The sequence below is a fragment of the Motilibacter deserti genome (genome assembly GCF_011250635.1).
Lineage (GTDB): Bacteria > Actinomycetota > Actinomycetes > Motilibacterales > Motilibacteraceae > Motilibacter_A > Motilibacter_A deserti.
On record NZ_JAANNP010000010.1, the window covers coordinates 9,456 to 52,633 of the forward strand.

Sequence of the window (43,178 nt, forward strand, 5' to 3'; positions counted from 1 at the left end):
TCGCGGCGCTTCCGCTCCCACTCCTCGCAACGAGCACGGGACGCCGACAGCAAGCGCCGCGCTTGCTGCGCCTGACCCGGAAAGATGACGTGACGAGCAGCGCGCCAGTGCGGCCGGCGGGATGGCCACCGGAGGGAAGCAGATGACGGTGCTGGCGATCGAGCAAGCCGAGAACCCGGAGGTCTACTTCCTCGCCTTCGCGGCGATCATCGTGGGGGTGAGCGTCTGGGTCCTGGCGTTGAGCCTCCGACGGAAGTAGTCCGAGCTCGAGGCAAGCGCGGGCGAACACCCCCGACCAACCGCTCCGCGAACGCCACGCTGAATCCCTCCGGCCCAGCACGTACCCCGTCCGCCACACGCCCTCGCGCTTCCCGACACCGCCGGCGAGACCGTTGCCCGCGCCGCCAGCGACTCGACGACCCCCTGCAGGTCGTCCACCTCGCACGCGGCGCTGTGCAGCCCGAGCTCCTTGCCCATCGCGGCCGGCGAGTTGGCGCCGGCACAGCGCGGACGAAGCTGCAGAGCTCGATGAGGCTGCCCCCGTCGGGCGGGGAGCCGGTGCGCGAGTCGGGGATGCCGATCACGGTGTCGAGGAAATCGCCCTCGACGGAGGCCCGTTCCTCGACCTCCAGCCCGAGCCCACCGAAGAACGCCACGGCGGTGTCGAGGTCGGCAACGGGGATGCCGACATCATCGAAGCCGGATGTGCACCGGCCGGCGTCCTCGCGCGCCGCCGGCAGCTCCGCGAGCCCTGAGGAGCCGCCCGGGCGCTCGCGACCCGCGGTCCCCTCCCTCCCCGCGGTGCAAGCTCTGCGAGCCTCCGCCGCCCGGGTCGCACAACGTACGACCAAACCGGGGCAGACCACCCAGTAGCCCTCAGGTTTGTGACGCATTGTCCTGGTAAGGTCACGCGCTGCAACCCCACAACGACCGTGGGACACCACGGCCACCGCCACCGGGGGTGCGCCTCAGCGAGGCCCTCGCCAAGCCCCAAGGAAGTGCACGTGCACGGAACCCCGTCCAACGACGCGCTCGCGCCGGTGCGCGCGCGTCGACGCGGAGGCGCGATCGCTGCGGCGTTCGCGCTCACCGCCGGCAGCCTCACCGCCGGAGCGCTCGGCGCAGGCACAGCGTCGGCTGCAGTCGCCGAGCCGATCACCTTCACGGACCCGAACATCCGCTACACCCCGCAGGTGCCGCAAGGCGTCTGCAGTGCGACGGTCACCGCCATCGGTGGCCAGGGTGGAGCCGTGGCCGGCGCGCCCGCCACAGGCGGGTTGGGCGGCGAGGTCACGACCACTCTCGCCGTGACCCCCGGCGAGAGCTACACCGTCTCCGTCGGCGAGGTGGGCGGTGCCGCGTCGGGGTTCATGCCTGGCATCGGCGGCTACAGCGGCGGTGAGCCCAGCGGTGGCTCCGGCGGGCTCGCCGACGGCAGCTTCAACAACGTGAGCGGGTCCGGCGGCGGCGGCGCGTCCGTCGTGGAGTTCGCCGGTTGGGCCGTCTTCGCCGCCGGGGGTGGCGGCGCCGGGAGCGAGGTCAACCTGCCCCCGCTCGCCGGCGCGGTCAGCGTCGCAGCGACACCGGGCAGCGGCGGCAACGGCGGCGCGAGTGGCGGCGACGGCACGGACGGCGAGATCTTCGAAGGGACCGGGTTCGCCGGCAAGGGCGCCGCCCCCGACCACACGGGCGCCGGTGGCGGCCAAGGCGGTCAGAGCGGCGCGCTGCGGCAGGGCGGCAAGGGCGGCGGCTTCCCCGACGACAACGGGTCCGGCGGCGGCGGTGGAGGCGGCGGCTTCTTCGGCGGAGGCGGCGGTGGCTACAACTACGTCGGGTACGCCGCGGGCGGCGGCGGTGGCGGGTCGAACTACGCGGTCGGCGATGTGGCCTTCAACGGCACCACGAGCCGCACCGGCAACGGGTTCGTCAGCATCACCTTCAACCCCTGCGCCCTGCCGGCAGCCCCGACGGCCGTCACGGGCACCGCGGGCGACGCGTCGGTGACCCTCACCTGGAGCGCCCCGAGCGACACCGGCGGCCAGGACATCACCAAGTACGAGATCACCCCGTACGTCAACGGCGTCGCCCAGCCCACCGTCACGACGGACACAGCGGACACGACGTTCACGGTCCCGGGGCTCACCAACGGGACGGCCTACACGTTCACCGTGGCAGCTGTGACGACGTCCGGCACGGGCGCAGCCTCGGAGCCGTCGCAGCCGCTCACGCCGCTCGGGAGGCCCAGCTCCCCGCGGGACGTCGAGCTCACGCCGGGCAACCGCAGCGCCGTCGTCACCTTCACCGCGCCGGCGACCGACGGTGGAAGCCCGATCACGGGCTACGAGTACTCGTGGCGTGAGGAGGAGGTGTCCCCGCTGTCCGTCACGACCCTCCCCGACGGCCGGCTGCGCGGCACCATCACCGGACTCACCAACGGCACGCCCTACCGGATCTTCATCCGTGCGCTGAACGCCGTCGGGGCCGGCCTGTGGGCCACCGGCGGCGAGGAGCCCGTCGTGCCTGCCGCACCGGCCGCTCCCGGCGCCGTGACCGCCACCGCGGGCGTCTCCTCGGTCATCGCGTCGTGGACGGCGGCGAACGCCGACAACATCACCGGATACACCGCGTACGCCAACCCGGGGCCCGCGACCTGCTCGACCTCCTCGGCCGCGCAGACCAGCTGCGTGCTGGGCGCCACGGCCGGGACGCCGTACACCGTCACCGTCGTCGCCCACACCGCCGCGAACGGCGACTCCGACCCGGCCGGGCCGTCCAACGAGGTCACGCCGACCGCGCCTCCGGTGCCGGTTACCCCGCCCGCGACCGACCTCACGCTCACGACCGACCGCGGTGCCATCACGATGGCGACGCCCGGCCAGCAGATCACCGTGCTCGGCACCGGCTTTGCGCCGTACTCCACCGCCCGCGTCACGGTCTACTCCGACCCGATCGACCTCGGCTCGACGACGACCGACGCCCACGGCAACTTCGCCCTCCCCGTCACTGTGCCGGCGAGCCTGCCGGCCGGCGGCCACACGTTCATCGCCGCCGGCGTCGCGCCCGACGGCACGATCCGGACGCTGAAGCTGCCCGTCACCGTCCCGCCGACCTCGGTCGGCACGAGCGGGCCGGGCGTCAGCAACCAGACGGTCACCGTGCCGGTCCCGTCGGGCGGCGGCATCACCCTGCTCGACGCGAGCGGCAACCCGGCGACCGTGGTGACCATCGCGGGCCAGGGGACGTACGCCCTCGACACCGCGACCGGCACCATCTCCTTCGTCGCGGCCCCCGGCTTCTCCGGCACCGCCACCTCGGTCCGCTACCGCGTCACTGACGCCACCAACGCGGCCGTGATCGGCACCTACACCGCGGTCGTGACCGCCGCGGCCCCGGTCCCGGCGGCTCCCGCGCCGACTCCCCCCGCTCCGGCCGCCCCAGCGCCGGTTGCTCCCGCCCCCGTGGCGCCGGCGCCCGGCGTGACCCCGGCCAAGGCCTCGATCCGTACGGGCAAGCCGGCCGTCGCGACCGGCACCACGCGGCGCAGGGTGCCGGTCACCTGCGTCCTGTCGACCGGCCGCATTACCGGCTGCACGGTCACCCTCACCGCGAAGGTCAGCGGCCGCCAGGTCGTCCTCGGCACCGGCAAGGCCTCCGTCGCGGCCACCCGCAACACGGCCCGCGTGAACGTCCCGGTGACGCTGAACGCGCTCGGCCGCAGCCTGTCCGCCCAGCCCGGCGGCACGGCAATGCGCGTCAACGCGGTCGTCACCCGACGCGGTGTGACCGGCGGGCACCGCGCGTACGCGTCGGCGAAGGTCGTCGCGAAGACGGTGAAGCTCGCGCGGGTCCCGCTCTTCGGCTACGGCTCGAGCACGGTCAAGGCGACGGACCGCAGGTGGCTGGCGTCCGTGCGGCGCGACCTCGGCGCGGTGAAGACCGTGACCTGCATCGGCTACACGGACTCGGTGAGCAGCTCCGCCACCAACCTGGCGCTCGGCAAGCGGCGCGCGAACTCGGTCTGCTCGCTGCTCGTGCGCGGCACCGCGGCCAAGCCGCTCGTCGTCACCCGGGGCGAGGCGCAGCCGCGGGCGACGAACAACACCCCGGCCGGCCGCGCGAAGAACCGGCGCACGGTCATCATCCTGACGTACTGACCGCCGCTGGGGCCGCTTCTAGGGAGCGGCCCCAGCGCAGCCGGGGCCGTGGCCGCCGCTCGCGCGTCGGCCGCGGCCCCTGCGCGTGAGCGGGGCGCGGGTGAGGGGAGTCAGCGCGCGGTGCGGATCAGCACCGGCGTACCCCCGACCCGCAACGTCCGCGCGCCGCTCTCGCGGGTCACGGTCCCGCTCAGCGGCGTCGTCGTCCGCGTCGACGAGGGCGTGCGCACCCGGACCGCCCGCTCCGGGTTCCACATCACCCGCGCGGGGCTGCGGTCCTTGAGCAGCATCCGGCAGGTGTAGGTCCCCGAGCGGTCGACCGAGCAGCCGTCCATCCGCGAGCCGAGGAGCCACGAGCGGACGCGGGCGTACGCCGTCGCCGCCCGGGTGGGCACGCCACCCCGGCTCATCGCGATCCCCGAGGTCCCCGGGGTGTCCCAGCCGTACCAGAAGACGCGAGCGACGCCGTTCTGCGCGGCCAGCACGAACGCCCGGGCGACGTACGCCGAAGCCCGCGCCGCCGAGTAGCCCACCGGCGGCGAGCCGGCCGGCCCGAAGCTTGCCCCGTAGTTCAGCTCGGTGCACCACACCGGCTTGCTGATCCCGCGTGCCGCGAGCATGCGCCGAGCCTGCCCGAGCAACGCGATCGACGCCTCCGGCCCGGCGGTGGGCGCAGGGTAGAGGTGCAGCCCGATCGCGTCGACCGTGCGGCCGCCCCCGGCGGCGGCGTAGCGGCGCAGCCACACCAGCTGCGAGCCGCGCCGGGTCGCGAGGCTCGGGCCGACCAGCGTGGCTCGTGGCGCGTACCGGCCGACGATCCGTGCGGTCTCCTCCTCGAGCCGCACCATCTGCGCCGGGCTCCCGGACCAGAACGCGGGGATGTTCGGCTCGTTCCAGACCTGGTAGTCGACGGTGCCGCGGTAGCGCTGCACGACCTTGGTGACGTACGCCCGCCAGAGCGCCAGCGACTTCGGCGGCGACGACGTGCCCGGCCCGTAGACGCCGGGGGCGCGGCGGTCGGCCGCGGCCCACGCGGGGGTCAGGCCCAGGACGACGAGCGCCCGCGAGCGGTGGGAGCGCGCGTTCGCCACCGCCCGGTCGAGGCACCCGAAGGCCCACTTCGTGCGGGCCGGCTGCACGTCGCGCCAGGTGCACCCGACGTCCCACAGCCGCACCGAGCCGGTGGGCACGGACGGGAAGCCGCCCGTCGCCAGCCGCGTGTCGTGCATGCCGAAGAACGCCGCCGGCACCGGGCGGGGCGCCGCGTGCGCGGGCGCGCCACCGAACGGCACGACGAGGGCGAGCGCGGCCGTTGCGACGCCGAGCATCCGCCCGCGGCCTCTCCGGTCACCCACGCCTGCCTCCGTACTGTCGAGAACGGCAATTGTCGCCCGCAGCCGGCCGTGGAGCGCGCGCCTGCCGGAGGAGGCGTCGGTCACCTCCCGCTAGCCTCACCTCCGATGAAGGTTCTCGTCGTGGGCTCCGGGGCCCGTGAGCACGCCCTGGTCCGCTCCCTCTCCGCCGACCCCGCCGTCACCGGCCTCATCTGCGCGCCGGGCAACGCCGGCACCGCCGAGCTCGCCGAGACGCGCCCGCTCGACGTCACCGACCCCGCGGCCGTCGCGGAGCTCGCGCGCGCCGAGGCAGCCGGCCTGGTCGTCATCGGCCCTGAGGTCCCGCTGGTCAACGGGGCCGCCGACGCGGTCCGTGCCGCGGGCATCCCCTGCTTCGGCCCGAGCGCTGCCGCCGCCCGCATCGAGGGGTCGAAGGCGTTCGCCAAGCAGGTCATGGCCGCGGCCCAGGTGCCGACCGCGATGGCGCACGTCTGCTCGACGCCGGACGAGGTCGCCGCCGCGCTCGACGCGTTCGGCGCCCCCTACGTCGTCAAGGACGACGGCCTCGCCGCGGGCAAGGGCGTCATCGTCACGGACGACCGGGAGGCGGCCCTCGAGCACGCCCGCCAGTGCGCCGGCGACGTGGTGGTCGAGGAGTACCTCGACGGCCCCGAGGTCTCGCTCTTCGCGCTCACCGACGGCACCGACGTCGTGCCGCTCGCGCCCGCCCAGGACTTCAAGCGGGTGGGCGACGGCGACGCGGGCCCCAACACCGGCGGCATGGGGGCGTACTCCCCGCTGCCGTGGGCTCCCGAGGGCCTCGTCGACGAGATCGTCGAGCGCGTCGTCCAGCCGACGGTGGACGAGCTGCGCCGGCAGGGGACGCCGTTCGTCGGCGTGCTCTACGCCGGGCTGGCGCTCACGTCGCGCGGGCTGCGGGTGATCGAGTTCAACGCGCGGTTCGGCGACCCCGAGACCCAGGTCGTGCTCGCCCGGCTGCGTACGCCGCTGGCCGGCCTGCTCCTCGCCGCCGCGACCGGGCGGCTGGGCGAGGCGTCGCCGCTCGTCTGGGACGCGGGCGCCGCCGTCACGGTGGTCGTCGCGGCCGAGGGCTACCCCGGCAAGGTCACGACCGGTGACGTGGTCGAGGGCGTCGGCGACGTGCAGGGTGCCGCCTACGTCCTGCACGCCGGCACCGCCCACGACGCCGACGGGCGCGTGGTGAGCGCGGGCGGGCGGGTGCTGTCCGTGACCGCGACCGGGCCGGACCTGCCCAGTGCGCGGGCCGCGGCGTACGACGGGGTGCTCGCCGTCCGGCTGCGCGGCAGCCACTACCGCACCGACATCGCGCTGGCCGCCGAGCGCGGCGAGATCACGGTCCCCGCGCGCTGACCGAAGCCGGAGCCCGGGTGGGCGTTCAGCGCCCGCCCGGCAGGGGACGCTTGCCCGGGTGACGACGACCGCGCCCGCGCCCGAGAAGACGTTCTTCGGCCAGCCCCGCACGCTGGCGAACCTCTTCGGCGTCGAGATGTGGGAGCGCTTCTCGTTCTACGGGATGCAGGGAATCCTGCTGATCTACCTCTACTACGAGGCGTCCGAGGGCGGGCTCGGCGTCGACCGGGACGCGGCGACGAGCATCGTCGGGGCGTACGGCGGCCTGGTCTACCTCTCCACGATCCTCGGCGCCTGGCTGGCGGACCGGCTGCTCGGCCCGGAACGGGTGCTGTTCTACAGCGCCGTCCTCGTGATGCTCGGCCACATCGCGCTCGCCGTGATCCCCGAGCTGGCGGGGGTCGGGGTCGGGCTCGTGCTCATCGCCGTCGGCAGCGGCGGCGTGAAGGCGAACGCGACTTCGCTCGTCGGGACGCTCTACGAGCCGGGCGACGAGCGGCGCGACGCCGGCTTCTCGCTCTTCTACCTCGGCATCAACCTCGGCGCCTTCGCCGGCCCGCTGCTGACCGGCGAGCTGCAGGACGACCTCGGCTTCCACTACGGCTTCGGGCTCGCCGCCGTCGGCATGGCGATCGGACTGGCCCAGTACGCCCGCGGCCGCCGCAACCTCGGCCCCGCCGCCTCGCACGTGGCGAACCCGCTCCCCACCGCCCAGCGCCCGCTGGCCGCGGGCATCGCACTGGGAGCAGCCGTCCTCGTCGCAGTGCTCGCGCTCGCCGGCCTGCTGCGCGCCGCGATCCTCGACAACGTCGTGGTGACGCTGACGGTCGTGGCCACGGTCGCGTACTTCACCGTCATCCTGCGCAGCCCGCTGCTGACCCGGGTCGAGCGCCGCCGGGTGGTGGCCTTCATCCCGCTCTTCCTGGCGAGCGCTGCCTTCTGGTCGCTCTACCAGCAGCAGTTCACCGTCGTCACGATCTACTCCGACCAGCGCCTCGACCGCGACCTGTTCGGCTGGACGATGCCGGTCTCGTGGGTGCAGTCGATCAATCCCGTCTTCATCATCCTGCTGTCCGGCCTGTTCGCCGCGCTCTGGGCGAGGCTCGGGGACCGGCAGCCGTCGACGCCGACGAAGTTCGCGCTCGGCACGGCCGTCATGGGCGTCGCGTTCCTGCTCTTCCTCCCGATGGCCGGCGGCGGGCCCAACAGCGCGCCGCTCCTCGGCCTCGCCGGGATCCTGCTGGTCTTCACGCTCGCCGAGCTGCTGCTCTCACCCGTCGGGCTGTCGGTGTCGACGAAGCTGGCGCCGCAGAAGTTCACGACCCAGATGGTCGCGCTCTTCTTCCTGTCGGTGGCGCTCGGGACGTCGCTGTCCGGGACGCTCGCGGAGTACTACAGCGAGAGCGCGGAGTCGCGCTACTTCGGCATCCTCGGGGTCATCGCGATCGTCCTCGGCGGGTTGCTCGCGCTGCTCACGCCGGTCGTGCGGCGGCTCATGGAGGGGGTGCGCTGAGCGCGGTGCTGGGCGCCGACGCCTGCAAGGGCGGGTGGGTCGGCGTCGTCCCGCACGAAGGCTCGGCGCAGGCGCTCTTCGGCGCGCACATCGGCCTCCTCGTCGAGCGCGCCACCGCGCTCGCCGGGCCGCTCGCCGCCGTGGCGGTCGACATCCCCATCGGGCTCCCGACTCGGGGTCGGCGGCGGGCGGACGCGGAGGCGGCCCGCGCGCTGGGGCCGCGGCGCAGCTCGGTCTTCCGCACCCCGGTCCGGGCCGCACTCGAGGCCGGGACGTACGCCCTCGCCGCCGCGGCCAACCGCGAGCTGGCCGGCGAGGGGGTGTCCGCCCAGGCGTACGCGCTGCGGGAGAAGGCGCTCGAGGTGGACGCCTGGCTGCGCTCGGGCACGCACCCGGACGTCCGCGAGGCCCACCCCGAGCTGTCCTTCGCGGCCCTCGCCGGGGCGCCCCTGGCCTACCCGAAGCGGACGTGGAACGGGATGAACGCGCGGCGCGGGCTGCTCGAGGCCGTGGGGATCGTCCTCGGCGACGCCCTCGGCGAGGCGGGGGAGCGGGCGGCGGTCGACGACGTGCTCGACGCCGCGGCCGTGGCCTGGACCGCCTCACGCATCGCCCGCAGGGAGGCACACAGCCTGCCGGGCCCGCCGGAGACGCTGGAGGACGGGACCGCTTGCGCGATCTGGTGCTGACCGGCTCCGGGTGGGTAGGGCAGCGCCCATGTTCCTGTTCTTCTCGAACCGCCTCGGCTGCTTCGGCTCGCTGCTCGTCTCGATCGTGCTCACGGTCATCGTGATCGCCGTGCTGACGGCGTTGTGAGCTGAGCACCCCCGCGGCTGCGGGAGAATGGTTGCGCACCCCGCCGCCTGCCCGGACAGAGGTCATGACGCCCGCAGCCCCCGCCCCCCGCAAGCCCGACGTACCCGACGTCCTCGCCGGCCGGTACGCCTCCCCGCAGCTCGTCGCGCTCTGGGCCCCCGCCGCGAAGGTCGTCCTCGAGCGCCGGCTCTGGCTGGCGGTGCTCCGCGCGCAGGCCGACCTCGGGGTCGCCGTGCCGGCAGGCGTCGCCGAGGACTACGCCCGCGTTCTCGACCAGGTGGACCTCGACAGCATCCGCGAGCGCGAGCGCGTGACCCGCCACGACGTCAAGGCCCGCATCGAGGAGTTCAACGCCCTCGCCGGCCACGAGCACGTCCACAAGGGCATGACCTCGCGCGACCTGACCGAGAACGTCGAGCAGATGCAGGTCCGCGAGTCGCTGCTCCTCGTCCGCGACCGCGTGGTCGCCACGCTGGCCCGGCTGACCCGGCTCGCCGTCGAGCACTCGGCCCTCGTCGTGGCGGGCCGCAGCCACAACGTCCCCGCCCAGGCGACGACGCTGGGCAAGCGCTTCGCGTCGGCCGCCGACGAGCTGCTGGCGGCGTACGAGCGCCTCGAGGGCCTGCTCGACCGCTACCCGCTGCGCGGGATCAAGGGCCCGGTGGGGACGTCGCAGGACATGCTCGACCTGCTCGAGGGCGACGCCGGCCGGCTGGCCGAGCTGGAGCAGCGGGTCGCGGCTCACCTCGGGTTCTCGCGGGTGCTGACGAGCGTCGGGCAGGTCTACCCGCGCTCGCTCGACCAGGACGTCGTCTCGACGCTCGTGCACGTCGCGGCGGGGCCGTCGAGCCTCGCGACGACGATCCGCCTCATGGCCGGGCAGGAGCTGGTGACCGAGGGCTTCCAGGCCGGCCAGGTCGGCAGCAGCGCGATGCCGCACAAGATGAACACCCGTTCGTGCGAGCGCGTCAACGGCCTGGCCGTCGTGCTGCGCGGCTACCAGGCCATGGTCTCCGAGCTCGGGGGCGGGCAGTGGAACGAGGGCGACGTCTCCGACTCGGTCGTCCGCCGAGTTGCATTGCCTGACTCGTTCTTCGCCTGTGACGGCTTGTTCGAGACGTTCCTGACCGTGCTGGACGAGTTCGGCGCCTACCCCGCGGTCATCACCCGCGAGCTCGACCGCTACCTGCCCTTCCTCGCCACGACCAAGGTGCTCGTCGCCGCGGTCAAGGCGGGCGTCGGCCGCGAGACCGCCCACGCCGCGGTCAAGGAGCACGCCGTCGCGGTCGCCCTCGGCATGCGCGAGCAGGGCACGGACCGCAACGACCTGCTCGACCGCCTCGCCGCCGACGACCGGCTGCCGCTGACGCGCGAGGAGCTCGCGGCCCTCGTCGCGGAGCCGCTGTCGTTCACCGGCGCCGCCGAGCGCCAGGTGGCGGACCTCGCGACTCGGATCGGGGAGATCACGGCCAAGCACCCGGAGGCCGCGGCGTACGTGCCGGCGCCGATCCTGTGACGTTGTGGGAAGCCAGGGGTGTGGGAGCACCCCTTGCTTCCCACAAGCACGTCTAAGCGTCGGCGTCGTTCCCAGGGGCCGTGGCCGTGGTCCTCGTCCACAAGTGCGCGTGAGCGTCGGCGTCGTCCACAGATCCGTGCGCAAGCCGCCGGACCGGCGCGCGGGCGGACCAGTCTCGGCGCGTGACCTCGTTGAACACCCTCGCTCGGGACCAGGAGCGTGTGGTCTCGCGCGACCAGGCCCTGGCCGAGCTGACACCGGACGCGCTGAAGTGGCGACTGCGGTCACAGCGCTGGCGGCAGGTGCACCGCGAGGTCTACTGCGTGGACGCGGGGCCGCTCACGCCACTCGGCACGGCGTGGGCGGCCCTGCTGGCCTGCGGACCCGCCTCGGCCCTGAGCCACCGGACCGCGGCGTGGCTCTGGGGCCTGGTCGACGAGCCGCCCGAGGCCGTGTCGGTCAGGGTGCCTGCCGAGCGACGCGTCCCCCGCCTCGACGGGGTGCGGGCCTACCGCTCGCGTCGGATGGACGACCTCGTGCACCCCAGTGCGAGCCCGCGGCGGATCCGACTGGAGCACACCGTGCTGGACCTCGTCGACACCTCGCGTGACCTCGCCGCCGCGCTGGCCGTGGTGGCGGCCTCCGTGCAGAGACGCCTGACCACACCGGCCCGGTTGCGCGCCGCCGTCGCGCAGCGCCCGTCGTTCCGGTGGCGCCCCCACGTCCTCGCCGTGCTCGCCGACGTGGCCGAAGGGGCGCATTCCCTGCTCGAGGTGCGCTACCTGCGCAACGTCGAGCGCCGTCACGGCCTCCCCGAGGCCCGACGTCAGCACCCGACGAAGGGTGCGGGTGGACGGCGCTACCGTGACGTCGAGTACGACGAGTTCGGCCTGGTCGTCGAGCTCGACGGGCAGGTGGGTCACACCGAGCCGGACGATCGCCGACGCGACCGGAAGCGGGACAACGCGGTCGTGGTGTCGACCCGGAGCCGGCTGCGCTACGACTACGTCGACGTCACGTTCGAGCCGTGCGACGTGGCCGTCGAGGTCGCCGCAGTCCTGGGCAGCCGGGGCTGGACGGGGACGCCGCGACCTTGTGGGAAGTTGTGTGCGTTCTGGCGCCTCTGACCTCCCGCAAGGTCTGCCGCCACCCCCGTCGCCAACGCCCGCAAGGTCAGCCGCTACCCCCGCGTCGCCAACGCCCGCACGAAGAACGCGACGTTCGCGGGCCGTTCGGCGAGGCGGCGCATGAGATAGCCGTACCAGTCCTTGCCGTAGGGCACGTAGACCCGCACCGTGTGGCCGCGGCCGGCGAGCGCGCGCTGCTCCTCGGGCCGGATGCCGTAGAGCATCTGGAACTCGTACGTGTCGGCGGCCCGGCCGTGCTCCTTGACGAGGCGCTCGCCGAGGTCGACGAGGCGCGGGTCGTGCGTCGCGACCATGGGATAGCCGTCGCCGCGCATCAGGATGCCGAGGCAGCGCGCGTAGGACGCGTCGACCTCGGCCTTGGATGCGAAGGCGACGGACGACAGCTCCGCGTAGGCACCCTTGCACAGGCGAACGCGACTTCCGGCGTATGCAAGGTCGCGCACGTCGGACTCGGTTCGCCGCAGCATCGCCTGCAGCACGGCCCCGACCGACGGCTCCTCCGTGCGCAGCTCGCGCACGACGTCGAGCGTCGCGTCCGTGCGCGTCGAGTCCTCCATGTCGCACGTCACCGTGGTGCCGGCCTGACGGGCGGCGGAGACGACCTCCCACGCGTTGTCGAGGACCATCGACCGGTCGAGGTCGAGCCCGAGGGCCGTGAGCTTGACGCTGACCTCGGCGATCGGCGCCAGCCCTTCGGCCGCGAGCCGGCGCAACATGGACACCGACGCCTGCGTCGCCTCGCGGACGACCGCAGGATCGGAGGTGAACTCGCCGAGGTGGTCCAGCGACACCCGCAGCCCGGTTCTCCCGAGATCCCGGGCGACCCGTACGCCGTCGTCCTCGGCCTCGCCGGCGACGAAGCGGGCGACGACGGACCGGGTCCCGGGGGCACGCGTGACGGCGGTCTTCAGCCGCGAGCTGCGCGAGGCTCCGAGGATCGCGCGCCCGGTGAGCTCGGCCAGCGTGCTCACGTGTCGCTGCCCTGGTGCTCGTGCCGCCAGTCGACCGGCGGCACGAACGTCTCCTTGACGGTGCGCGGCGACGTCCAGCGCAGCAGGTTGAGCGGCGACCCGGCCTTGTCGTTCGTGCCGCTGGAGCGCGCCCCGCCGAACGGCTGCTGCCCGACGACCGCGCCTGTCGGCTTGTCGTTGACGTAGACGTTGCCGGCGGCGAACCGCAGCGCGGCCAGGCCTTCCTCCACGGCGTAGGCGTCGCGGGCCCACACCGCGCCGGTGAGGGCGTAGGGGGAGGTCGAGTCGACGAGCCGGAGCACCGAGGCCCACGACGACGGCGCGGCGTCGTCGTAGACGTGCACCGCGAGGAACGGGCCGAAGTACTCCTGGGCGAAGACCTCGTCCGTCGGGTCGTCACAGAGCACGACCGTCGGTTCCACGAAAAATCCTTCGCTGTCGTCCGCACCGCCGCCGGCGAGGACCTCGATGCCGGCGGAGGAACGGGCTCGCGCCTGGGCAGAAGCCAGCTTCGCGTATGCCCGCGCGTCGATCACCGCCCCGCCGAAGTTGGCGAAGTCCGCGACGTCCCCGAACGAGAGCGACTCCACGGCAGACACGAGCGCGTCGCGCAGCCCCGACTCCCACAGCGACCGCGGCAGGTACGCCCGGGACGCCGCGGAGCACTTCTGGCCCTGGTACTCGAACGCGCCGCGGACGAGCGCGGTCGTCAGCGCGACGGGGTCGGCGGACGGGTGGGCGACGATGAAGTCCTTGCCGCCGGTCTCGCCGACGAGCCGCGGGTAGCCGCGGTAGTCGTCGAGCCCTTCGCCGATGGCCCGCCAGAGGGTGCGGAACGTCGCGGTGCTGCCGGTGAAGTGCACCCCGGCCAGCGACGGGTGGCGCATCGCGACCCGGCTGACGGCCTCGCCGTCGCCGGTGACGAGGTTGATGACGCCCGGTGGCAGGCCGGCCGCCTCGAGCAGGCGCATGGTGTGGTGCGCCGCGAACTGCTGGGTGGGGCTCGGCTTCCAGACCACCGTGTTGCCCATGAGGGCGGGTGCGGTCGGCAGGTTGCCCGCGATGGCCGTGAAGTTGAACGGCGTGATCGCGAGCACGAAGCCCTCGAGCGGGCGGTGGTCGGTGCGGTTCCAGACGCCGGTCGGGTTCATGGGCGGCTGGTCGGCGAGGATCTGCCGGGCGTAGTACACGTTGAAGCGCCAGAAGTCGACCAGTTCGCAGGGGGCGTCGATCTCCGCCTGCTGGCAGGTCTTCGACTGCCCGAGCATCGTCGCCGCGTTCAGGGTGTGCCGCCAAGGCCCGGCCAGCAGCTCGGCCGCCCGCAGGAACACCGCGGCCCGGTCGTCGAACGAAAGGTCGCGCCACGCCGGGGCGGCGTCGAGGCTCGCCTGCACGGCGTGCTCGACCTCCTCGTCGGTGGCCTGGCGGAGCGTCCCCAGCACGTGCGCGTGCCGGTGCGGCATCACGACCGGCTTGGCCTCGCCGGCTCCGACGACCTCCCGGCCCCCGATCGTGTGGGTGAGCTCGATCGGCCCGTCGGCCGACAGCGCCTCGAGCCGGGCCGCCAGTGCGCCGCGCTCCGGGGTCCCCGGGGCGAACGTCTGCGGAGCCTCGTTGCGCGGCGCAGGAGGGGTGCTGACCGCGTCCATGCCCTTCACGTGCAGCTGCCTTCCACGAATCTTCCTTCTCTCGTCGGTCACCCGGGGCCGCCGGGGTCTGGCGGCACGGGCAAGGACAGGCCCGTCAGGAGGTGGCGACGGACTGCATCCAGGACTCGACGTCGGCCGCGGTGCGCGGCAGCGCCGAGGAGAGCATCGAGTAGCCGTTCTCGGTGACGACGAGGTCCTCCTCGATGCGCATGCCGAGGCCGCGCAGCTCCGGCGGGACGAGCTCGTCGTTCGGCTGGAAGTAGAGCCCGGGCTCCACGGTCAGCACCTGGCCGGCGCGCAGGCGGCCGTCGACGTACTCACCGGCGCGGGACTTCGCGCAGTCGTGGACGTCGATGCCGAGCATGTGCCCGGACCCGCAGAGCGTCCAGCGGCGGTAGAGCTGTCGCTCCGGGTCGAGCGCCTCGTCGAGCGACCCGGGCAGCAGGCCGAGGCCGTGCACGCCCTCGGCCAGCACCCGCATGGCCGCCCAGTGGAAGTCGCGGAACGCCGCTCCGGGGCGCACGGCCTCCAGGGCCGCGTCGTTGGCGCGTCGGACCAGCTCGTAGACGTCGCGCTGCAGTGGCGCGAAGCGGCCGTTGACAGGCAGCACCCGGGTGACGTCGGCGGTGTAGAAGGTGCGCGTCTCGACCCCGGCGTCGAGGAGCAGCAGCTGCCCGTCGCGTACGGCCCCGTCGTTGCGCATCCAGTGCAGGACCGTCGCGTGCTCCCCGGCCCCGACGATGGAGTGATAGCCGACGTCGCCGCCCTCCTGCCGGGCGCGGGCGAAGAACGTCGTCTCCAGCAACCGCTCGCCGCCGCCCGCCATCGCCGCGGGCAAAGCGCGTACGACGTCGGCAAAGCCGCGCGTGGTGGCGTCCACGGCGAGCTGGAGCTGCTCGAGCTCCCAGCCGTCCTTGAGCAGCCGCAGCTCCGACAGCGCCGCGGCGAGCTCGCGGTCCGGCGCCGCGACGTTGCCCGCGGCGCGCGCGCCCAGCCCCGCGGGCAGGTCCGCGAGCGGCAGCACCGGGATGCCGAGCACCTCGGCGACCGCCTCGAGCGTCGGCTGCGCGCCGTTCCACAGCGCACCGCCGCTCCGGCTGGCCCAGAAGTCCCGGGTGCCGGGCGGCGCGGGCGGCGGCGCGTACAACGTCGCCTGGCCCTCCGGGTCCAGCACGAGCACGCCGCCGGGCGTCGCGTCCCCGGTCAGCCAGAGGTAGTCCGAGGCCGGCCGGAAGGGGTAGGTCTGGTCGTTCGCGCGCACCAGCGGCTCGCCGGCGTGGACGACCAGGTGCTCGCCGGGGAAGCGCTCGGCGAGCCGGGCGCGGCGCTTCTGCGCCCACGGGGCGAGCTCGGCCGGGACGTCGACCGGGGCGTGCAGCGGGCCCCAGCCGCCCGACATGAACTCGTCGAGCGCCGCCGGCACGGGTACGTCGTGGCTGCCCGACGCCAGGGGATCGACCGCCTGGGTGCTCGGCTCGGCTCCGACGGGCTGGGTAGCGGACACTGCGCCTCCTCGGGAGAGATCAGGTGCGGGGCTCGTAGCGCCCGGTGAGCCGGGCGAGCTTCAGGGCCAGGTGGAGGCAGAGCCGTTCGCTGCCGTCCTTGAGGTCGGTGCCGGCCATCTGCTCGAGCCGCTGCAACCGGTAGTACAGCGAGGTGCGGTGCAGCCGCAAGCGCTCCGCCGTCGCGTGCGCGTTGCCGGCGAGGTCGAGGTAGGTCTCCAGCGTCTCGAGCAGCGGCCGGGCGGACTCCTCGGCGAAGAGCCGGTCCAGGCCGGGGTGGATGACGGCCCCGCCGAGCTCGGAGTCGCCGGACAGCTGGGACAGGACGCGGTAGATCCCGAGCTGGCTCCAGTGCGCCACCCGGCTGCCCGACGGCAGGTGCACGGCGACCCGGGCCGACTGCAGGGCCTCGTCGTAGGACGTGCGGGCGTCGACGAGCCGGGCGTGGCGCTGGCCCACCCCGACGACCGTGGAGACGACGCCGTCCATCCGGCGGGTCGCCCCCGCGACGGCCTCGTGCAGGTGCTCGGCGACGGCGTCGACGGACGCGTTGCCGGGCCGGTCGTGACCCGCGAGCACCAGCACGGCGTGGTCGTAGCGCAGCAGGTGCACGGCGGCACGCGGCCCCGCCCAGCGGATCGTGCTGGACAGCGCCTGCTCGAGCCCGAGCCGGGTGTCGTCGTCGAGGACGGAGTCCGGGCGCAGCCGCAGCAGGGCGACGAGCGCGGTGACCGGGCCGTCGGAGGTGAAGAGCCCGTCGTCGAGCAGGGCCTGGGCGGCGTGCCGGCGCGCCTCGGCGTGCTCGCCGAGCAGCAGCCGGACCGACTCGGTCTCGCGCTGGGAGGCCAGCTCGTTGGCGAGGTTCTCCCGGTAGAGCGCGAGCGCCAGGTCGGTGGTCGCGTCGGAGACCGCGCCGATCTCGTCGTCGCTCATCGAGCGGTCCGCGTCGATGAACCAGACGTAGCCGAGCAGCAGGTCGCGGTGCCAGACGGGCACGCAGACGCGGGGAAGGATGCCCAGCTCCTCCGACCCCGGCGTACGGATCGGGCCGCGCGCCTGGTTGATGCCGGCGGCGCGGAACCAGGCCACGACCTCCGGCGTGGTCTGCCGGCGCAGGATCGACAGCCGGCGGACCGCGTCCATCGGCTCGGCCTGCTCGCTGTAGACGATGACCCGCTGGCGCCGGTCCTCGATCAGCACCGGCCGACGCACCCGCGCGGCGAGCCCGTCGACGATCCGCTGCAACTGCGCCGACATTCCCCATCCGACATCCGTAGTACGACCGCGTCGGACCCCAGCCTTCCGTGAACGGCCGATGCTGCGCAAGTACCTCCATGTGTCGAGAGCGTTGCGCTTCCGACGCGAGGATGGCCGGGACGCCTCCGCTTCCGACAGTTGCACGGTGACCCTCCGCGGACCGCTGCCTAGGCTCGGCCGCCACCGCCGTGCCGCCGGCCCGAGCGCCGAAATCCGGCGAATCCCGCCCCGGCCGGCCGTCGGCCCTCGCACAATCCGATTCCCGCACCACGCGCAGGAGACCTCCGTGCCGCTTTCGCAGCCTCCGTCGACGCCCGCCGCGGCGTGCGACGTGGCCGTCGTGGGCGCGGGCATCGTCGGTGCCTCCTGCGCGTACGCCCTGGCCCGGCGCGGGCTGCGCGTCGCCGTCCTGGACCGCGGCCCGCTGCTGTCCGGCACCACCGGGTCGGGGGAGGGCAACGTCCTCGTCTCGGACAAGGGGCCGGGCCCCGAGCTCGACCTCGCGCTGCTGAGCAACGCGCTCTGGCGCCGGCTGGGCGAGGAGCTGCAGGAGCGCTACGGCGGCTTCGAGCTGGAGCCGAAGGGCGGGCTCGTCGTCACGCGTGACCCGGCCGCGCAGCGCTCGCTGGCGGCGTTCGCCCGCGCGCAGGCGGGGGCCGGGGTCGAGGTCGAGCTCGTCCCGGGCGAGCGGCTCGCGGAGCTCGAGCCGCACCTCGCGCCCGGGCTCGCCAGCGGTGCCTACTACCCGCAGGACGCGCAGCTGCAGCCCGCCCGGGCAGCCGCCGTCCTGCTGCGCGCGGCCCGCGGCCTCGGCGCCGACGTACGCACGAGGATTCCGGTCACGGGGGTCGCCCGCGGCGGTGACGGCGCGGTGCGCGGGGTCGACACCCCGGGCGGCCGCATCGCGGCAGGCTGGGTCGTCAACGCCGCTGGGGCGTGGGCCGGTGACGTGGCGGGGCTCGCCGGAGCGCCGACGCCGGTGGCCCCGCGGCGCGGCTTCATCCTCGTGACCGAGCCGCTGCCGCTCCTCGTGCGGCACAAGGTCTACTCGGCCGAGTACCTCGACAACGTCGCGACGGGGGACGCCGGGCTGCAGACCTCGACGGTCGTCGAGGGCACGCCGAGCGGGCCGGTGCTCGTCGGCGCGACGCGCGAGCTGGTGGGCTTCGACCGGACCGTCAACGTCGACGCGCTGCGCGCCCTCGCCCGCGGCGCCGCCGAGCTGTTCCCGGTCCTGTCGGCAGCGCGGGTCATGCGCTCGTACGCCGGGTTCCGCCCGTTCTCCCCGGACCATCTGCCGGTCATCGGCCCCGACCCACGGGTGCCGGGGCTCGTGCACGCCCACGGCCACGAGGGTGCCGGGATCGGGCTCGCGGCGGCGACCGGCGAGCTCGTCGCCGAGGCGGTCACGGGCGCGCGGCCGTCGCTGGACCTGTCCCCGTTCGCCCCGGCGCGCTTCGCCGCTTTCGACGGGCTGCCCGCGCCGGAGGTGCACCGTGCCGCCGTCTGAGTGCGGCGCGACCGGGTGCCTCACCGTGGACGGGGTCGAGGTGCCCGCCGTCCCCGGGCAGACCGTCGCCGCCGCGATGCTCGCGGCCGGGCAGCGGCAGACCCGACGTACCCGGCTCGGCGGGCGGCCGCGCGGGGTCTTCTGCGGCATCGGCGCGTGCTTCGACTGCCTCGTCGTCCTCAACGGCCGGGCCGGGGTGCGCGCCTGCCTCACCGAGGCCCTGCCCGGCGATGACGTGCAGACCCAGGACGGCGTCGGCCCCGCGCCCGTGGAGGCGGCGTCGTGAGCGCGGTCGAGGTCGCCGTCGTGGGCGCCGGGCCGGCCGGGCTCGCCGCCGCCGTCACCGCGGCGCGCGCGGGTGCTCGCGTCACCGTCGTAGACGGCGCGCGGCAGGCGGGCGGGCAGTACCTCCGCCGCCCCGACGTGCGCGGCGACGGGCCGGCCGTACGCCGGGCGCGGGCCGCGTCCCACACCTCGCGGCGGGCAGAGCGGCTCCTCGCCGCGGCGCTCGTCGAGCCCCGGATCACCTGGCGGCTCGGCAGCCGCGTCTGGCAGGCCCAGCGCACCGGCGACAGCACCGTGCTGCGCCTGCTCGGCACGGGCCGCCACGACGCCGACACGGTCGACGAGCTGACCGCGCCGGTCGTCGTGCTCGCGACCGGCGCCCACGACCGCGTGCTGCCGTTCCCGGGGTGGGACCTGCCCGGCGTCGTCACCGCCGGCGGCGCGCAAGCGCTGCTCAAGGGCCAGGGCGTCCTCGTCGGCGGGCGCGTCCTCGTCGCCGGCACCGGTCCGTTCCTGTACGCCGTGGCCGCCGGGCTCGCGCACGCCGGCGCCCGCGTCGCCGCGGTCGTCGACGCGGCGGACCCGCTGCGCTGGGGCGGAAAGCTCGCCGCCGCCGGCGGCGTGCCGGGCAAGGCGCTCGAGGGAGCCGCGTACGCAGCGGCCCTCGCCCGGCACCGGGTGCCGCTGTGGCGGAGGCGGGCGGTGACCCGCGTCGAGCAACGGGCGGGCGGTGGGCTGCGGGCAACCACGGACGCGGTAGACGCGGACTGGCGGGTCGTCCCCGGCGCGTCGCGGACGGTCGACGTGGAGGCGGTCTGCGTCGGCCACGGCTTCGCGCCCTCGGTGGAGCTGGCCCTCGCGCTGGGCTGCGGCGTACGGACCGACCCGCGTGACCGGAGCGTCGTGGCGCAGGTCGACGGGCTGCAGCGATCGAGCGTCGCCGGCGTGCTGGTCGCGGGCGAGGCCACCGGCATCGGCGGCTCCGACCTGTCGATGACCGAGGGGGCACTGGCGGGCCTGGAGGCGGCCCGGCAGGTGGGCCACGTGCCCGGCGACGGCGAGCAGATGCGTACTCGCCTTCAGCAACGGCGCTTGCATGAATCTCGCTTCGCGGACGCGATGCACGCGGTCCACGCCGTCGGCCAGAACTGGACGGGCTGGCTCACCGACGACACCGTCCTCTGCCGCTGCGAGGAGGTCACGGTGGGCCGGGCGCGCGGCGACATCCGCGACCTCGGCGCCGAGGACGCCCGCTCGCTGAAGCTGCTGACCCGCGTCGGCATGGGCCCCTGCCAGGCCCGCATGTGCGGCTGGGCGGCGACCCGGCTGCTGGAGGAGGAGACCGGGCACGCGCAGGAGCCGACCGGCTTCGCCGCCCGCCCCCTCACCACACCCGTTCCGTTGCACGCTCTCGCTCGAACCCAGGAGGGGATCTCCCCGTGACCCAGGCACGCCACCCGTGGCAAGGCATCGTCGTGGCGATGACCCTGCCCTTCCGCGACGACCTCTCGATCGACTTCGACCGGCTGCAGGAGCACGTGCGCTGGCTCGCCGCGGAGGGGTGCGACGGCGTGACGCCGAACGGCTCGTTGGGGGAGTACCAGACCCTCACCGAGTCCGAGCGGGCCGACGTCGTGCGCGCGGTGGTGGAGGCCGCGCCCGAGGGGTGCTCCGTCGTCCCCGGTGTCGGCGGCTACGGCGGGCACCAGTCGCGCCACTGGGCGGAGCAGGCGGCGGAGGCGGGCGCGCACGCGGTCCTCGCGCTGCCGCCCAACGGCTACCGCGCCGGGCCCGACGAGGTGGTCGCGCACTACCGCCAGGTCGCCGCGGCCGGCCTGCCCGTCGTCACCTACAACAACCCCTACGACACCAAGGTCGACCTCACGCCGGAGCTGCTGGCGACGATCGCGGAGATCGACGGCGTGGTCGCGGTCAAGGAGTTCAGCGGGGACGTGCGCCGCATCCACCGGCTGCAGGAGCTCTGCCCGCAGCTCGACGTCCTCGCCGGCGCCGACGACGTCCTCCTCGAGCTGATGCTGCTCGGCGCCGTCGGCTGGATCGCGGGGTTCCCCAACGCGCTGCCGCGCGAGTCCCGCGCGCTCTACGACCTCGGCGCCGCCGGCCGGCTGCAGGAGGCGCTGCCGGTCTACCGCCGGCTGCACCCGGCGTTCCGCTGGGACTCGCGCACCGAGTTCATCCAGGCGATCAAGCTCGGGCAGGACGTCGTCGGCCGGTACGGCGGCCCGACCCGGCTGCCGCGGCTCCCGCTCCCTCCGGAGCTCGAGGCCCAGGTGCGCAAGGACGTGGAGCTGGCGGTCGGGGCGGGCCTCGATGCGTAGCAAGCTGGTCCTGCACGCGGTCGACTCCCACACGGAGGGGATGCCGACCCGCGTCATCACCGGCGGTGTCGGGACGTTGCCGGGCGAGACGATGATGGAGCGCAAGCTGCTCTTCGAGCGCGACCGCGACGGGCTGCGGACGCTGCTGATGTATGAGCCGCGCGGCCACAGCGCGATGTCGGGCGCGATCCTGCAGCCGCCGACGCGGCCCGACGCCGACTACGGGGTGCTGTTCATCGAGGTGTCGGGGCTGCTGCCGATGTGCGGCCACGGCACGATCGGCGTCGCGACCGTGCTCGTCGAGACGGGGATGGTCCCCGTGCAGGAGCCGGTGACGACCGTACGCCTCGACACGCCCGCGGGGCTCGTGACCGCCGAGGTCGCGGTGGAGGACGGGAAGGCGAAGCACGTCACGATCCGCAACGTCGAGTCGTTCCTGCTCGCCTCCGACGTCAAGGTCGACGCCGGCCCCGAGCTCGGCCGGGTGGCGTTCGACATGGCGTTCGGCGGCAACTTCTACGCGATCGTGCCCGCGGAGGCGCTCGGCCTGCCCGTCGAGCCCGCTTCCGTGCCGGAGCTGATCCGCCGCGGGCTCGTCCTCATGGACGCCATCAACGCGCAGGCCCGGCCCGTCCACCCCACGAACCCGGCGATCGACGACTGCCGCCACGTGCAGGTCGTCGCCCCGGGTCGGGACGGGGCCGACTCGCGCAACGCCGTGGTGATCCATCCGGGGTGGGTGGACCGGTCGCCCTGCGGCACCGGGACATCGGCTCGCATGGCGCAGCTGCACGCGCGCGGGCTGCTCGAGCTGGACACGCCCTTCGTCAACGAGTCCGTCCTGGGCACGCGGTTCACCGGACAGCTGATCGGCACGTCGGAGGTCGCCGGGCTGCCGGCGGTCATCCCGACCGTGCAGGGGCGGGCGTGGATCACGGGGACGGCGCAGTACCTCCTCGACCCCGACGACCCGTTCCCGGCGGGGTTCCTGCTCTGACGCCCCACAACCCCCGCTGATCATGCACATCTGGCGAGTTCTCCACAGACCGAGGACCTGTGGAGAACTCGCCAACTCTGCATGATCGTCACGGAGTGTTGTGCGGACGTCGTCGCGGGCTCGCCAGCTTGCCGACTTGCCGGGAGCCGTCAGCTCACCGGGACAGGCCGACGCCGTCGACGACGACCCTCCCGCGCGTGCCACCGACCGCGACCAGGCTCATCCGGTGCTTGCCGGGCCCGCGCAGCTTCGCGACGAACAAGGCGAGTCCAGGCCGCGAGCCGTCGACCGGGTGTCCACGGTGCGCACGAAGCGCCCGTCCACGTACGCCTGAGCTTGCTGCAGTCGCGGCCGGTGCTCCGCGTGACACGGACCGTTCAGGCAATGACCGGCACGGCCGGACCGATGCTCCGGCCCGGCTCGTGACCGTCACGGTCCCGGTTGCGGTCGGTGTCTGCGCGCGATGGGGCGAACGGCTCGACCTCGCGTCCATGGGCTGCTAGCTTGCGGGGCATAACGACAACGATTCTCGAATCCAGGTTCACGGCGGGCGGTGGAGCTCACCCATACGCCACCGCTCGTCGCGTTCCTGCGCCGCTGGCCGCTCACCCAGGAAGACAACTTCTGCAATGAACGCACAGCGCCGAAGCCTCTCGGCATTTGCGGCTCTTCGAGGGCTGATCCTCGCCTCCGTCGTGGGAGCCGCCGTCGTCGTCGTCCCGCCGCGCGGCGCGGAGGCCGGCGCCGCGCCGCCCTACACGGTCCTCAGCGACGTCCACACCGACGCCATCGCCACCTTCTGGGACAACGGCCAGCTCGTCCTCGACACCAAGGCCGACACCCCCGCGCTGCACACCCGCTACAGCAACGAGGACGTCTGGTTCCACGTCGACAACGACTCCCGCATCGCGTCCTGGCCCGGGGGCGCGTACGGCTTCGTGGCTCCCGCAGGCGCCACGGTGTGGCTGGCTCCGGAGGTCCAGGGGCAGGACCAGCTCTGGCCCGGGTTCTCCACCGAGTCGGTCCCTGCCGGCACGCTGGACAACAACGACACCACCCTGACGCTCGCGGGCGTCGCGGGCCCTGGTGACGTCGAGCTCTGGCAGACCGGCACCTTCGGCGCCCCCGCCCGCCTGTGGTCCAGCGACGAGCCCGGCTACAAGAGCTTCACCCGCAAGAACGTCCACATGCACGCCAACTGGGCCTTCACCGCTCCCGGCACGTACCGGCTGACGGTCCGTGCCGACGCGGCCGTCGGCGGTACCCCCGTCTCGGCGACCGGGGTCTACACCTTCGTCGTCGGCGACCTGCCCGCCAACCCGCCGCCCCCCGCGCCGACCGACCCGGCCCCGGCTCCTGCCCCCACCCTCCCCGCTCCGGCTCCTACCGTCCCCGCGCCAACTCCGACGACCCCGGCCCCCGGCGCGACGCCGCCGGCGACCACGCCGCCGACGAGTCAACCGGAGCAGCCGGTGCAGCCGGTGCGCCCGACCGTGCTGACACGGGCACGCGTGACCGGCGCGGGCACGGTGGGCACGCGCGTGTCGTGCACGGCTCGCTTCCGTCACGCCTCGAGCGTCACGTACGCCTGGACACGAAACGGCCGAACGCTGCCCGCGAAGTCCGCGAGCCGGTTGCTCGCCAAGGCCGATCTCGGCCAGCGAGTGGCCTGCCGGGCGACGGCCACCTCCGCCGGCGGCAGCGTGGCGTCGGCGAGCGCGGCGATGCTCGTGAAGCCGGCCGCGCTGCGTGCCTTGCGCTCGCCGGTCGCCATGGGCGCCGCCGTGGTCGGCCGGACATTGCACGCCACGCCTGGGCGCTGGTCCCCCGTCCCTAGGGCGCACAGCTACCGCTGGCTGCGGGACGGCCGCGCGATCAGCCAGGCGACGAAGGCGACCTACCGGCTCGTCCCGGCGGACCGGGGCCACCGCATCTCGGTACGCGTGACGGTGACCCGCAAGGGCAGCAGCCCTGGCCGGGCCGTCTCCGCGGCACGCACCGTCAAGTAGTCGTTCCGTCTCGACAAAGGGGCCGGCGGACGCTCGTCCGCCGGTCCCTCGTCGGACCTCCCGTGAAGGATCAGCCGCGTCCCCATGAACCCAACGAGCCACCAGCACTCGGCTCCCGGCCGCGTCAGACGAACAGCATTGCTGGCCCTGCTCGCAGCCGCTCCCGTCGTGCTGTCAGGGTGCGTGTCGCGGCCGCTGCTCGCTGCGGACTCCGGCCGGCTGCAGGTCATCACCACGACGGGGATCTTGCGTGACCTGGTCTCGCAGGTAGGCGGCGATGCCGTCGACGTCGTCTCGGTCGTGCCCGACTCGGCGGACCCGCACAGCTATGAGCCGACCTTGCGGGACGCCCGCAACACCGTCTACGCCGACGTCGCCTTCTCGAACTACGCGCTGCTCGAGGAGCACAACGTCATCAAGACGTTGGACGCGAACCTCGCCCCGGACGCGATCGAGGTCTCGCTGGCCGAGGAGGCCGTCAAGTACGCCGCCGAGCTGATCCCGCTCGTGGAGAACGTCAACCTCGACACGGTCTGGCTCGGCATGCGCGCGGAGGGGCAGGGGCGGCAGCTCGGCGCCACGCGGGCATCGGAGGTCCTGCTCAAGGCGACCGCGGCCACCGGTCCTGGCGACGTCTTCGCCTACCTCACCGGGTCGATCGGGGACACAGACGTCTACTTCGACTCCTCGGACGGGTTCGACGCGTCGGACGGCTTCGCGGACGACACGGCGACGCTGCCTGCTGACGCGCACACTCACCTGTCCTGGGCCTTCACCGAGCCCGGGGTCTACACACTCACCTTGCAGGCTCAGCTGCAGGTGGACGACATCTCGCGGCCGATCGACCTCGGCAAGCCCGCGACCTACACCTTCGCAGTGGGGGTCGACCCGCTCGAGGCCGGCGCCCCGGGCGCCACGGTGCTGGACGAGGGCCACGCGGACCTGACCGTCGACGTCGACCGCCGGGCCATGGGCGTGCAGTACGACCCGTCCGGTGGCGGCGAGCACGCCCAGCAGTGGCTGGAGGCAGAGCGTGTCGTCGTCGACGTGCCGAACAAGGCGATCACCGAGATCCCCGCGGGGCGGCAGTACTCCTTCATCGGGCGCGCTGGTGACCGGGTCTACCAGCTGGCGCAGGCGGTGCTCGGCAAGCACGTGCACGGGGAGATCGACCCGCACCTGTGGCAGAACGTCCGCAACGCCATGGCCTACGTCAAGCTGATCCGCGACACGTTGACGGAGGCCGACCCTTCCCACGCAGCCGAATTCCGAGCCAGTGCGGACGCCTATCTCGCCGAGCTCGAACGCACCGACGACTACGTGCGCTCCACCATCGGCCGGATTCCCGAGGGCAACCGCTACCTGGTGACGACGCACGACGCCTTCGGCTACCTCGCCGAGGCCTACGGCGTACGGATCGCGGGCTTCGTCACACCGAACCCCGCGACGGAGCCGTCCCTGGCCGACCGGCGCAAGCTCAGCCAGACGCTGCGCAGCCTGCGGGTCAGGGCGGTGTTCCTCGAGCCGAACCTCAGGAGCCGCGCGTCCACCCTGTCCGAGGTCGCCGGCGAGCAGGGCGTCCAAGTCTGCTCCATCTACGGCGACACCTTCGACGACAGGGTGCGCAGCTACGTCGAGATGGTCCGCTTCAACGCCGACTCGCTGCGGCGCTGCCTCAGCCCATGACCGGCACCCGACGCGGCGTCGTGCCGCACTCTCCGGAGAAGACGAACCCTGCGATGACCTCCACTCCCACCGCCTGCGCCCGGCGGGCGTACGCCGCGGCGATCGTCCTGCTGATCGCTCTCGTCGCGATGGCCCTCCCGGCAGGCGCCTGGGCGGTCGACGGCGACGACCCCGGCCTCGAGCAGACGATCCCGCAGAGCCAGGACATCGTGCACGGTGAGCACGTGCTCGATGCCGGGCACGTCGATGTGGGCCCGCGGTTCGACGACGACGGGACGTGGCGGCTGATGATCCACGACGACGCCCGCCGCGCGGACCCGGACGCACGGAGCGTGTGGCGCTTCCCCGACGAGACGGTGTTCCACGTCGTCGACGAGGCGAAGCTGACCGTTCCCGACGACCCTGCCTACGCGTTCCTCGGTGCCCAGCCTGGCAGCGACGTCTGGGTCGTCCCACAGACGCAGAACCAGGACGTCGTCTGGATGGGCTGGAACACCCAGGACCCCGACGTGATGAAGCGGATCGACCGTGGCGTCACGCTCACCCTCGACGGCGTGCAGGGCCCGGGCACCGCCACCGTCTACCTGCAGTCCGGCACCTTCGACGAGCCGCAGACGCTGTGGACGTCGACGACGGCCGAGCCGCAGCCCTTCTGGGTCGACGTCAACACCCACACCCACGCCAACTGGGTCTTCACCGAGCCCGGCGTCTACCTGGTGCAGGTCACGGTCTCGGCCGACCTGCTCGACGGCACCACGGCGAGCGGCACGACGGTGCTGCGCTTCGCCGTGGGCACGGGCACGAGCCCCGACACGGCGCTGGCCGCGTCATGGCAGGGGGAGGCGCCGCCGGCCGCGGGCGGCGCCAGTCCGCAGGCCGAGTCCGCAACGGCAGCGGACGACGAGGCCGGTGGCTCGGCGACCGCCTACCTTGTCGCCGGCGTGCTGCTGGTCGCCGTCCTGCTCCTGGCGGTGGCCGCCCTCGTCGTTGTACGCGGCAGCCGGGCCAAGCGCGGCGTCTTCGACGCGCGGCTCGGCAGTGGCACCGGGCGAGACGCGGGGCCGGCGTGAGCGCGGCGGTGGCCGCGGCTCCTGCGCTGTCGGTCGAGGACGTGTCCGTCGAGCTCGGCGGAAGGCTCGTGCTGCAACAGGCCCGGCTCAGCGTCGACAAAGGCGAGCTGGTCGGCCTGCTCGGCCCCAACGGCGCCGGCAAGACGACCCTGCTGCGCACCGTGCTCGGGTTGCTGCGGCCGGTCGGCGGGCGGGTGGCCGTGGAGGGCCGGACGGCCAAGCCGGGGCGGACTGCGCTCGGGTACGTGCCCCAGCGGCACGAGTTCGCCTGGGAGTTCCCCATCTGCGTCGCAGACGTCGTGATGACCGGGCTGACCGGCCGGCTTGGGCTCTTTCGTCGCCCGGGCGCAGCCGAGTGGGAGGCGGTGGCGGACGCGCTGGAACGCGTACGCATGAGCGACCTCGCCGACCGGCCCGTCGGGCAGCTGTCCGGGGGGCAGCGCCAGCGGGTGCTCGTCGCCCGCGCGCTCGCGCTGCGGCCGTCACTGCTCCTGCTCGACGAGCCCTTCACCGGGCTCGACATGCCCACCCAGGACCTGCTGTCGGCGCTCTTCGTCGACCTGGCCCGCGAGGGGCGGGCGGTGCTCATGACCACCCACGACCTGCTGGGTGCGCTCGACGCCTGCGATCGTGTCGCCCTGCTCAACCGCAGCATCGTCGCGGTCGGCACTCCCGATCGGCTGGCGCTCGACCCGGCCCCCTGGATGTCGGCGTTCGGCGTCGGCCCCGAATCAGCCCTGCTCCGCGTCCTGAAGGCGACCGCACGATGACCCCCGTCGAGTTCTTCACCGATCTTTTCAACCCTGAACTCGCCTTCCTGCCCAAGGCGCTGGCCGTCGCCGTGATGTCTTCGATCATCTGCGGCGTCGTCGGCTGCTACGTCGTGCTGCGCGGCATGGCGTTCATCGGTGACGCCGTCGCGCACGCCGTCTTCCCCGGCCTCGCCGTGGCGTTCGTCCTCGGCGGCAGCCTGGTGATCGGCGGGACGATCGCCGGTGTCATCACCGCGGTCCTCGTGGCCGTGTTCTCGCAGAACCGGCGGCTGAAGGAGGACTCCATCATCGGGATCTTCTTCGTCGCCGCGTTCGCGCTGGGCGTCGTCATCATCTCCCGCGCTCCGGGATACGCCGGTTCCCTGCAGCAGTTCCTCTTCGGCTCCATCACCGGTATCCCGGACAGCGACCTCTACGTCGTCGGGATCACCGGGCTCGCGGTCCTCGCCGTGGTCTTCCTGCTGCACAAGGAGCTCGTCGCGATCTCGCTGGACCGGGAGTCGGCGCGGGCGCTCGGGGTGAAGGTCTTCTGGCTCGACCTCGTGCTCTACGTGCTGGTCACCCTCGCCGTCGTCATCAGCGTTCAGACCATCGGCAACATCCTCGTGCTCGCCCTGCTCATCACGCCCGCCTCGACCGCCCGGCTGCTCACCGACCGGCTGAGCGTCATGATGGTGCTCGCACCGCTCATCGGCGGCGCCTCGGCCCTCGTCGGGCTCTACGTCTCCTGGTCCTGGGACTTCCCGACCGGCGGCACGATCGTGCTCGTCCTCACCGTCGCCTTCCTGCTCGGCTGGTTCCTCGGGCCACGCCACGGCCTGGTCGGCCGGCTGCGCCGGGGACGGGGGCCGCTCATCGACGACACCGGCGCGCTCGCCCCTGCGGACGGCGCCGCCGTGTTGGCCGGCGCCCACGCGAACGTGCCGGAGCCGGTGGACGGCGGTCGCGCCTGAAGCGCGCCCGGCCAGGAGCAAGCCCGGGGCTTCCTCCTGGCCGGGGTTCACCGGGAGCGCGCTCCTACTTCACCTGGACGGTGAGCACCTCGGTGTCGCTGACGTTCTTGCCGCTGACCAGCTTCGCGCTCATGGTGAAAGTGAGCCGGTAGGTGCCGCGCTTGGAGAAGGCCCAGCTGCCGTGGGCGTGGACGCCGAGCGGGATCGAGGCCCGGTCGACCTTCCTGTCATCGCTGTCGAACACGACCTGAGGCGTACCGAACGAGCCGGTGGTGAAGAGCGCGAAGGCACCGGGGCCACGGACGCTGCGCAGGCTCCAGGTGACCGAGCCGCGGACGACGTTGCTCTTGAGCTCCTCGGTGTTCCACCCCGGCCACAGCAGGTCAGAACGCTGGGATTGAGGCAGCAGCCAGAGCGGGGCCCCGGCTCGGCCGAGGAAGCGGTAGCTATCGGCCGACGGGACCGTCGTCTTGGCCTTCGCGAGAGCGACGTACCGGGTCTTCGACGGCTCCCGCCAGGTCACTCTGCCGGCCACGGTGCCGTCCTTCACGAGCATCTGCAGCTTGCCCTTGATGACGCGAGCGGCAAGGTCCACGTGGCCCTTGCTCAACGACACCGTCTTCGTCGCAGCGGGAGCGGCGGCGGCGGGCGAGGCGACCAGGCCGGGAGCGACGGCGCCACCCACCAGTGATGCCGCCATCACCATCGCCGTGCTCGTGAGCGCCGACGTGCGCGTCGTCCAGGCGCGCTTCAGGGGCGTCGGAGCCGTTGCTCGCTGGCGCGGCGCGCAGGGTGCGTCGCGATGCGGCCCCAGCGGCGCATCTGGTCCCGCAGGGGAGGGAGGCGACGGTTGCGGGCGCTGCGGTCGGTGCGCTGTTGTCAGAGGAGCCATGCTGCTCGACGGTACCGATCACGGAAATCATTGTCGAGTAGTCGTGGTGGCCCGGTGCCTGGGCCCGTGGCCGGCCCAGTTCTCACGCCGGTGGTCCGGTCAGCCTGAGGCTGGGGATGGCTCGGCTCCACGACGTCGTCGGACGCGGCCAACGTCGAGCTTCCTCGACCGCCCGGCCCGGTGCAACGAGGATCCTGTGCGCCGTGCCGACGAGGGGTGGCGCGGCGCACAGGATGCGAGCGTTGTGCAGCGGAAGTGCTAGGGGGGAGTCAGCATCGAGCCCTCAGGTGGACACTGCGTTCTTCAGTGCGGTCGCCGGCTTGAACGCCGGCGCCTTGCTCGCCGCGATCTCCAACGGCTCGCCCGTCTGCGGGTTGCGCCCGGACCGCGCGGCGCGCTCGCGGACCTCGAAGGTGCCGAAGCCGGGGATCGCTACCTTGTCGCCTTGTGCGAGCGCGCCGGTGATGGCTCCGACCACGGCGGAGAGAGCGGCGTCCGCGGCGGCCGGATCGAGGCCCGCGTCGCGCGAGATGGCATCGACAAGTGCGCTCTTGTTCATGCTTTCTCCTTCTGTTGTGCGGCAGTGGTCCTGATCAGGCCTGATGGGTCTTGAAGCGGGGATCGAGCGTGTTGATGACGTGGGTGGGGCCGCGCCGCCGGACCACCCGCCTGCCGGGCTGGTTCTTCACGGATCGGATCGAACGAGCATGCGGCGGCGGGTCAGCCGCGAGCGGATCGGCCCGACGAAGACATGAGTGATCTGCCTCACGAGACCCTCCCGTCGCTCCCGGACCGACAACCATTGTCATCTTATGGCTCACCGATGGCACTGCCCCTTCTTCGACCTGCGAGCGGACGGCGTGTCGGCGGCGATGGGGTGACCCACCTTGCTGTCGCCGACAGCAGGGGCCGGCGGGACGGTCGCTCTCTACGGCCGTCGAGCTCCAGCGCGGAACCGTTCCCTGATCTGAGCCGTTCTCGAGGCGGGCCCGCCTTGGTGCGTCCCCTGTCGCCGTTCGTCGCATCCGCCGCATCGTGCCTCGCCTGGACGTAGCGGGCCGGACATCCTGCCGAGATACGGGCGCAATGTTCCGTCATCTGTCGAATGACCGGCCGGACATCTGCCGACAGGCGGCGGGTGACGCCCCTTCCGTCGCTTCCTAGGTTGAGGCGCCCCTGTGTGCTCGTCGCAGGGGTGGGGCCGGCGCGCGCACGACGCCTTCGCCTCGACGCAGCGACAGAAGGTGTGATGCGATGCGGAGCAGGAGTACCCCTGGAGCGCTGCGGTCCATGCGCAGCCTGCGGGTCGTGACGGTGGCCGCCGCGGCGGTGGCGGCGGGCGCCCTGGCGCTGCCGGGCCAGTCGGCGACCGCGGCCAGTGGTGTCGTCGGCCCGATCGACCCGCAGAACTGGGTCAACCCCGACAACATGACCTGGTCGGACTACAAGCCGGTCCCCGACACCGACTGGGCGAACAAGCTCACCGGCGACACACGGACGTTCAAGGGCGCCGTCGTCCTCGTGGACTACCCCGACATGCCGTTCGCGGTCACGCAGCCGCCGCAGTCGACGATCTTCGGCAACCCGAGCCTGCTGGCGCACGACATCCCGCGGTCGCAGGTCGCCCAGTTCTACGAGGACTTCCTCAACAAGCCGCAGGACCTCAACCACCACGTGACGATCAACTCGTACTGGCAGGAGGACAGCAACGGCAAGTTCGGGGTCGACCTCGACGCGTTCGGGCCGTACCTCATGCCGTTCAAGTCCTACCAGTACGGCATCGACAACGGCTTCAACGCGGGCTCGTGCCCGGTCGGCGACGCCTGCAACAAGAACATGCGGACCGACGGCCAGGCCGCCTGGCTCGCCGACGTCGGCCAGGCGGTGATCGACCAGTACGACTTCACGTTCTACCTCGGCGCCGGCCAGGACGAGTCGAGCAGCTGGCAGGAGTTCGGCTCCATGCTCTTCGCGTCGCCCGCGGACGTCCCGGACGCCTGGGGCCCGCCGTCGCCGACGAACCCCGAGACGGTGCCCGGCAAGAACGCGGCCCGTACGCGCTACGTCCCGTGGACGTCGTGGAAGGCGGCGGCCACCATCTGGCCGAACGCCAACCTGCCCACTGCGACGCGCAAGGGCTCGTCGATCCAGGCGGAGAGCTCGGGCATGGGCACCTACGCCCACGAGTTCAGCCACATCCTGACGATCCTCGACAACTACAACAACCCGTTCGGCGGGGAGCGCGCCTACACCGGCCCGTGGAGCATGATGAGCCGAGGGTCGTTCCTCGGCCCGGGCGGCCCGCACAGCCGTTGGCAGATCCCCCCGGTGAACGGCGCCTCGCTCGGTTCCCAGCACATGCTGCGCGACAAGATCAAGCTCGGCATCATCGACGAGGAGAACGTCCTCCGGATCGACAGCTCCGCGCTCGCGAACTCCGGTGTCGTGGTGGCCAAGGTGCAGGCCCGTGCGGCGAAGCAGGACCCGGGCGAGATCTCCGGCATCAACATCCGCATCGGCCGGGACGCGAGCCCCGTCTGCGGCGCCGTGACCTTCACCTGCGACGGCAACGGCCGGGGGAACAGCTTCTACCAGAACTACACGATGGAGGTCGTCGACCGGATGGGCGACGACTCCTTCCAGGGCGACCATGGCGTCCTGATCAGCAAGACGAAGGACCAGGACAACGCGCCGTTCGTCTGGACGATCGACGCCAACCCCCAGGACATCAACCAGGTCGACTACTACGACGCCAACGGCCAGCCGCAGATGATGACCCGCGGCGACTTCCGCCAGTTGCTGGACGCCCCGTTCCACGCGGGCACCGACTCCGGCAGCGAGTACGAGTACGTCGACGAGGCGAACGGCCTGCACTTCTACGTCATCGACATCGAGCGTGACGCGAAGGGCATCCTCAGCTACACCCTCGCCGTGAAGTCGACCAAGGGTGCGGGCGCGGTCCGCCGCGGCGTCGAGGTCATCGGCAAGGGGGAGGCCGCGAGCGCTGCCGACATGACCGGCACGACCTGCTCGTTCACGATCGAGAACAGCGGCCGTACGCCGTCCGCCTCGGCCACGGCCGGGCACCCGGAGAACGTGTCCGCGTTCCTCGACTCCGACGTCTACCGGCTCTCGGTGGCGACGCGCGGCGAGGGCTGGAGCGCGTCGCTGCCCAACGCGCTCGCGACGGCGAAGGTCGGGGAGACGGCCGAGGTGCTCGTCAACGTCAAGGCCGCTCCTGGCGCGAAGCACCAGGGAGCGATCGTCCTCACCGCGACCTCCGAGTCCGACCCGACCAAGGTCGCGCACGCGGACTGCAAGGTGAAGTCGGTCCGCTAGCGGATCGTCCTCCCCGTGGCGCCGGCCGTTCGTCGCCACGGGGAGGACGCCGGCCCCGCACGCCGCGGCCACCAGGTTGCTTCCTCGGCCGTGCGATATTGACGGTCCGGCCAGCCCTTCTCGATCGTCGGGAGAACGCACACGTGCATGCAGGGACCGCTCGGCGAGGAGCCGCACTGACGCTCGTCGCGGCAGCTGCGCTGCTCGGGGCCGGCTGCACGGGCAGCGAGGACGACGCCGACGCGGCAGCCGAGGCGACGCCCACCGAGCAGCGCACCGTACGGCTGCTCGTTCGCGACGCCAACATCCGCGAGGTCGGCGAGGCATGCTCCGGCGCCGGCGGCTACATCTACGTCCACCCGACGGCGCCCTTCACGATCACCGATGCCGCCGGGGCGGCCGTCACCACGGGAACCATCCCCGCGGGCACCGCGCGCCCCGCGCTCGAGCAGGACCTCGGGGTCGAGCGGGTGCCGACCTTCTGCGAGTTCTCCATCCCCGTGAAGGTTCCCGTCGGCGACGGCTACCGGCTCGTGCTCGACGAGGGCAACCCCATTCCGTTGACCAAGCAGGACGACGAGGTCGAGGGCAAGATCCTGGTGGGCGTGCTGTGAGCCGTACGCGCGGGCTGTGGGCCCTTGCCGTGCTGGCCGTCGCGCTCGTCGTCGGCTTCGTCGTCCCGCTCCCGGGGCTGCCGGGTGGGTCGGACGACTCCGACGAGGACACCGCCGGGGTCGCGGCGACCGCGCCGCCGGTGGCTCAGCCGTCCTTCGACGCCCCCAGCCCGGAGCCGACACTGCCGCCCGGTGAGCTGACCGCACCGCCCTTCGCCGGGCTCGCGCTGGACGGCACCTCGGTGAACGTGGCCGCCCGGTGGAGAGAGCGGCCGATGGTGATCTCCTTCGTCACCTCCTGGTGCGCGCAGTGCCAGGAGCGGCAGGACGCGCTCAGCGAGCTCGCCCGCACCTACGACGGGGAGATCGACTTCGTCGGCGTGGCCACGCAGGACTCCAGGGAGGCGCTCTCCTCGTTCGCGGCCCAGCACACCGTCGGCTACCCGCTCATCCTCGACGAGCCCGGCGAGGTCTGGCGCTCGTACGCCATCCGCGAGCCACCGGCCGTCGTGGTCGTCGATCGCGGCGGCAAGCTGCTGCGCGGCTGGCCCGGCGGCAAGGACGCCGCAGCGCTGGACGCAGAGCTGAAGAAGCTCGAGCTCGTTCCTTAGCAGCAGTTCTGCTGTCGACAGCCCCTGTCGTCCCGGCCGGCCCGGGAAGGCGGGGGCTGTCGGCGTCCTGCGCCGGCCCTTCCCGGACCGTTCCGCGCACCGTCAGCCATGATCTATGCTTCAGCACATGAAAACCGTTGCCACCAGAGCGGCCGCGGTCGTCGCATGCACCTTGGTGCTCACCGCCTGTGGTGGGACCGACGCCGCGGCGCCCGCTGGCACTGCAGCCTCCTCGGCGGCGGCGGGCTACCCCGTCACCATCTCCGACGACTGCGGCCGCGACGTCGTCCTCGACTCCGCCCCCGAGCAGGCCGTCACGCTGGAGCAGGGCGCGACCGAGATGCTCCTCAGCCTCGGCCTGGCCGACCGGATGGCGGGAACGAGCTACCTCACGGACCCGGTCCTTCCCGCGCTGCAGGCCGACTACGACAAGGTTCCCGTGCTCGCGGCGCAGTACCCGGCGCCCGAGGCCCTGCGCGCGCAGGAGCCGGACTTCCTGTACTCCATGCTCCCGTCCGCGTTCACCGCCGACGTCGCCGGCACGCGTGACGAGCTCGCCGAGCTCGGCGTCCCCGCCTACGTCTCCCGGATGAACTGCGAGGACCCGAAGCTGAGTGCCCCCTTCAGCTTCGAGGGGCTGTTCCGGGAGGTGCGTGACGTCGCAGCCGCCTTCGACGTGCGGGACCGCGGCGAGCAGCTCGTCCGCACGCAGCAGGACAAGCTGGACGCGGCCGCTCAGGCCGCGGCCCAGGTCGAGGGCGAGCCGAGCGTCGTCTGGTTCTACTCCACCTACAACGGCACGCCGATCGTGGCCGGGCCGGGCGGCGTACCCGACGCGATGGGCGACCTGCTGGGCGCCCGCAACGCCTTCGACGACCTGGGCGGCAGCTGGGTCGAGGCCTCGTGGGAGGAGATCGCCGACCGCGACCCCGACGTGATCGTGCTCGCCGACCTGACCCGGGGCAAGCCCGGCGACAGCGCCTCGGACAAGCGGCAGCTCCTGGCCGCGGACCCGGTCGCGTCGAAGCTGACCGCAGTGCGGCAGGACCGGCTCGTCGCTCTTCCCGGCTCGGCTCTCGACGCCTCGGTGCGCAGCGCCGATGCCGTCGCCCAGCTGGCATCCGCCATGGCAGACATGAGCTTCGGAGGTACGAGATGAGCCTTGTTCCCACGCAGACCCGCGCCGAGGGCCCGGCTGCAGCGATGCTGCGCCGTTGGGACGACCAGCAGGCGGCGTACATCTCTCGTCGTGAAGAACGTTTCGCGATCATGCTCGACGTGGTCGAGGCGACCGTCCCGGCCGACGGGCTCGTCCTCGACCTGGCGTGCGGGCCGGGCTCCATCAGTGCACGGGTCGCCCAGCGCTTCCCCCGCATGCGGTGCCTGGGCGTCGACTACGACCCCGCCCTGCTCGCGCTCGCCCGGGACTGGGCCGCTGAGGGCGGGCACGACGACCGGGTGCACTTCGCCGATGTCGACCTCTTCGACCCCTCGTGGCTGTCCGTCCTGCAGGGTGAGGCGCCCCACGCGGTGCTCAGCTCGACCGCCCTGCACTGGCTGCCGGGTGCCGTGCTGGCCCGCCTCTACTCCGATCTCGGCGGAATCCTGGAGCAGGAATCGGTATTCCTGAACGCAGACCATCTGAGGGCGCCCACCGGCCGGGAGCTGTTCACCACGCTGGCAGCGGCCGATGACGAGCGGACCCAGGCGGCGGCGCATGCCGGCGGCGTCGACACGTGGGACGCCTGGTTCGACGCCCTCGCCGACGACCCCGAGTACGCCACAGCGCTGGCCGAGCGCGAGAGCCGGTTCGCCGACCGCCCGCGGAACCCGGACCTCAGCCTGGGCTTTCACGTCGAGGCCCTGCGCGTCGCCGGGTTCCGCGAGGCGGGGCCGATCTGGCAGCACTTCGATGACTACGTCGTCCTCGCTCGCCGCTGAGCCCACCGCTCTGCTGGTGGCCGGGCGCAGCCGCTGGCTGGGCCCGGCCGTCCGGCTCGGGGCGGGCGTCGGGCTGCTCCTCGTCTCCTGCGCGGTGGCGGTGTGCATCGGAGCCGCCGACCTGAGCGTCGAGCAGGTCGCTCGCTCCGTCGCGGCCCACCTCGGGCTCGGAACCAGCCCGCTCGCGCCGCTTGCGGACTCGGTCGTGTGGCAGCTGCGGCTGCCGCGGGTCCTGCTGGCGGCGGCGGTGGGCGCGGCCCTCGCGCTCTGCGGGTGCGTGCTCCAGGCGTTGACGCGCAACGTGCTCGCCGACCCGTACCTCCTCGGCATCTCCTCGGGCGCCTCGGCCGGCGCGGTGGCGGTCCTCCTGCTGGGGCTCGGAGCCGCTACCGTCGGCCTCGCCGGAGGAGCGTTCCTCGGCGGTCTCCTGGCGTTCGCGCTCGTGGTGCTCCTCGTCGGCTCGGGCGTCGGCACCTCCATCACCCGCGTCGTGCTGACCGGGGTCGCGGTCGGCCAGTTGTTCGCAGCTGTGAGCGCGCTGCTGCTCATGGCGAGCGGGGACGCCCAGACGGTGCGGGGGGTCACCTACTGGCTGCTCGGCTCGCTGTCGGGAGCCCGCTGGAGCTCCGTCGCCCTCGTCGTGGCTCTGGTCGTGGTCGGCGGGCTCGTCCTCTGGTCGCGGTCGGCCGCCCTCGACGCGTTCACCTTCGGCGCGGACGCCGCCGCCTCGCTCGGCGTCGACGTCGCGCGCACCCGGTGGCTGCTGTTCGTGACAACGGCACTCGTCACCGCGGGGGCAGTTGCGGTGTCGGGAGCGATCGCCTTCGTGGGGCTGGTGCTCCCGCATGCCATGCGCCGGCTGGTCGGCACTGCCCACGCCCGCCTGCTGCCGACGTCCGCCGTCGCCGGAGCGGTCTTCCTGGTGTGGGCCGACGCCCTCGCCCGTTCGGCCTTCGCTCCTCAGGAGGTGCCCGTCGGGGTCGTCACCGCTCTGGTCGGCGCGCCGGCTCTCCTGCTCGTCCTGCGCAGCGTGGCCCGGTGAGCGCCCTCGCGGTCGAGGGCGTCAGCTGGTCCGCCCAGGCCCGGCGGATCGTCGACGACGTCTCGCTGCGCGCCGAGCCGGGCTCGCTCGTCGGCCTGCTCGGCCCGAACGGCTCGGGGAAGTCCTCGCTCCTGCGCTGCATCGCCCAGCTGCGCCGACCGGACGGGGGCCGGGTGGCGTACGACGGGAGCGCGGCCGACAGCTTGCACCGGCGTGCGCTCGCCCGGGCCGTCGCTGTCGTCGACCAGGAGGCATCCACCGAGGTGGACGTGCGGCTGCGCGACGTCGTCGCGTTGGGGCGGGTGCCGCACCGGGACCGGTGGGGCGGCCTGACCGCCCGCGACGAGGCCGCGGTCGAGCAGGCGATGGGGCAGGTTGGGGTCGGCCACCTCGGCGACCGCCGGTGGAGCACGCTCTCCGGGGGCGAGCGGCAGCGGGCGCACCTCGCCCGGGGGCTGGCCCAGGGGGCGCGCTGCCTGCTGCTCGACGAGCCGACCAACCATCTGGACGTGCGCCACCAGCTCGAGCTCTTCGAGCTGCTCGCCGCGCTACCCGTGACCACGGTCGCCGCGCTGCACGACCTGCCACTGGCCGCGCGCTTCTGCGACCGCGTCGTGGTGCTGATGAGCGGCCGGGTCGTCGCGGACGGCCCTCCGGTCGAGGCGCTGACGCCGGCGTTGATCGAGCGGGTCTACGGCGTACGTGCCGCCGTCGCGGCGACGGGCGCTGCCGGGTGGAAGGGGGTGGAGGTCACCTACCTCGGGCTGGCCTGAGGACCTCTTCCAACTGAATGCGATTGTCACGGCCAGGTTTCGGCTGGGCGTAACCCTCGCGGAGGCCCTTCCGGCTCTGTAGCGTGCCCGCGTGAGCACTCAGGTGAGCGCGACGACGGCCCCTGCCCCGGGGCCCGAGCGCCCGCGGCGGCGGCTGCGGATCGGCTCGGTCGAGGTCGTGGCGATCGGGGTGGTGCTGGTCGTCATGGGCCAGCGCTTCGTCGTCGACGCGATCGAGGACGCGCCCGCCCTCGCGACCTGGGCCACCATCTTCGTCTCGATCTGCATCCAGGCGCTGCCGTTCCTGGTCCTGGGAGTGGTCCTCAGCGCCGCGCTCATGGCCTTCGTGCCCCCGAGCCTCATCGCGCGTGCGCTGCCGCGCAGCCCTGCCCTGTCCGTGCCGATGGCCGGGGCAGCGGGCGCCGTGCTGCCCGGGTGCGAGTGCGCCTCCGTCCCCGTCGCGGGCAGCCTCGTGGCCCGGGGCGTGGCGCCGGCGGCGGCGTTCGCCTTCCTGCTGGCCGCGCCGGCGATCAACCCGGTCGTCCTCGTCGCCACGGCGGTGGCCTTCCCCGGAAAGCCCGAAGTCGTCTTCGCCCGACTGATCGCGTCCCTCGCCGCCGCCATCGTGATGGGGTGGCTGTGGGCCAGGTTCGGCAAGGCCGAGTGGCTGCGGCCCCCACGCCGGCCGTCGACCGGTGAGGGCAAGCTCGCCGTCTTCCGTGACTCGGCCCAGCACGACCTGCTGCACGCGGGCGGCTTCCTCGTCGTCGGCGGCCTGCTCGCCGCGACGATGAACGTCGTGGTGCCCCGGTCCTGGCTCGACGCGGTGGCGGACCAGCCGGTCATCTCGGTGCTCGCGCTCGCGGGCCTGGCGGTGATCCTCGCCATCTGCTCGGAGGCGGACGCCTTCGTCGCCGCGAGCTTGTCGCAGTTCTCGATGACGTCGCGGCTCGCCTTCCTCGTCGTCGGCCCGATGGTCGACGTCAAGCTCATCGCGTTGCAGGCCGGCACCTTCGGCCGGTCCTTCGCGGTGCGCTTCGCCCCGGTGACGTTCGTCGTCGCCGTGACCTCCGCCGTCCTCACCGCCTGGTGGCTGCTGTGAACCGCGAAGCCCAGAGCATCGTCGTCACCCTGCTCGGCGGGGCGCTCCTGCGCATCTCCCTGAGCGACCTCTTCATGCGCTACGTCAAGGAGGCGATGCAGCCATTCCTCATCGCCTCGGCGATCGTGCTCCTCGTCATCGGGCTCTACCCCGTCGTCAGCGAGCTGCTGTGGCCGCGGAAGGCGGTCGCCGGGGCCGCGGACGCGAGCGAGCTGAGTGCCGCGGGCGAGGGCGCCGCGACACTGGTCGAGACGGGCACGGCCGTCCACGAGGGTCACGGCCACGAGCACGGCGGGCCTCGGATCGCCTGGCTCCTGCTCCTCCCCGTCCTGGCGATCTTCCTCGTCGCCCCGCCCGCCCTCGGCTCCTACGCGGCCTCCCGCAGCAGCGTCGCCGTGCCCGAGTCCACCAACAGCAACCTGGCCGCGCTCCCCGAGGGTGAGGTGCCGCTGACGTTGGTGGAGTACGCCAACCGCGCGGTGTGGGACGACGGCCGCACCCTGCAGGGGCGGACGCTCGAGCTGACGGGCTTCGTGACGCCGGCGACCGACGGGAAGTCGTGGTTCGTGACGCGCATGATGATGTCGTGCTGCGCAGCCGACGCGTCGGCCGTCCTCGTCGAGGTGCAGGGTGAGCCGGCACCGGAGAAGGACACGTGGGTCACGGTGCGCGGCACGTACACCACCTACGCCGGTGCGAAGGAGGCCGGGGCGGCCGTCATCGCCGCTGCGTCCGTCGAGCAGGTCGACCAGCCCGCGGACCCGTACGAGGGCTGAGCCGCCCGGCAGGCCGCTCGATCACTTCGGGCTTCCGGGCCCGAGCGACGGCCGGACGGCCCTGGGCGCGGGGACAGCGCGGTCAGGTGGGCTGCGCGGCAGACCTGAAGTTCGACTCGCGAATCAGGTGCCGCACGAGGAGCGCCGGTCTGCGCCGAGGGCCGGCGCTCCTTCCTGCCTTGACCTCTGGACGTCAGGGTGACCTGACAGGGCAAAGCCCTACTCGAGCAAGCCCAGCTGGTACGCCTTGACGAGCCGGCGAGGCACCAGAAGCTGCTCGCCTCGAACGACTACCGGCACCAGGTCGGGTGGCGTCGCCCTCCATTGGGCTCGGCGGCTGCGGGTGTTGCTGCGGGACATGCGGCGCTTGGGTACGGCCACGGGTCACCCCTCTTTCGTCGTCAGGATCGTCACCAGCTGGACTTCGTGATGCCTGGGAGCTCGCCGCGGTGCGCCATCTCCCGGAACCGGACGCGCGACAGGCCGAAGCGGCGCAGGTGCCCTCGCGGGCGGCCGTCGACCGTGTCGCGGTTGCGCAGCCGCGTCGGGCTGGCGTCGCGGGGCTGTCGCCGGAGCTCGGTGAGCGCATTCGCACGCTCCGTCTCGCTGCTCGCCGGCGACCGGAGGATCTCCTTGAGCTCCTCCCGGCGGGCCGCGTAGCGCGCGACGACCTCTCGGCGCTGCAGGTCCCGCGCGATCTTGCTCCGTTTCGCCATCAGACGGGCTCCCCACGGGCAAGGATCTCGCGAACGACCGCGTCGATGCCGCGGCGGTCGATGGTCTTGATGCCCTTGGTGCTCACGCGGAGCGTCACCTTCCGCCCGAGGCTGGGCACCCAGTAGGTCTTGCGCTGGATGTTGGGGTCGAAGCGGCGCTTCGACCGGCGGTGAGAGTGCGAGATCGTGTTCCCGAAACCGGGTTCACGTCCCGTCACCTGGCAGTGGGCCGACATGGGCTCCTCCTCTGGAGTTCGGCGCGGTAGCGAGTTCAGAGCCGCGCCCAGTGCTCCCCGGGACGAGCGCTCACGGTGCGCCGGCAGGGAAGCGGAGGGCGGTCCCGCCAGCGGGCGGGGCGCCTCCTGCGCAGCAGGCGAGGGACGCCGGGGTCGCGTCGCGGTGGGACTGTCATGCCGTCAGTGTAGGACAACGACAACCGTTGTCATCTAGGCTCAGTGCTGAGAGGCCCCCCGACGGGAGGCCTGCTCCCTCTCGCATCTCCGCCAGTTCCCCACGACATGCCGCTCCTGCTGCGGCGGAAGGGAGACCCATGCACGTCAAACGACGATCCCGGGCTCTGCTCGGAATGACCGGTCTCATGGCTGTGCTCGCGTCGGCGCTGCCGGCCACGGCGTCGGCCGCGGAGGCCGCACCGCCCGAGAGCCAGGCAAAGCGGGTGCTGTCCAAGGTTCACACCGATGCCATCGCGGTGTTCTCCGAGACGGGCCAGCTCGTGCTGGGCACGAAGGCCGACGTCGACGGTGTCTTCGGCAAGCGCCTGGACCCCGCCTCGACGATCTTCAACGTCGAGGAGGAGACCCGGCTCCAGGTGCCGGACAACGCGCAGTACGCCTTCCTTGGCGCTGCCGGTTCCGACGTGTGGATCGCACCCGAGACGAACCCTGGTGGCACGGTGCTGTGGCCGGGCTTCAACACCGAGGCCGTCCCGAGCGGCCTGCTGGACGGCAATCGCGTCCAGATCAACCTGACCAACGTGACCGGCCCGGGCACGGTGAACCTCTTCCAGACCCCGTTCACCGGGCCGCGCCGGCTGCTGTCCAGCCAGGGCGACGCCTACCGCACGTACGCCCTCTCCGCCGGGCAGCACGTCCACGCCAACTGGGCCTTCTCCGCTAGTGGGACGTACGTCCTGACCGTGACCGCGAGCGGGACCGTCGGCGGGGCCCCGGTCTCCTCGGCGCCGGTCGACTACACGTTCCACGTCGGGGCGATCCAGCCGGCGGCCGCGACGGCGACAACCCTGTCGGCGAGCGCGTCCGCCGTGACCGCGGGCTCCCCGGTGACGCTCACCGCGGCCGTGTCCCCGGCGGCGGCCACCGGCTGGGTGGAGTTCTTCGACGGCAGCAGCAGCCTGGGCCACACCGCCGTCACGGACGGCGTCGCGGCGCTCACCACGTCCGCGCTGCCGCTGGGCGCGCGGACGTTGACGGCGACCTACACGCCGACCTGGACCAACGAGTTCTCCTCGTCGACCTCGGCCGCGACCACGGTGACCGTCCGGAATGCCGACACCGGCGTGCTGGTAGTCGAGGGCGTCAAGGCCTCGTACTCGGCCGGTGAGACGCTGCGTGCACGGGCCGCCGGCATCACGCCGGCAGAGGACCAGAGCTTCCGCTGGATCATCGAGCCGGTCGCCGGCGGCACGAGCTACGTGATGGCCGACGTCGGCGAGGCGCCCTACGCGGAGCTCGTGCGCGAGCTGACCACGTCGTACGACGGGTGGCGCATCTCGGTGGAGTTGCGGCAGGGCAACCGCACCCTGCAGGAATCGGCTGCCGTCCCGCTCGTGGTGGCAGGCCCGAACGTCGGATCGGGCGCGCCGCTCACGCTCGCCGGGCTGGCCGGGTCATACCTCGAAGGCGAGTGGGCCGAGCTGACCGCCACGCACGCTCCGCTGCAGGAGGGCCAGGCGTACCGCTGGGTCATGCGCAACCCGCGCACCTCGGCGGTGTGGGAGCCGACGAGCACGTGGTACGGCGACAGCTTCACGGGGACCAACCCCTTCAACGTCTACGTCCAGAACTTCGGCTGGGTCGAGCTCGCGCTGCAGATCGTCGATGCGGACGGGCGAGTCGTCGCCCAGTCCGCGTCGTTCACCCCGACGGTGAAGGAGCGCGAGCTGCTGCTCTCCGGCAAGCAGACGGTCTACCGCGCGGGCCAGGCCATCCGGCTCAGTGCTGAGCTCTACCCGGCGGACGAGCGCTTCCGCTGGCAGTGGTCGCTGCTGAAGCCCGGTGGGACGGAGCTCCAGGTCATCGAAGGAGCGACGTCGTCGACCCTCGACCTGACCGCGGACATGTCCCTCGACAAGGCCCAGGTCTTCGTCTCGGTCCTGGAGCCCCGCGGTGGGCAGTGGGTACGGTCCGCGTCGACCACCCTCGCGGTGACGGACGCGGCGCCGTCGGACCCGGTGCTCTTCTTCGACGCCCTGTCCGGCCACTACCACCAGGGTGGGACGATCGCGTTCACGTTGAACG

At 73.1% G+C, this 43,178-nt stretch carries 37 protein-coding genes; 26 read left to right on the forward strand and 11 right to left on the reverse strand.

The window, feature by feature from the left end:
* Positions 1–1,004 precede the first annotated feature (1,004 nt).
* Positions 1,005–4,154 carry a fibronectin type III domain-containing protein gene (locus G9H71_RS13190; protein ID WP_166282564.1) on the forward strand — a complete coding sequence of 1,050 codons (3,150 nt, stop codon included), beginning with the start codon at positions 1,005–1,007 and terminating at the stop codon, positions 4,152–4,154.
* Between the two features lie 110 nt (positions 4,155–4,264).
* On the opposite strand, the gene G9H71_RS13195 is transcribed toward G9H71_RS13190, so the two are convergent.
* A complete protein-coding gene (locus tag G9H71_RS13195; RefSeq protein WP_166282566.1) occupies positions 4,265–5,509 on the reverse strand; it encodes a glycosyl hydrolase in 1,245 nt (414 codons plus the stop codon).
* 105 nt (positions 5,510–5,614) lie between these two features.
* On the opposite strand from G9H71_RS13195, the gene purD reads away from it, so the two are divergent.
* The 5 genes from purD to G9H71_RS13220 all read left to right on the forward strand — a co-directional run bounded on the left by purD (position 5,615) and on the right by G9H71_RS13220 (position 11,852).
* Entirely contained in the window at positions 5,615–6,880 is a 1,266-nt protein-coding gene (purD, locus tag G9H71_RS13200) for a phosphoribosylamine--glycine ligase (RefSeq protein WP_166282568.1), read from the forward strand.
* Positions 6,881–6,938: 58 nt separating this feature from the next.
* Positions 6,939–8,393 carry a peptide MFS transporter gene (locus tag G9H71_RS13205; protein ID WP_166282570.1) on the forward strand — a complete coding sequence of 485 codons (1,455 nt, stop codon included), beginning with the start codon at positions 6,939–6,941 and terminating at the stop codon, positions 8,391–8,393.
* A 5-nt stretch (positions 8,394–8,398) separates the two neighbouring features.
* On the forward strand, positions 8,399–9,082 hold the full coding sequence (locus tag G9H71_RS13210; RefSeq protein WP_331272964.1) for a DUF429 domain-containing protein: 684 nt from the start codon (positions 8,399–8,401) through the stop codon (positions 9,080–9,082).
* A gap of 191 nt (positions 9,083–9,273) precedes the next feature.
* Positions 9,274–10,725, forward strand: a complete 1,452-nt coding sequence (gene purB, locus G9H71_RS13215; RefSeq protein WP_166282572.1) for an adenylosuccinate lyase — start codon at positions 9,274–9,276, stop codon at positions 10,723–10,725.
* A gap of 182 nt (positions 10,726–10,907) precedes the next feature.
* Positions 10,908–11,852: a hypothetical protein gene (locus G9H71_RS13220; protein ID WP_166282574.1), complete on the forward strand. Its 945-nt coding sequence runs from the start codon at positions 10,908–10,910 to the stop codon at positions 11,850–11,852.
* Between the two features lie 53 nt (positions 11,853–11,905).
* Here the strand turns inward: G9H71_RS13220 and G9H71_RS13225 are convergent, their stop codons facing one another.
* The 4 genes from G9H71_RS13225 to G9H71_RS13240 form a co-directional block, all read right to left on the reverse strand.
* Complete coding sequence (locus G9H71_RS13225) at positions 11,906–12,844, reverse strand: proline dehydrogenase family protein (protein ID WP_331272965.1); 939 nt, start codon at positions 12,842–12,844, stop codon at positions 11,906–11,908.
* Positions 12,841–14,493: an L-glutamate gamma-semialdehyde dehydrogenase gene (pruA, locus tag G9H71_RS13230; RefSeq protein WP_166282658.1), complete on the reverse strand. Its 1,653-nt coding sequence runs from the start codon at positions 14,491–14,493 to the stop codon at positions 12,841–12,843. The genes G9H71_RS13225 and pruA overlap by 4 nt, the downstream gene beginning before the upstream one ends.
* A 94-nt stretch (positions 14,494–14,587) precedes the next feature.
* The gene (locus tag G9H71_RS13235) at positions 14,588–15,892 is read right to left on the reverse strand and encodes an aminopeptidase P family protein (RefSeq protein WP_166282660.1); all 1,305 of its coding nucleotides are present in this window, start codon (positions 15,890–15,892) and stop codon (positions 14,588–14,590) included.
* Positions 15,893–16,016: 124 nt separating this feature from the next.
* A complete protein-coding gene (locus tag G9H71_RS13240; RefSeq protein ID WP_166282576.1) occupies positions 16,017–17,252 on the reverse strand; it encodes a PucR family transcriptional regulator in 1,236 nt (411 codons plus the stop codon).
* Positions 17,253–17,538: 286 nt separating this feature from the next.
* Here G9H71_RS13240 and G9H71_RS13245 point away from each other — a divergent pair, with 286 nt between their 5' ends.
* From G9H71_RS13245 to G9H71_RS13290, 10 genes are all read left to right on the forward strand, one after another.
* Positions 17,539–18,762, forward strand: coding sequence for an NAD(P)/FAD-dependent oxidoreductase (locus G9H71_RS13245; RefSeq protein WP_331272967.1), 1,224 nt, complete (start codon positions 17,539–17,541; stop codon positions 18,760–18,762).
* Entirely contained in the window at positions 18,749–19,048 is a 300-nt protein-coding gene (locus G9H71_RS13250) for a (2Fe-2S)-binding protein (RefSeq protein WP_166282580.1), read from the forward strand. The genes G9H71_RS13245 and G9H71_RS13250 overlap by 14 nt, the downstream gene beginning before the upstream one ends.
* A complete protein-coding gene (locus tag G9H71_RS23810; RefSeq protein ID WP_166282582.1) occupies positions 19,045–20,490 on the forward strand; it encodes an FAD-dependent oxidoreductase in 1,446 nt (481 codons plus the stop codon). Before G9H71_RS13250 ends, G9H71_RS23810 begins: the two co-directional genes overlap by 4 nt.
* On the forward strand, positions 20,487–21,386 hold the full coding sequence (locus tag G9H71_RS13260; protein WP_166282584.1) for a dihydrodipicolinate synthase family protein: 900 nt from the start codon (positions 20,487–20,489) through the stop codon (positions 21,384–21,386). The genes G9H71_RS23810 and G9H71_RS13260 overlap by 4 nt, the downstream gene beginning before the upstream one ends.
* Positions 21,379–22,383, forward strand: coding sequence for a proline racemase family protein (locus tag G9H71_RS13265; protein WP_166282586.1), 1,005 nt, complete (start codon positions 21,379–21,381; stop codon positions 22,381–22,383). The genes G9H71_RS13260 and G9H71_RS13265 overlap by 8 nt, the downstream gene beginning before the upstream one ends.
* A gap of 695 nt (positions 22,384–23,078) precedes the next feature.
* Positions 23,079–24,392, forward strand: coding sequence for a choice-of-anchor M domain-containing protein (locus G9H71_RS13270; protein WP_166282588.1), 1,314 nt, complete (start codon positions 23,079–23,081; stop codon positions 24,390–24,392).
* 84 nt (positions 24,393–24,476) lie between these two features.
* Complete coding sequence (locus tag G9H71_RS13275) at positions 24,477–26,078, forward strand: anchored repeat ABC transporter, substrate-binding protein (protein WP_166282590.1); 1,602 nt, start codon at positions 24,477–24,479, stop codon at positions 26,076–26,078.
* A 53-nt stretch (positions 26,079–26,131) separates the two neighbouring features.
* Positions 26,132–27,148: a choice-of-anchor M domain-containing protein gene (locus tag G9H71_RS13280; RefSeq protein WP_166282662.1), complete on the forward strand. Its 1,017-nt coding sequence runs from the start codon at positions 26,132–26,134 to the stop codon at positions 27,146–27,148.
* Positions 27,145–27,918 (forward strand): anchored repeat-type ABC transporter ATP-binding subunit, encoded by a 774-nt coding sequence (locus tag G9H71_RS13285; RefSeq protein WP_331272969.1) that lies wholly within the window; start codon positions 27,145–27,147, stop codon positions 27,916–27,918. Before G9H71_RS13280 ends, G9H71_RS13285 begins: the two co-directional genes overlap by 4 nt.
* Entirely contained in the window at positions 27,915–28,874 is a 960-nt protein-coding gene (locus G9H71_RS13290; RefSeq protein ID WP_166282592.1) for an anchored repeat-type ABC transporter permease subunit, read from the forward strand. Before G9H71_RS13285 ends, G9H71_RS13290 begins: the two co-directional genes overlap by 4 nt.
* A gap of 64 nt (positions 28,875–28,938) precedes the next feature.
* Here the strand turns inward: G9H71_RS13290 and G9H71_RS13295 are convergent, their stop codons facing one another.
* The 3 genes from G9H71_RS13295 to G9H71_RS13305 all read right to left on the reverse strand — a co-directional run bounded on the left by G9H71_RS13295 (position 28,939) and on the right by G9H71_RS13305 (position 30,455).
* Positions 28,939–29,574 (reverse strand): choice-of-anchor M domain-containing protein, encoded by a 636-nt coding sequence (locus G9H71_RS13295; protein ID WP_231134764.1) that lies wholly within the window; start codon positions 29,572–29,574, stop codon positions 28,939–28,941.
* Between the two features lie 475 nt (positions 29,575–30,049).
* The gene (locus G9H71_RS13300) at positions 30,050–30,370 is read right to left on the reverse strand and encodes an HU family DNA-binding protein (protein ID WP_331272979.1); all 321 of its coding nucleotides are present in this window, start codon (positions 30,368–30,370) and stop codon (positions 30,050–30,052) included.
* Positions 30,360–30,455, reverse strand: a complete 96-nt coding sequence (locus G9H71_RS13305) for a 50S ribosomal protein L36 (protein WP_269204659.1) — start codon at positions 30,453–30,455, stop codon at positions 30,360–30,362. Before G9H71_RS13305 ends, G9H71_RS13300 begins: the two co-directional genes overlap by 11 nt.
* Positions 30,456–31,056: 601 nt before the next feature.
* On the opposite strand from G9H71_RS13305, the gene G9H71_RS13310 reads away from it, so the two are divergent.
* From G9H71_RS13310 to G9H71_RS13350, 9 genes are all read left to right on the forward strand, one after another.
* Positions 31,057–33,105, forward strand: a complete 2,049-nt coding sequence (locus G9H71_RS13310) for a M6 family metalloprotease domain-containing protein (protein WP_231134765.1) — start codon at positions 31,057–31,059, stop codon at positions 33,103–33,105.
* A 143-nt stretch (positions 33,106–33,248) separates the two neighbouring features.
* Positions 33,249–33,719 (forward strand): hypothetical protein, encoded by a 471-nt coding sequence (locus G9H71_RS25120; protein WP_166282600.1) that lies wholly within the window; start codon positions 33,249–33,251, stop codon positions 33,717–33,719.
* Positions 33,716–34,330, forward strand: a complete 615-nt coding sequence (locus G9H71_RS13320; RefSeq protein WP_166282602.1) for a TlpA family protein disulfide reductase — start codon at positions 33,716–33,718, stop codon at positions 34,328–34,330. The genes G9H71_RS25120 and G9H71_RS13320 overlap by 4 nt, the downstream gene beginning before the upstream one ends.
* A 127-nt stretch (positions 34,331–34,457) precedes the next feature.
* Entirely contained in the window at positions 34,458–35,489 is a 1,032-nt protein-coding gene (locus tag G9H71_RS13325; RefSeq protein WP_166282604.1) for an ABC transporter substrate-binding protein, read from the forward strand.
* Entirely contained in the window at positions 35,486–36,271 is a 786-nt protein-coding gene (locus tag G9H71_RS13330; protein WP_166282606.1) for a class I SAM-dependent methyltransferase, read from the forward strand. Before G9H71_RS13325 ends, G9H71_RS13330 begins: the two co-directional genes overlap by 4 nt.
* The gene (locus G9H71_RS13335) at positions 36,243–37,313 is read left to right on the forward strand and encodes a FecCD family ABC transporter permease (protein ID WP_166282608.1); all 1,071 of its coding nucleotides are present in this window, start codon (positions 36,243–36,245) and stop codon (positions 37,311–37,313) included. Before G9H71_RS13330 ends, G9H71_RS13335 begins: the two co-directional genes overlap by 29 nt.
* Positions 37,310–38,086, forward strand: a complete 777-nt coding sequence (locus G9H71_RS13340) for an ABC transporter ATP-binding protein (protein WP_166282610.1) — start codon at positions 37,310–37,312, stop codon at positions 38,084–38,086. The genes G9H71_RS13335 and G9H71_RS13340 overlap by 4 nt, the downstream gene beginning before the upstream one ends.
* Positions 38,087–38,177: 91 nt before the next feature.
* On the forward strand, positions 38,178–39,188 hold the full coding sequence (locus G9H71_RS13345) for a permease (protein WP_331272970.1): 1,011 nt from the start codon (positions 38,178–38,180) through the stop codon (positions 39,186–39,188).
* Positions 39,185–39,964, forward strand: a complete 780-nt coding sequence (locus G9H71_RS13350) for a TIGR03943 family putative permease subunit (RefSeq protein ID WP_331272971.1) — start codon at positions 39,185–39,187, stop codon at positions 39,962–39,964. The genes G9H71_RS13345 and G9H71_RS13350 overlap by 4 nt, the downstream gene beginning before the upstream one ends.
* Positions 39,965–40,183: 219 nt before the next feature.
* On the opposite strand, the gene rpmF is transcribed toward G9H71_RS13350, so the two are convergent.
* Genes rpmF through rpmB form a run of 3 tightly spaced genes read right to left on the reverse strand, consistent with a single transcriptional unit; the run spans position 40,184 to position 40,916 of the window.
* A complete protein-coding gene (gene rpmF, locus G9H71_RS13355; protein ID WP_166282612.1) occupies positions 40,184–40,345 on the reverse strand; it encodes a 50S ribosomal protein L32 in 162 nt (53 codons plus the stop codon).
* 29 nt (positions 40,346–40,374) lie between these two features.
* On the reverse strand, positions 40,375–40,680 hold the full coding sequence (gene rpsN / locus G9H71_RS13360) for a 30S ribosomal protein S14 (protein ID WP_166282614.1): 306 nt from the start codon (positions 40,678–40,680) through the stop codon (positions 40,375–40,377).
* Positions 40,680–40,916 carry a 50S ribosomal protein L28 gene (rpmB, locus tag G9H71_RS13365; protein WP_166282616.1) on the reverse strand — a complete coding sequence of 79 codons (237 nt, stop codon included), beginning with the start codon at positions 40,914–40,916 and terminating at the stop codon, positions 40,680–40,682. The genes rpsN and rpmB overlap by 1 nt, the downstream gene beginning before the upstream one ends.
* 362 nt (positions 40,917–41,278) lie before the next feature.
* Here rpmB and G9H71_RS13370 point away from each other — a divergent pair.
* Positions 41,279–43,178: choice-of-anchor M domain-containing protein (locus tag G9H71_RS13370; protein WP_196792071.1), on the forward strand; the 1,900-nt coding region annotated here is incomplete at its 3' end.

Bases quoted from the DNA above. Each gene is read 5' to 3' on its own strand.
- G9H71_RS13310 (WP_231134765.1), top strand. From the start codon at position 31,057: ATGCGCAGCCTGCGGGTCGTGACGGTGGCCGCCGCGGCGGTGGCGGCG.
- rpmB (WP_166282616.1), bottom strand. From the start codon at position 40,916: ATGTCGGCCCACTGCCAGGTGACGGGACGTGAACCCGGTTTCGGGAAC.
- G9H71_RS13235 (WP_166282660.1), bottom strand. From the start codon at position 15,892: ATGTCGGGCGGCTGGGGCCCGCTGCACGCCCCGGTCGACGTCCCGGCC.
- G9H71_RS13325 (WP_166282604.1), top strand. From the start codon at position 34,458: ATGAAAACCGTTGCCACCAGAGCGGCCGCGGTCGTCGCATGCACCTTG.
- G9H71_RS13280 (WP_166282662.1), top strand. From the start codon at position 26,132: ATGACCTCCACTCCCACCGCCTGCGCCCGGCGGGCGTACGCCGCGGCG.
- purB (WP_166282572.1), top strand. From the start codon at position 9,274: ATGACGCCCGCAGCCCCCGCCCCCCGCAAGCCCGACGTACCCGACGTC.
- G9H71_RS13275 (WP_166282590.1), top strand. From the start codon at position 24,477: ATGAACCCAACGAGCCACCAGCACTCGGCTCCCGGCCGCGTCAGACGA.
- G9H71_RS13265 (WP_166282586.1), top strand. From the start codon at position 21,379: ATGCGTAGCAAGCTGGTCCTGCACGCGGTCGACTCCCACACGGAGGGG.
- G9H71_RS13335 (WP_166282608.1), top strand. From the start codon at position 36,243: ATGACTACGTCGTCCTCGCTCGCCGCTGAGCCCACCGCTCTGCTGGTG.
- pruA (WP_166282658.1), bottom strand. From the start codon at position 14,493: ATGGACGCGGTCAGCACCCCTCCTGCGCCGCGCAACGAGGCTCCGCAG.
- G9H71_RS13290 (WP_166282592.1), top strand. From the start codon at position 27,915: ATGACCCCCGTCGAGTTCTTCACCGATCTTTTCAACCCTGAACTCGCC.
- rpsN (WP_166282614.1), bottom strand. From the start codon at position 40,680: ATGGCGAAACGGAGCAAGATCGCGCGGGACCTGCAGCGCCGAGAGGTC.
- G9H71_RS13240 (WP_166282576.1), bottom strand. From the start codon at position 17,252: ATGTCGGCGCAGTTGCAGCGGATCGTCGACGGGCTCGCCGCGCGGGTG.
- G9H71_RS13330 (WP_166282606.1), top strand. From the start codon at position 35,486: ATGAGCCTTGTTCCCACGCAGACCCGCGCCGAGGGCCCGGCTGCAGCG.
- G9H71_RS13295 (WP_231134764.1), bottom strand. From the start codon at position 29,574: ATGGCGGCATCACTGGTGGGTGGCGCCGTCGCTCCCGGCCTGGTCGCC.
- purD (WP_166282568.1), top strand. From the start codon at position 5,615: ATGAAGGTTCTCGTCGTGGGCTCCGGGGCCCGTGAGCACGCCCTGGTC.